Source organism: Gemmobacter aquatilis (assembly GCF_900110025.1).
GTDB classification, from domain to species: domain Bacteria; phylum Pseudomonadota; class Alphaproteobacteria; order Rhodobacterales; family Rhodobacteraceae; genus Gemmobacter; species Gemmobacter aquatilis.
Genome location: NZ_FOCE01000004.1, coordinates 1 through 56268 on the forward strand (window position 1 = coordinate 1; position 56268 = coordinate 56268).

At 64.5% G+C, this 56268-nt stretch carries 53 protein-coding genes and 1 tRNA gene (1 of these 54 only partly in view); 25 read left to right on the plus strand and 29 right to left on the minus strand.

Going from position 1 to position 56268, the window contains the following annotated elements; genetic code table 11:
- Positions 1–584, minus strand: a 584-nt coding sequence (locus BMX43_RS08485; RefSeq protein WP_091300242.1) for a 3-oxoacid CoA-transferase subunit B, incomplete at its 3' end; no start/stop codon positions are given.
- A 35-nt stretch (positions 585–619) separates the two neighbouring features.
- Positions 620–1327, minus strand: coding sequence for a CoA transferase subunit A (locus BMX43_RS08490; RefSeq protein ID WP_091300245.1), 708 nt, complete (start codon positions 1325–1327; stop codon positions 620–622).
- Positions 1328–1455: 128 nt separating this feature from the next.
- Between BMX43_RS08490 and BMX43_RS08495 the strand changes: the two genes are divergently transcribed.
- Positions 1456–1538 (plus strand) — tRNA-Leu (locus BMX43_RS08495).
- A gap of 262 nt (positions 1539–1800) precedes the next feature.
- On the opposite strand, the gene BMX43_RS08500 is transcribed toward BMX43_RS08495, so the two are convergent.
- Positions 1801–2652 carry a calcium-binding protein gene (locus BMX43_RS08500; RefSeq protein ID WP_091300248.1) on the minus strand — a complete coding sequence of 284 codons (852 nt, stop codon included), beginning with the start codon at positions 2650–2652 and terminating at the stop codon, positions 1801–1803.
- Between the two features lie 65 nt (positions 2653–2717).
- Positions 2718–3179, minus strand: coding sequence for an Lrp/AsnC family transcriptional regulator (locus BMX43_RS08505; RefSeq protein WP_091300852.1), 462 nt, complete (start codon positions 3177–3179; stop codon positions 2718–2720).
- Positions 3180–3285: 106 nt separating this feature from the next.
- Here BMX43_RS08505 and putA point away from each other — a divergent pair, with 106 nt between their 5' ends.
- Both putA and BMX43_RS08515 read left to right on the plus strand, forming a co-directional pair.
- On the plus strand, positions 3286–6738 hold the full coding sequence (gene putA, locus BMX43_RS08510) for a bifunctional proline dehydrogenase/L-glutamate gamma-semialdehyde dehydrogenase PutA (RefSeq protein ID WP_091300251.1): 3453 nt from the start codon (positions 3286–3288) through the stop codon (positions 6736–6738).
- 38 nt (positions 6739–6776) lie between these two features.
- Entirely contained in the window at positions 6777–7517 is a 741-nt protein-coding gene (locus tag BMX43_RS08515) for a rhomboid family intramembrane serine protease (RefSeq protein ID WP_091300254.1), read from the plus strand.
- Positions 7518–7778: 261 nt separating this feature from the next.
- Here BMX43_RS08515 and BMX43_RS08520 read toward each other — a convergent pair whose 3' ends face one another.
- Complete coding sequence (locus BMX43_RS08520; RefSeq protein ID WP_091300257.1) at positions 7779–8567, minus strand: inositol monophosphatase family protein; 789 nt, start codon at positions 8565–8567, stop codon at positions 7779–7781.
- Positions 8568–8756: 189 nt separating this feature from the next.
- Between BMX43_RS08520 and ppk2 the strand changes: the two genes are divergently transcribed.
- Positions 8757–9674 carry a polyphosphate kinase 2 gene (gene ppk2, locus BMX43_RS08525; RefSeq protein WP_091300261.1) on the plus strand — a complete coding sequence of 306 codons (918 nt, stop codon included), beginning with the start codon at positions 8757–8759 and terminating at the stop codon, positions 9672–9674.
- Between the two features lie 58 nt (positions 9675–9732).
- Here the strand turns inward: ppk2 and BMX43_RS08530 are convergent, their stop codons facing one another.
- Both BMX43_RS08530 and BMX43_RS08535 read right to left on the minus strand, forming a co-directional pair.
- Complete coding sequence (locus BMX43_RS08530) at positions 9733–10674, minus strand: M10 family metallopeptidase C-terminal domain-containing protein (RefSeq protein WP_091300263.1); 942 nt, start codon at positions 10672–10674, stop codon at positions 9733–9735.
- A 73-nt stretch (positions 10675–10747) separates the two neighbouring features.
- The gene (locus tag BMX43_RS08535) at positions 10748–11653 is read right to left on the minus strand and encodes a LysR family transcriptional regulator (protein ID WP_091300266.1); all 906 of its coding nucleotides are present in this window, start codon (positions 11651–11653) and stop codon (positions 10748–10750) included.
- 89 nt (positions 11654–11742) lie between these two features.
- Here BMX43_RS08535 and metF point away from each other — a divergent pair, with 89 nt between their 5' ends.
- Positions 11743–12609 (plus strand): methylenetetrahydrofolate reductase [NAD(P)H], encoded by an 867-nt coding sequence (gene metF, locus BMX43_RS08540; RefSeq protein WP_091300269.1) that lies wholly within the window; start codon positions 11743–11745, stop codon positions 12607–12609.
- Between the two features lie 104 nt (positions 12610–12713).
- Here the strand turns inward: metF and BMX43_RS08545 are convergent, their stop codons facing one another.
- Entirely contained in the window at positions 12714–14009 is a 1296-nt protein-coding gene (locus tag BMX43_RS08545; RefSeq protein ID WP_091300854.1) for an Nramp family divalent metal transporter, read from the minus strand.
- A gap of 208 nt (positions 14010–14217) precedes the next feature.
- On the opposite strand from BMX43_RS08545, the gene mntR reads away from it, so the two are divergent.
- Entirely contained in the window at positions 14218–14655 is a 438-nt protein-coding gene (mntR, locus tag BMX43_RS08550; RefSeq protein WP_091300271.1) for a manganese-binding transcriptional regulator MntR, read from the plus strand.
- A 28-nt stretch (positions 14656–14683) separates the two neighbouring features.
- Here the strand turns inward: mntR and BMX43_RS08555 are convergent, their stop codons facing one another.
- Entirely contained in the window at positions 14684–15544 is an 861-nt protein-coding gene (locus BMX43_RS08555; protein ID WP_091300274.1) for an asparaginase domain-containing protein, read from the minus strand.
- 278 nt (positions 15545–15822) lie between these two features.
- Here BMX43_RS08555 and aroQ point away from each other — a divergent pair, with 278 nt between their 5' ends.
- From aroQ to BMX43_RS08575, 4 genes are read left to right on the plus strand one after another with little or no spacing between them, the layout of a single operon-like run.
- Positions 15823–16263 carry a type II 3-dehydroquinate dehydratase gene (gene aroQ, locus BMX43_RS08560; RefSeq protein WP_091300277.1) on the plus strand — a complete coding sequence of 147 codons (441 nt, stop codon included), beginning with the start codon at positions 15823–15825 and terminating at the stop codon, positions 16261–16263.
- Positions 16260–17024: an aldolase/citrate lyase family protein gene (locus tag BMX43_RS08565; protein ID WP_091300278.1), complete on the plus strand. Its 765-nt coding sequence runs from the start codon at positions 16260–16262 to the stop codon at positions 17022–17024. Before aroQ ends, BMX43_RS08565 begins: the two co-directional genes overlap by 4 nt.
- On the plus strand, positions 17024–18160 hold the full coding sequence (locus BMX43_RS08570; RefSeq protein WP_091300281.1) for an AMP-binding protein: 1137 nt from the start codon (positions 17024–17026) through the stop codon (positions 18158–18160). Before BMX43_RS08565 ends, BMX43_RS08570 begins: the two co-directional genes overlap by 1 nt.
- A complete protein-coding gene (locus tag BMX43_RS08575; RefSeq protein ID WP_091300283.1) occupies positions 18157–19239 on the plus strand; it encodes an acetyl-CoA C-acyltransferase in 1083 nt (360 codons plus the stop codon). The genes BMX43_RS08570 and BMX43_RS08575 overlap by 4 nt, the downstream gene beginning before the upstream one ends.
- A 46-nt stretch (positions 19240–19285) precedes the next feature.
- Here BMX43_RS08575 and BMX43_RS08580 read toward each other — a convergent pair whose 3' ends face one another.
- The 5 genes from BMX43_RS08580 to BMX43_RS08600 form a co-directional block, all read right to left on the minus strand.
- Positions 19286–19828 carry a biotin transporter BioY gene (locus BMX43_RS08580; RefSeq protein ID WP_091300286.1) on the minus strand — a complete coding sequence of 181 codons (543 nt, stop codon included), beginning with the start codon at positions 19826–19828 and terminating at the stop codon, positions 19286–19288.
- A 13-nt stretch (positions 19829–19841) separates the two neighbouring features.
- The gene (locus tag BMX43_RS08585; RefSeq protein WP_091300289.1) at positions 19842–20438 is read right to left on the minus strand and encodes an energy-coupling factor transporter transmembrane component T family protein; all 597 of its coding nucleotides are present in this window, start codon (positions 20436–20438) and stop codon (positions 19842–19844) included.
- Entirely contained in the window at positions 20413–21132 is a 720-nt protein-coding gene (locus tag BMX43_RS08590) for an energy-coupling factor ABC transporter ATP-binding protein (protein WP_091300291.1), read from the minus strand. The genes BMX43_RS08585 and BMX43_RS08590 overlap by 26 nt, the downstream gene beginning before the upstream one ends.
- Positions 21133–21249: 117 nt before the next feature.
- Positions 21250–22527: a 4-aminobutyrate--2-oxoglutarate transaminase gene (locus BMX43_RS08595; protein ID WP_091300293.1), complete on the minus strand. Its 1278-nt coding sequence runs from the start codon at positions 22525–22527 to the stop codon at positions 21250–21252.
- A gap of 195 nt (positions 22528–22722) precedes the next feature.
- On the minus strand, positions 22723–23745 hold the full coding sequence (locus tag BMX43_RS08600; RefSeq protein WP_091300297.1) for a GlxA family transcriptional regulator: 1023 nt from the start codon (positions 23743–23745) through the stop codon (positions 22723–22725).
- Positions 23746–23883: 138 nt separating this feature from the next.
- On the opposite strand from BMX43_RS08600, the gene dprA reads away from it, so the two are divergent.
- Positions 23884–25041: a DNA-processing protein DprA gene (gene dprA / locus BMX43_RS08605; protein WP_091300300.1), complete on the plus strand. Its 1158-nt coding sequence runs from the start codon at positions 23884–23886 to the stop codon at positions 25039–25041.
- Here dprA and BMX43_RS08610 read toward each other — a convergent pair.
- Positions 25038–25466, minus strand: coding sequence for a hypothetical protein (locus BMX43_RS08610; protein ID WP_091300303.1), 429 nt, complete (start codon positions 25464–25466; stop codon positions 25038–25040). The two genes, dprA and BMX43_RS08610, sit on opposite strands and share 4 nt — an antisense overlap.
- A 162-nt stretch (positions 25467–25628) precedes the next feature.
- Between BMX43_RS08610 and topA the strand changes: the two genes are divergently transcribed.
- A complete protein-coding gene (topA, locus tag BMX43_RS08615) occupies positions 25629–28232 on the plus strand; it encodes a type I DNA topoisomerase (RefSeq protein WP_091300307.1) in 2604 nt (867 codons plus the stop codon).
- A gap of 66 nt (positions 28233–28298) precedes the next feature.
- On the opposite strand, the gene choV is transcribed toward topA, so the two are convergent.
- The 3 genes from choV to choX form a co-directional block, all read right to left on the minus strand.
- Complete coding sequence (gene choV, locus BMX43_RS08620; RefSeq protein ID WP_091300309.1) at positions 28299–29324, minus strand: choline ABC transporter ATP-binding protein; 1026 nt, start codon at positions 29322–29324, stop codon at positions 28299–28301.
- Entirely contained in the window at positions 29321–30157 is an 837-nt protein-coding gene (gene choW, locus BMX43_RS08625) for a choline ABC transporter permease subunit (protein ID WP_091300311.1), read from the minus strand. Before choW ends, choV begins: the two co-directional genes overlap by 4 nt.
- A gap of 79 nt (positions 30158–30236) precedes the next feature.
- Positions 30237–31172: a choline ABC transporter substrate-binding protein gene (gene choX, locus BMX43_RS08630; protein ID WP_091300313.1), complete on the minus strand. Its 936-nt coding sequence runs from the start codon at positions 31170–31172 to the stop codon at positions 30237–30239.
- A gap of 104 nt (positions 31173–31276) precedes the next feature.
- Between choX and betI the strand changes: the two genes are divergently transcribed.
- The 4 genes from betI (at position 31277) to BMX43_RS08650 (ending at position 35384) form a co-directional block, all read left to right on the plus strand.
- Positions 31277–31858 (plus strand): transcriptional regulator BetI, encoded by a 582-nt coding sequence (gene betI, locus BMX43_RS08635; RefSeq protein ID WP_091300855.1) that lies wholly within the window; start codon positions 31277–31279, stop codon positions 31856–31858.
- Complete coding sequence (gene betB / locus BMX43_RS08640) at positions 31858–33312, plus strand: betaine-aldehyde dehydrogenase (RefSeq protein WP_091300317.1); 1455 nt, start codon at positions 31858–31860, stop codon at positions 33310–33312. Before betI ends, betB begins: the two co-directional genes overlap by 1 nt.
- A 7-nt stretch (positions 33313–33319) precedes the next feature.
- Positions 33320–34972 carry a choline dehydrogenase gene (gene betA / locus BMX43_RS08645; RefSeq protein WP_091300320.1) on the plus strand — a complete coding sequence of 551 codons (1653 nt, stop codon included), beginning with the start codon at positions 33320–33322 and terminating at the stop codon, positions 34970–34972.
- A 175-nt stretch (positions 34973–35147) separates the two neighbouring features.
- Positions 35148–35384 carry an HP1242/YdcH family protein gene (locus tag BMX43_RS08650; RefSeq protein ID WP_091300324.1) on the plus strand — a complete coding sequence of 79 codons (237 nt, stop codon included), beginning with the start codon at positions 35148–35150 and terminating at the stop codon, positions 35382–35384.
- A 33-nt stretch (positions 35385–35417) separates the two neighbouring features.
- Here the strand turns inward: BMX43_RS08650 and BMX43_RS08655 are convergent, their stop codons facing one another.
- Genes BMX43_RS08655 through BMX43_RS08665 form a run of 3 tightly spaced genes read right to left on the minus strand, consistent with a single transcriptional unit; the run spans position 35418 to position 38481 of the window.
- A complete protein-coding gene (locus tag BMX43_RS08655; RefSeq protein WP_091300328.1) occupies positions 35418–36815 on the minus strand; it encodes a helix-turn-helix domain-containing protein in 1398 nt (465 codons plus the stop codon).
- A gap of 56 nt (positions 36816–36871) precedes the next feature.
- On the minus strand, positions 36872–38089 hold the full coding sequence (locus BMX43_RS08660) for a Bcr/CflA family efflux MFS transporter (protein ID WP_091300332.1): 1218 nt from the start codon (positions 38087–38089) through the stop codon (positions 36872–36874).
- Between the two features lie 41 nt (positions 38090–38130).
- Positions 38131–38481, minus strand: a complete 351-nt coding sequence (locus BMX43_RS08665; RefSeq protein ID WP_091300336.1) for a DMT family protein — start codon at positions 38479–38481, stop codon at positions 38131–38133.
- Between the two features lie 175 nt (positions 38482–38656).
- Here BMX43_RS08665 and BMX43_RS08670 point away from each other — a divergent pair, with 175 nt between their 5' ends.
- The 8 genes from BMX43_RS08670 to BMX43_RS08695 all read left to right on the plus strand — a co-directional run bounded on the left by BMX43_RS08670 (position 38657) and on the right by BMX43_RS08695 (position 46252).
- A complete protein-coding gene (locus BMX43_RS08670; RefSeq protein ID WP_091300339.1) occupies positions 38657–40189 on the plus strand; it encodes an acyl-CoA carboxylase subunit beta in 1533 nt (510 codons plus the stop codon).
- Between the two features lie 27 nt (positions 40190–40216).
- Positions 40217–40975, plus strand: coding sequence for a hypothetical protein (locus BMX43_RS08675; protein WP_091300343.1), 759 nt, complete (start codon positions 40217–40219; stop codon positions 40973–40975).
- On the plus strand, positions 40972–41379 hold the full coding sequence (locus tag BMX43_RS08680; RefSeq protein ID WP_245749425.1) for a DUF6497 family protein: 408 nt from the start codon (positions 40972–40974) through the stop codon (positions 41377–41379). Before BMX43_RS08675 ends, BMX43_RS08680 begins: the two co-directional genes overlap by 4 nt.
- A gap of 214 nt (positions 41380–41593) precedes the next feature.
- Positions 41594–41728, plus strand: a complete 135-nt coding sequence (locus tag BMX43_RS20375) for a hypothetical protein (RefSeq protein ID WP_281243120.1) — start codon at positions 41594–41596, stop codon at positions 41726–41728.
- 75 nt (positions 41729–41803) lie between these two features.
- Complete coding sequence (locus tag BMX43_RS08685) at positions 41804–42205, plus strand: hypothetical protein (protein ID WP_091300348.1); 402 nt, start codon at positions 41804–41806, stop codon at positions 42203–42205.
- A 340-nt stretch (positions 42206–42545) separates the two neighbouring features.
- A complete protein-coding gene (locus BMX43_RS19470) occupies positions 42546–42785 on the plus strand; it encodes a hypothetical protein (RefSeq protein WP_139201553.1) in 240 nt (79 codons plus the stop codon).
- A 129-nt stretch (positions 42786–42914) separates the two neighbouring features.
- Positions 42915–44918, plus strand: a complete 2004-nt coding sequence (locus tag BMX43_RS08690; protein ID WP_091300352.1) for an acetyl-CoA carboxylase biotin carboxylase subunit — start codon at positions 42915–42917, stop codon at positions 44916–44918.
- A gap of 101 nt (positions 44919–45019) precedes the next feature.
- Positions 45020–46252 (plus strand): Y-family DNA polymerase, encoded by a 1233-nt coding sequence (locus tag BMX43_RS08695; RefSeq protein ID WP_091300355.1) that lies wholly within the window; start codon positions 45020–45022, stop codon positions 46250–46252.
- 5 nt (positions 46253–46257) lie between these two features.
- Here BMX43_RS08695 and BMX43_RS08700 read toward each other — a convergent pair whose 3' ends face one another.
- Entirely contained in the window at positions 46258–46683 is a 426-nt protein-coding gene (locus BMX43_RS08700; protein WP_091300359.1) for a DUF4174 domain-containing protein, read from the minus strand.
- Between the two features lie 89 nt (positions 46684–46772).
- On the opposite strand from BMX43_RS08700, the gene scpA reads away from it, so the two are divergent.
- On the plus strand, positions 46773–48902 hold the full coding sequence (scpA, locus tag BMX43_RS08705; RefSeq protein WP_091300363.1) for a methylmalonyl-CoA mutase: 2130 nt from the start codon (positions 46773–46775) through the stop codon (positions 48900–48902).
- Between the two features lie 198 nt (positions 48903–49100).
- Here scpA and BMX43_RS08710 read toward each other — a convergent pair whose 3' ends face one another.
- From BMX43_RS08710 to BMX43_RS08740, 7 genes are all read right to left on the minus strand, one after another.
- Positions 49101–50540, minus strand: a complete 1440-nt coding sequence (locus tag BMX43_RS08710; protein ID WP_091300366.1) for an NAD-dependent succinate-semialdehyde dehydrogenase — start codon at positions 50538–50540, stop codon at positions 49101–49103.
- A 3-nt stretch (positions 50541–50543) separates the two neighbouring features.
- The gene (locus tag BMX43_RS08715) at positions 50544–51632 is read right to left on the minus strand and encodes an ABC transporter ATP-binding protein (protein WP_091300369.1); all 1089 of its coding nucleotides are present in this window, start codon (positions 51630–51632) and stop codon (positions 50544–50546) included.
- Positions 51629–52429, minus strand: coding sequence for an ABC transporter permease (locus BMX43_RS08720; RefSeq protein WP_091300373.1), 801 nt, complete (start codon positions 52427–52429; stop codon positions 51629–51631). The genes BMX43_RS08715 and BMX43_RS08720 overlap by 4 nt, the downstream gene beginning before the upstream one ends.
- Positions 52429–53268, minus strand: a complete 840-nt coding sequence (locus BMX43_RS08725; protein WP_091300377.1) for an ABC transporter permease — start codon at positions 53266–53268, stop codon at positions 52429–52431. The genes BMX43_RS08720 and BMX43_RS08725 overlap by 1 nt, the downstream gene beginning before the upstream one ends.
- 69 nt (positions 53269–53337) lie before the next feature.
- Positions 53338–54345, minus strand: coding sequence for an ABC transporter substrate-binding protein (locus tag BMX43_RS08730; RefSeq protein ID WP_091300381.1), 1008 nt, complete (start codon positions 54343–54345; stop codon positions 53338–53340).
- Positions 54346–54370: 25 nt separating this feature from the next.
- The gene (locus tag BMX43_RS08735) at positions 54371–55834 is read right to left on the minus strand and encodes an aldehyde dehydrogenase (RefSeq protein ID WP_091300385.1); all 1464 of its coding nucleotides are present in this window, start codon (positions 55832–55834) and stop codon (positions 54371–54373) included.
- Positions 55835–55851: 17 nt separating this feature from the next.
- Positions 55852–56268 carry the end of an LLM class flavin-dependent oxidoreductase gene (locus BMX43_RS08740; RefSeq protein ID WP_091300388.1) on the minus strand. It continues 621 nt past the right edge of the window, so the window shows 417 of its 1038 coding nt (coding positions 622–1038); its start codon lies off the right edge, out of view; the stop codon is at positions 55852–55854.

A 56268-nucleotide genomic window follows, 5' to 3' on the forward strand; every position in this document is an offset into this window, starting at 1 on the left:
TCGGTGACGCCATCTGCCAGTTCGACGATCTTCAGTCCGCCCTCCACCACATCCAGCACGCCGAGGTTGGTGATGATGCGGTCCACCACCGCGCGGCCGGTCAGCGGCAGGGTGCAGGCGTGCAGCACCTTGCTTTCACCGTGTTTCGAGGTGTGATCCATCACCACCACCACGCGGCCCACGCCCGCCACAAGGTCCATCGCGCCGCCCATGCCCTTGACCAGTTTGCCCGGGATCATCCAGTTCGCCAGATCGCCGGTTTCCGAGACCTCCATCGCGCCGAGGATCGCCATGGCGATCTTGCCGCCGCGGATCATTGCGAAGCTCTGGGCGCTGTCGAAATAGGCGGTCTGCGGCAGTTCGGTGATCGTCTGCTTGCCGGCGTTGATCAGATCGGGGTCTTCCTCGCCCTCGTAAGGGAAGGGGCCCATGCCCAGCATGCCGTTTTCCGACTGCAAGGTTACGTTAACACCTTCGGGGATATAGTTCGACACCAGCGTCGGAATCCCGATGCCGAGGTTGACATACCATCCATCCTGAAGCTCTTGCGCGGCGCGTGCCGCCATCTGATTGCGGTCCCACATGGTCTTTCTCCTGTTCCTGCTTGCGATGATCGGCCTTACAGGGCCGGTTCGCGTTTGCGGGTGGTCCGCTGTTCGATGCGTTTTTCATGCGGGCCCTGCACGATGCGGTGCACATAGATACCCGGCAGATGGATCGCGTCGGGGTCCAGCGCGCCCAGCGGCACGATCTCCTCCACCTCGGCCACGCAGACCTGGCCACAGGTCGCCGCCGGGGCGTTGAAATTGCGCGCCGTCTTGCGGAACACCAGGTTGCCCGACGGGTCGGCCTTCCAGGCCTTGACGATCGCCAGATCCATCACCAGCCCGGTCTCGAGGATGTAGTCCTGGCCGTTGAACTGCTTCACGTCCTTGCCCTCGGCAATCACCGTGCCGACGCCGGTACGGGTGTAGAAGCCCGCGATCCCGGCACCCCCCGCCCGCATCCGCTCAGCCAGCGTGCCCTGCGGGTTGAACTCCAGCTCCAGCTCGCCGCTCAGATACTGGCGCATGAATTCGGCATTCTCGCCGACATAGGAGGAGATCATCTTCTTGATCTGCCGGGTCTTCAGCAGGATCCCCAGCCCGAAATCATCCACCCCGCAATTGTTCGATGCGATGGTGATGTCTTTCGTGCCCGCATCACGGATCGCCGCAATCAGCAGCTCCGGGATGCCGCACAGACCAAACCCGCCGGAGGCCATCGTCATCCCGTCAAACAAAAGGCCATCCAGGGCCTCCGATGCACTGCCGTAGATCTTTTTCATGGATACTCCCCGCTAAAGCTTTGCTGCAGATTTAGTGGCGAAGCCGGGCAACAAGTCAATTGCCGCTCTGCGGCATCTGCGCCAATGCGCATTGACAGGCGCGGCGCGGCGTCAGAAACAGGCGATGGGCCGGGGTGGCGGAACGGTAGACGCAGCGGTCTTAAACACCGCGTCCTCTGGAGTGAGGGTTCGAGTCCCTTCCTCGGCACCATTCATTTGAAAGCAGGATTCGAGTGGGTGGTTCTGGCGCTGTCTGCTGTGCCAGAACCTTCGACGCAGATTACTGCGGCAGATTGTTCCCGCGTTGCCGGAAGCCCTGAAGTGTTGCCATGGGCCGTCAAAATCGCCGTTTGCCCTGGCTTGCAGCAGCCCTAGAGCAAGACTGACGGGCGTAATATGGTGGACCCGGAAATGTGACAGCCCCAAAGGGGCGGGGCCTTGTCTGATGCGAGACTGGCGCGGGTTGCGGATTCTCAGCCGAAATCGGCGCCGGTGATCCTGTGCGCGTCGATATCGACCAGACGGATGGTCAGCGCGTCCCAGATGATCAGCGTATCGTCATTGTCCTGGGTGATCCGCATGGTATCCGTGCCGCTGTGGAAGCCTTGCAGGCGGATCAGGTCGGTGCCATCCTCGAACTGCAGCACACGGTCTGAGCCATCCTGCTGGCGGAACACGAAGAAATCATCCCCCGCGCCCCCGATCAGCCGGTCGTTACCCCGGCCGCCATCCAGCGTATCCGCGCCACCGCCGCCGCGCAGCTGGTCATTGTCGGCCTCGCCGCGCAGCCAGTCATCCCCTGCCTCGCCGTCCAGTCTGTCATTCCCCGTGCCACCCAGCAAGGCATCGTCGTCGCGCCCACCGCGCAGGGTGTCACTGCCGGCAAAGCCGGTCATCCGGTCGGCATCGGCAGACAGCACGATGTTGTCATGCCCCGAAAGCATCTGGGCCAGCACCGCCCGATCATCCGCCGTGCCCGCCGAGGTCAGCGCGGCATCCACCTTGGTCGCATTCACGGAAAAGCCGGTCAGGGCCAGATTGTAATACCATGTACTGTCATCGGTATCGTAAAACCAGTTCGCCAGTGCGTTGAACGTGCCCGCGACGACATGTGCCCCCGAGACCGCGATGTCCGAGCCATAGAACTCCAGTGAATTGTCGAACCCATCCACCACGCCCTCGATGTAGATCGCGTCATCATAGGTTGTGCCGCGAAAGCGGATGCCGTCATCGTCATCGAAGCCAAGCGTGTCGGCTGTTCTGAAAAACAAATTCAGATCAAGCGATTTGTAATCAAAGCTGTCCCAGCTGCGCATGATGGCCATGATTGGCACTCCTCTGGTGAATAAGATCCACGATTTCACGTCGCCCTCTGGCGGCAGACCGGCTGTCACAGCGTTTCCTTGACCGCCTCCATCGCTACATAAGTGGAGGTTGCAGCGACGTGCGGCAAGGCCGAGATGCGTTCTGCGAGCACGCGGCGGTAGTCCTGAATGTCTGCGGTGCGCACTTTCAGCAAGTAATCGAAGCGGCTGGCGATCATGTGGCACTGTTCCACCTCGGGGATCGCGCGCACCGCGCGGTTGAAGGCCTGCAACGCGGCCTCGCGCGTGTCGGCCAGCCGCACCTCGACAAAGGCCACATGCGCCAGCCCCATGGCGATCGGGTCCAGCATGGCGCGGTATCCGGCGATCACGCCGCTGTCCTCCAGCCGCTTGAGCCGGGTTTGGGTCGGCGATTTCGACAGGCCGATGCGGCGGGCCAGTTCGGTGGCGGTGATCCGCCCCTCGGCGGCAAGGAGGCGCAAGATCGCCTCATCATAAGAATCAAGCGCGACGCGGGCGGATGGCATGGCAAACAGGCTCCAATTCAGGCGAATCGCCTGCACTCTGCCATATCATCGGGAAATCCGCCCGCGCATTTGGCGCTATTCTGGGGCTAACAACAGGAGATTTCCCATGCCGCGCGATCTGCAGGACAGCTGGACCCTTATCGAAACCGCAAGCCTGCGCGACGAGGCCGCGCTGCTGCGCGATCTGATCGCCGAGGCGGGGCTGGATCAGGCCGCCCGTGCCCGTATCACGGCGGCGGGGGCCGATCTGGTACGCCGCATCCGCGCCTCGGTGAAGCCGGGGCTGATGGAGGTGTTTCTGGCCGAATACGGCCTGTCCACCGACGAGGGCATCGCGTTGATGTGTCTGGCCGAGGCGCTGCTGCGCGTGCCCGATGCCGAAACCATGGATGCGCTGATCGAGGACAAGATCGCGCCGTCCGACTGGGGTCGCCATCTGGGGCAATCGGCCTCCAGCCTCGTGAACGCTTCCACCTGGGCCCTGATGCTGACCGGCAAGGTGCTGGAAGACCGCGAGCCGGGCGTGGTGGGCCATTTGCGTGGCCTTGTGAAGCGTTTGGGCGAGCCGGTGATCCGCACCGCCGTGGGCCGCGCGATGAAAGAGATGGGCCGCCAGTTCGTGCTGGGCGAAACCATCGAAGCCGCGATGAAGCGCGCGGAAGACCTTGAATCCAAAGGCTATACCTACAGCTATGACATGCTGGGCGAGGCGGCCCGCACCGAAGCCGATGCCCGCCGTTATCACCTGTCCTATTCCAAGGCGATCACCGCGATTGCCGCTGCCGCCACCAAGGGCGACATTCGGTCGAACCCCGGTATTTCGGTGAAACTGTCGGCGCTGCATCCGCGCTACGAGGTGGCCAAACGCGCCCGCGTGATGGAGGAACTGGTGCCGCGCGTTCGCGCGCTGGCCGGGCTGGCCAAGGCGGCGGGCCTTGGCTTCAACATCGACGCGGAAGAGGCTGACCGGCTGGTCTTGTCCTTGCAGGTGATCGAGGCGGTGCTGGAAGACCCGGCGCTGCGGGGCTGGGATGGGTTTGGCGTGGTGGTGCAGGCCTATGGCCGCCGCTCGGGCCCGGTGCTGGATTGGCTGAATGCTTTGGCTGTGCGGCTGGATCGCAAGATCATGGTGCGGCTGGTCAAGGGCGCCTATTGGGATGCCGAGGTGAAGCGCGCGCAGGTCTTGGGGCTGCACAGCTTTCCGGTATTCACCCGCAAGCAGGCCACCGATGTCAGCTATATTGCCAATGCGAAAAAGCTGCTGGGCATGACCGACCGCATCTATCCGCAATTCGCGGGCCACAATGCGCATACCGTGGCGGCGATCCTCGACATGGCCGAAACCTCGGGCGTGGATTTGCGCGATTTTGAATTCCAGCGGCTGCATGGCATGGGCGAACGCCTGCATGACATCGTGCTGGCCGACCGTGGCACCCGCTGCCGCATCTATGCCCCGGTGGGGGCCCACCGCGATCTGCTGGCCTATCTGGTGCGTCGCCTGCTGGAAAACGGCGCCAACTCGTCTTTCGTCAACCAGATCGTGAATGAGGATGTGGCACCCGAGACTGTCGCCGCCTGCCCGCTGACCTACATGGGACAGGTGGCTTCGGTTCCGAACCCGGCGATCCTGACCGGGCCGAACCTGTTCGGCGCCCGCCGCAACTCGCGTGGCTGGGATCTGACCGACGATGCCGATCTGGCCGACATCGCCGCAGCCCGCGCCCCACATGAAGCGACGCTGTTCGATGCCCGTCCGCGCCTTGCCGGGCCGGTGGCCGGGGGGGCGCGGATCGACATCCGCAACCCGGCAACGGGCGCACATGTCGGCAATCTGCTGCCCGCCGCTGCCCCCGATGTGGAAACCGCGCTCTCTGCCGCCCGCATCTGGGATGCCGCCGCCCCGGAACGCGCCGAAATCCTGCGCCGCGCCGCGGATCTTTATGAGGCCGAATTCGGCCCGATCTTCGCGCTGCTGGCGCGCGAGGCGGGCAAATCGCAATCCGATGCCGTGGCTGAACTGCGCGAGGCGGTGGATTTCCTGCGCTATTACGCAACTGGGACCGAAACGCTGACGGCGCCGCCGCGCGGGTTGTTCGTCTGCATCAGCCCGTGGAACTTTCCGCTCGCCATCTTCTCGGGCCAGATTGCCGCCGCTTTGGCCGCCGGCAATGCCGTGATCGCCAAACCGGCGGAACAGACACCGCTGATCGCCACCCTTGCGGTGGATCTGCTGCATCGCGCCGGTGTGCCGCAAACGGCGCTGCAACTGTTGCCGGGGGATGGCACGGTGGGTGCGGCGCTGACCCGCGACGCCCGGGTGAACGGCGTGGCCTTCACCGGATCGACAGAAACCGCGCTCAAGATCCGGGCCGCCATGGCCGACCATCTGGACCCGACGGCACCGTTGATCGCCGAAACGGGCGGGCTGAATGCCATGCTGGTGGACAGCACGGCCCTGCCCGAACAGGCGGTGCGCGACATTCTCGCCTCGTCCTTCCAATCCGCGGGCCAGCGTTGTTCGGCGCTGCGCTGCCTTTATGTGCAGGAAGACATTGCGCCGCATCTGCTCGACATGCTGGCCGGGGCGATGGATGAACTGGTGCTGGGCGATCCGTGGCACCTGACCACCGACATCGGCCCGGTGATCGACGCCGAGGCGCAGGCGGGCATTCGCGCCCATATCGACACCGCCCGCGCCGAGGGTCGCGTGGTGAAAGAACTGGCGGCGCCCGAGATCGGCACCTTCATCGCCCCCACCGTGATCCGCGTGAAGGGCATCGCCCAGATGCAGCGCGAGATCTTCGGGCCGGTGCTGCATGTCGCCACCTTCAAGGCATCCGAGATCGACCGGGTGATCGACGCGGTGAACGCCACCGGCTTTGGCCTGACCTTCGGATTGCACACCCGCATCGACGACCGGGTGCAGCGCATTGTCGAACGGCTGCATGTGGGCAATACCTATGTGAACCGCAACCAGATCGGCGCTGTGGTCGGCAGCCAGCCCTTTGGCGGCGAGGGGCTGTCGGGCACCGGCCCCAAGGCGGGCGGGCCGGAGTATCTTACCCGCTTCACCGCCACGCCAGTTTCTACCGTTTCCACCCCCGTCGCGCCTGCCGTGTCGGAGGCCGAGGTGCAGCGCCAGCTTGCAGCCCTGCTGCCTGCAGCTCGCCCGGCCCATACCCGCGACCTGCCGGGGCCGACCGGCGAAAGCAACCGCCTGTCGGCCTGGCAGCGTGCCCCGCTGCTTTGCCTTGGCCCCGATGCGGCCTCTGCCCTGGCGCAGGCCGAAGCCGTGCGTGCGCTGGGCGGGCTGGCCATCGAGGCCCCCGGTCTTGCACCCGAGGCGCTGACCCGGCTGTCCGGTTTTTCCGGTGCGCTGTTCTGGGGCAGCGCCCCGCGCCCCTATGCGCAGGCACTGGCCCGGCGCGCTGGCCCCATCCTGCCGCTGATCGGTGGGATGCCCGATGCGGCACATGTGATGATGGAACGCCATGTCTGTATCGACACCACGGCCTCGGGCGGCAATGCGCAACTGCTGGCCGAGGTTGGGGCCGCGTGACCGCTTGACGCAGCCCTGCGGATCGGAAAGCGTGACCCATGTTTCCGATCCGCGACCATAACCCTTCGGGGCGCAGACCCCATGTCACGCTGGCGCTGATCGCGGCCAATGTGCTGATCTTTCTGGGCTACTGGCTGATGGTGCCCGCAGGTCCGGCGCAGGACGGGTTCTTCCTCACCTGGGGTCTCGTGCCCGGGCGGCTGATGCAAGGGGGCGACTGGTTCACTGTGCTGACCTCGATGTTCCTGCATGGTGGCTGGGCGCATCTGGGCGGCAACATGCTGTTCCTGTGGATATTCGGCGACAATCTGGAGGATCTGATGGGCCCTGCGGGCTTTCTCGGCTTCTATCTCGCCGGTGGGGCAGGGGCGGCGGGGCTGCAGGTGGCGATGGACCCGGCCTCGCCGCTGCCGATGGTCGGTGCGTCAGGCGCGATTGCGGCAGTGATGGGGGGCTATCTGCTGCTGTTTCCCCGTGCCCGGATCGACGTTCTGGTGATCTTCGTGATTTTCTTCCGTGTCTTCCCGATGCGCGCCTGGATCGTGCTCGGCCTGTGGTTCGGGTTGCAGTTGGTCGCAGGCGTCAGCACGCCCACGGATGCCGGTGGTGTAGCCTATTGGGCCCATGCGGGCGGCTTTCTCAGCGGCCTTGCTCTGATGCTTTGGCCTTGGCTGCGCCGCGGCGGTCCGGCGTTCTGGCGGCGCACCGAAGGCCATCCTGCTCATCCGGCCCTTATTCAAGCAGGAACCCGTATTCCCGTCATCCGCAGGCGTAGATGAGCGGTCAGGCCTGACCTCAAACGGGGCGCACACATCAGGGGCATTTAGCCCCTTCAGCGCGCATTGTCATGGCAGGCGTGGGCTGCGTCCAGCTGGCCCGGCCTGCCCGATGCGTCAGACGAGGATGGGTATTTATACAAAGAAGAGGGGAAAGGCCCGCACCCTTTCCCCTCTTCTTTGTATAAATACCCTCGCCCTAAGGCGGAGACGAGCGGCCTTCCGGCCGCGCAGGCGACCTTTTGGCAGGCGCGCTCTGCCGGATCACTCGCCGCGGATGATCTTGCGGAAGCCTTCGAACAGTGGTTCGTTGGCGCAGATCACCGCGCCTTTTTCCAGCGGGTTATCGCCCTCGCGGATGGCCGAAACCATGCCGCCCGCCTCTTTCACCAGCAGCATCCCCGCCGCCATGTCCCAGGCATTGATGCCGCGTTCCCAATAGCCGTCATAGCGGCCCGCCGCGACATAGGCGAGATCCAGCGCGGCGGCACCCCAGCGGCGCACCCCGGCGCAGACGGGCATCAGGCGGGCCAGATCCTGAAGCGTTGCGGGCAGGGTGCCCTTGCCGCCGAACGGCACGCCGGTGGCGAAGATCGCCTCGATCATGTGGCGCCGCCCCGACACGCGCAGGCGGCTTTCGTTCATCCAAGCACCGGCGCCCTTTTCGGCCCAGTACATCTCGTCCTTCGCCGCGTCGAACACCACGGCGGACACGATCTCGCCCTTGTGTTCCAGCGCAATCGACACCGCCCAATGCGGCAGCCCGTGCAGGAAGTTGGTCGTGCCGTCCAGCGGATCGACGATCCAGCGGCGGGTCGGGTCTGCGCCCGCCGTCTCACCGCCCTCTTCGCCCAGGAAGCCATAGGTCGGGCGGGCGCCCATCAGCTCTTCCTTGATGATCCGTTCCGCCTCGCGGTCGGCTTTCGTCACGAAATCGCCCGGACCCTTGGCCGAGACCTGAAGGTTCTCCACCTCGCGGAAGTCCTTCACAAGGCTGCGCCCGGCCTTGCGGGCCGCCTTGATCATCACGTTCAGGTTGGCGCTGCCTTGCATGGGCGGATTCCTCGTCTCGCTTCGGTCGGATCGGATTGTCGGGTGTTCAAGCGGCGGCTTCTACTAGGCTTGCGCGGCTTTGTGAAGGCCCTGCGGGGGGGCGCGCGCCATCCGGCGCCCCGGCTTGCGCCCTGTCGCAAAACCGTCATGCCTCTGTGATTGGGTGCGCGCGCAAGCAGGAGCCTTCCCATGACCGACGATACTGACCTTCCGGGCCGCGACTGGCTGGCCGCCGAACTCGCCGATACGCTGGACGAGGAATACGAGCTGGAGCTGGAAGATGTCGTCGTCTCGGAAGAGATCTCGCGCATCTACAAGCAGCATCACCCCGATGCGCTGGACCGCGCCACCTATATGCACGCGCTGATCCGGTTGCAGTCAGAGCTGATCAAGCTGCAGGATTGGGTGCAGTATCACAAGGAAAAGGTCGTGGTGATCTTCGAGGGGCGCGACTCGGCCGGGAAGGGCGGGGTGATCAAGCGCATCACCCAGCGGCTCAACCCCCGCGTGGTGCGCACCGTGGCCTTGCCCGCGCCGTCGGACCGCGAGAAATCGCAGTGGTATTTCCAGCGCTATGTGCCGCATCTGCCTGCGGGGGGCGAGATCGTGCTGTTCGACCGCAGCTGGTATAACCGCGCCGGGGTGGAACGGGTGATGGGCTTCGCCTCGGAAGATCAGGTGGCGCAATTCTTCCACGACGCCCCGGAGTTCGAGCGGATGCTGGTGCGGTCGGGCATCCGGCTGGTGAAATACTGGTTCTCGATCACCGACGAAGAACAGCAGATGCGCTTCTTCATGCGCATCCATGACCCGATGAAACAGTGGAAACTGTCGCCGATGGATCTGCAATCGCGCGTGCGCTGGGAGCAGTATACCAAGGCCAAGGAAGAGATGATGGCCCGCACCAACATCCCCGAGGCGCCGTGGTATATCGTCGAGGGCAATGACAAGAAGCGCGCGCGGCTGAACTGCATCGACCATCTGCTGACCATGGTGCCCTATGGTCCGGTGCCGCACGAGGAAATCACCCTGCCAAGCCGGGTGTTCAACCCGGATTACGAACGCCAGGTGCTGCCGCGCGAGCTTTATGTGCCGTCGAAATACTGACGCTTATTCAGACCACGGATGCCCCCGCACCCTTGCCCTTTTCCCGACAGGGAGAAGGTCAGAGCAGGATGTCGGCGGCACTCAGCGTCACCACGTCCAGCAGGCCGATGCGGAAATCGGCGATTCCGTCGCCCGTCAGATCGCCTTCCAGGATCTGGCCCGCAAAGCGCGACTCTCCGGCGTTGCCGCTGAACCCTTCGGCGCCGCGAAAAGTGAAGGCCTGATCACCAGCGGTCAGCAGGTCGGCGTCGATCCCGCGCAGGTCGATCCGGTCGCCCTCTGCTGCCGTGAAATCGGTCACGAGGTCGATGGCATCCGCCACCACAGGCGCCTCGCGCGCCTCCGACCAGATAAAGGTGTCGGCGCCACCGCGTCCGGTGAGTTGATCGAACCCGCCGCCGCCTGCCAGAAGGTTGGCCGCAGCGGAGCCGAAAAGCGCATCATCCGCACTCGAGCCCGTGGCGTTTTCGATGGAAACCAGCGTCTCGAACCGGTTGGCGCCGGTCTGAGCCCGGCCTGCCCCCAGATCGACGGTCACGCCGCTGCCACCTTGGGTGAAATCGTCGTTCCGCGGGGCATAGCTGATCGAATCGACACCTTTGCCGCCCTCGAACCGGTTCTGCCAGCCGACCGAAAAGAACTGATCCGCCCCGGCCCCGCCAACATAGCGGCTGTGAAAGGTGGACACTGCAAACAGATCGTCCCCCGCGCCGCCCAGCACCGTATCAGCGCGGTCAGTGCTGAAGCTGCCGAAGCCCAAGCTCACATAGGTATCCGCCCCGCCGCCCAGCCGTATCAGGTTGCCTGCCTCTGCCTCGTTCACCAGCCCGTCGGCGCCAGCCCCCATATCCACCCGGTTGCCGCCGCCGAAATCGTCGTCGCGGTCCAGCACCACCCGGTCATCGCCACCGCCCAGAAGCAAGGTCAACTGGCGGTTTTCGATGGCGAAACCCTGGGTGAAACTGTCGGCGCCATTGGTGAAGCGGATCGTGCGGGCCATGGGGGGAACTCCTTTAACGGTTGCCCCATCCTGCCCGACCCGCGCGCCGCACGCTGTTCCCGGCGGAACAGGCTCAGCCGCGTTGCAGCTTCACCGGCTCGGTCCGGCCCAGCCGCAGGAAATGCGCCATATAGGGCTGCGTTGCATCCTCGACCCGCGTGGCGGCGTAAAGCCGTTTCGTCACATCGCCCGGCGCCAGCGGGCGGGTGACGTAATCGGCATTGTCGCGCACGCTGCGCAACACCCAGTCGGGCAGCACCGCCACCCCGCGGTTTGATCCGACCAGCATCAGGATCACCGCCGTCAGTTCTGCCTGCCGTGTGCCGCGCGGTTCCACCTTCGCGGGGGTCAGCACTTCGGTGAAGATGTCCAGCTTGTCGCGGCTGACCGGGTAGGTGATCAGGATCTGGTCGCGGAAATCCTCGGCCTCGATCATCGCCTTGTCGGCAAAGGCATTTTGCGCCGAGGCGACGACTGTCGGGTGATAATCGAACAGCGGATTGAAGATCACCCCCGGAATTTCCACCGGATCGGAAGAGATCACCAGATCCACCTCTTCGCGGGCCAAGGCGGGCAGGGCGTCAAAGGCCAGCCCGGCGCGGATGTCTACATCCACATCGGGCCAGGCATGACGGAATTTTTCCAGCACCGGGAACAGCCAGTCGAAACAGGCATGGCATTCGATGGCGATATGCAGCCGCCCCGTCTTGCCCGACCGCAGCGCGCGGAACTCCTCCTCCAGCGCTTCCACCTCTGGCAGCACGCGCTCGGCCAGTCGCAGCATCCGCTGCCCCGCTGCGGAAAGCTTCAAGGGTTTCGACCGGCGCGCGAACAGCTCCACCCCCGCCTGATCTTCCAGCCCCTTCACCTGATGGCTCAGCGCGCTTTGCGTCATGTTCAGCATGTCTGCCGCGCGGGCCAGCCCCCCGGCCTCGTGAATCGCGCGGATGGTGCGCAGGTGGCGAAGTTCGAAGTACATGAGCCATCCTCATATTGATCTTGAGTATTATGAATTTGTCTCACATCGCGATTTCCGGCACAAGACAGGCATCCAGACAGGAGCCGACCATGACCGCACCGCGCATCTCTTTCGAGTTCTTCCCGCCGCAGACGCTCGAAGCGTCGTTCAAGCTGTGGGAAACGGTGCAGATGCTGGCGCCGCTGAAGCCGACCTTCGCGTCGGTCACCTATGGCGCGGGCGGCACCACCCGCAAGCTGACGCATGAGGCTGTGACGACGATCGGCAAGAATTACGGGCTGAACGTGGCGGCGCATCTGACCTGTGTCGATGCGACGAAATCCGAAACGCTGTCCATCGCCGAGGCCTATGCCGACGCGGGCGTGACCGAGATCGTGGCGCTGCGTGGCGATGCGCCCAAAAGCGCCGTGCGCTTCGTGCCCCATCCGCTGGGCTTCGCCAATTCGGTGGAACTGATCGAGGCGCTGGCCGCCACCGGCAAGTTCACCCTGCGCGTCGGCGCCTATCCCGAGCCGCATCCCGATGCCGCCGACACGCTGCAGGATGTGCGCTGGCTAAAGCGCAAGATCGACGCGGGCGCCACTTCGGCGATCACCCAGTTCTTCTTCGAGGCGGAAACCTTCCTGCGGTTCCGTGATCTTTGCGCCAAGGAAGGCATCACCGCGCCGATCATCCCCGGCATTCTGCCGATCGACAATTTCGTCGGGGTGAAGAAATTCGCCACCCGCTGCGGCTCGCATGTGCCGCAGTGGCTGGACGAGGCCTATACGGCGGCGAAACGCGATGGCCGCGAAGAGCTTCTGTCGGTCGCGCTGTGCACCGAACTGTGTGACACGCTGATTTCGGAAGGGGTGGAAGACCTGCACTTCTACACCCTGAATCGTCCGCATCTGACCCGTGATGTCTGCCATGCGCTGGGCATCACCCCCGAGGTGGCGCTGGAAAAAGTGGCCTGACAGGCATTTTCCAGCATACCTGCGCCCGAGCCCCGAGGAGGGGGACTCGGGCGTTTTTTTTGGATCAGCTTTTTGCCGCCCAAGTTGCCTTGGCCCGCATCGCCTCAGCCAAGCCCCGGGATCGCTACCCCGAAGGCCGACAACAGCAGAACACTGTTCAGGCTCAGCACGATGGTGGCCCCGGCAATCGCCAGAGCACGCACCGGGCGGCTGATGGTGAAATCGCCCATGATGTCTCGCCGACCGACAAAAATGATCAGCGTGATCATCGGGATAGGCAGAGCGATGCTCAGGATCACCTGGCTCATCACCAGCGCATCTGTGGCATTCACCCCCATGGCCACCACAACAAAGGCGGGGGCCATCGTCACTGCGCGGCGCAGCCAGACCGGCAGGCGCACCCGCAGGAAGCCCTGCATGATCATCTGCCCTGCCATCGTGCCCACGACCGAGCTGGAAACGCCCGAGGCGATCAGCGACACAAGGAACACTGCCGCCGCCGCCGAACCGAGCAGGGGGGTCAGCGTGTGATAGGCGGTCTCGATCTCGGCCACGTCACTATGCCCGGCATGGAAGGCGCTGGCCGCCATCATCACCATGGCCATGTTGATCATGCCCGCCACCGCCAGCGCCAGCACAACCTCGATATTTGAAAACCGCAGCACCCGGCGCCGTTCGGCATCGTTGCGCATCAGGGCACGCCCCTGCGTCAGCCCGGAGTGAAGAAAGATCGCATGCGGCATCACCGTGGCGCCGATGATCCCCACCGCAATGGTCAGGGCGGTGTTGTCGGGCATCGACGGGCTGAACATCCCCGCTGCCGCCTCGCCCCAGGCGATGGGCGCGATCACCACTTCAATCAGATAGCACAGCCCAATGATTGCCACGAAAGCGCCGATGATCAGCTCCATCGGGCGAAAGCCCTTGGCGTCGAACATCAGGATGCCATAGGTCACGATCGCGGTGACGCCCATGCCCGCCATCAGCGGCATGTCGAACAAAAGGGCCAGACCGATCGCGCCGCCCAGAAATTCGGCCAGATCGGTGGCCATGGCGGCGATCTCGCTGCCGATCCACAGCAGCCAGACCACGGGCCGGGGAAAATGGTCACGACAGAGTTCCGCAAGGTTGCTGCCCGTGACGATGCCCAGCCGCGCCGAAAGAGATTGGAACAGCATGGCGATCAGGTTCGCCATCAGCACCACCCACAGCAACGCATAGCCATAGCCCGCGCCGGCCTGAATGTTCGTCGCATAGTTGCCAGGGTCCATATAGGCAATCGAGGCAATGACGGCCGGCCCCAAGAAGGCCAGCGCTGCCCTTGGTCCGCGTCGCCTGCCCTCTAGCACCGCCGTCATGGCGTCCTGTGTTCGTCCCGTCACCGAGCCCTTCAACATCATCTTCCGTTCCATCCGTCGCGTGTTTTTCCTGTTGCGAAAATGAAGCCTAGGCTACACTTTTGTCAATCGGCAAATCTCTGGTGTCTCGTCTTGATGATGTGCGGGCTGATATTCCCAAAGCGGCGTCAAGGCTGTAACCTGTCCACCCTGACCGGATCAGGATGCAGACGCGCTGCCCGTCAGGCCGTGCTTGTGGGAAGGAGCCGCCATGACATCTGCCGAATCGCCCGAATGTGAAGGTCACGGCGCTGCCGAGCGCTTCACCCAGGCGCGGGCGGCGCAGTCCATGGCGCTGCTGGAGGATTATGCCGAGATGATCGACGACCTGATCGTCGAACATGGCGAGGCGCGGGTGACTGAAATCGCACAGCGCATGGGCGTGGCCCATCCCACCGCCACCAAAGCCGTGGCCCGCCTGAAGCGCGAGGGGCTGGCAATCTCGCGCCCTTATCGCGGGGTATTCCTGACCGAAGCCGGGGTGGCGCTGGCCGCACGGGTGCGGGCCCGCCACCGCACCGTGGTCGATCTGCTGGTGGCTGTGGGCGTGCCGGTGGAAACCGCCGAACTGGATGCCGAGGGGCTGGAGCACTATGTTTCGGAAACCACCCTGCGCGCGTTCGAGGCATGGTTGCGGGCGAACCCCTGAGCCGTCAAGCGGGTGGGTTAAGCCGCCGTCAGGCCGACAGATCCAGCATCAGCCGCACCAGCGCAGCCTCTGTCGTCTCCAGCCCGCCATTCTCTATCCCCGCCGCCCAAAGACCCGCACCCGCCGCATAGGCGCCCGGCGCCAGACCGCCGCTCAGGCATTGGCTGACGGCGCGCAGTCGCACACCGCGCGCCACCGCGTCGGCCAGTGCCGCCAGAACTGCCGGATCGTTCATTGACGTGCCGGCGCCATAAACGCGCAACACCGCGCCATCCAGTTCGGCCAGTGCCGCGCGTAGCAGGGCGGCGGGCAGGCCGGGCGAAAGTGTCAGCACCGCCACGCGCGCGGCACCGAAGGGCGCTGCTTTGGGCGGGCGGGCGGGCAGGGGGGCTTGCGGCAGGGCGCGGAAGGCGCTGTCGGCATGGCTGTCGATCTTGGCCAACCCCTCGGCGGGCAGCAGTTCACCGGCAAAGGCCAGCCAGACCCCGGCCGGGGCAGATCGCGCTGCCCCCATCGCCAGATGCAAGTTGCCTTCGGCATCGCCGCCAGTGCCCAAAGGCTGCATCGCGCCGCACAGCACCACGCGGCGCCCAGATCCGGCCAGCGCCTGCGCCAGCGCCGCGCCGGTGAAGGCCATGGTATCGGTGCCATGCGTCACGATCACATCCGCCCCCGGTGCGGCATGGATCGCCGCAAGGATGCGGTTCCACCCGGTCGGCCCCATATCGGCGCTGTCGATCAGTGGGGCGAACACCTCGGTCTGCAAGCGGACGCCCGCAGGCAGCAATGCTGCTACCGTCGCCTCGACCAACCCGGCTTCGGGGGTCAGCCCCTGCGGGCTGTCCGACATGCCGATGGTGCCTCCGGTATGGATCAGAAGAAGGGTCATGCGTGCCTCCTGTATGGCCGTGCCGCTATCTAGACGCAGGCCACCACCGGTCACAAGATGCGCAAGGGCCGGGCCACAAAGACTGCCTGCGTTGCGGCGTTCATGCCCCGCATCACACCTTGGTGCTGCCCCGGCGCAGCCGTACCGGCATCTGACAACCCCTTGTGCGGGATTCAGGTTGTGGTGAAGCAATTCCGCCCGGCATGGCGCTTTGGGCACGCCCCTTGCCCAGCTCTGCCGAACCGTTATCCTGCGCGTGCATCACAGGAAAGCCCGCCATGCTGCCCATCTTCATCCTCAACGGCCCCAACCTCAACCTGCTTGGCCTGCGCCAGCCCGAAATCTACGGGTCGGAAACGCTGGCCGATGTCGAGGCGCGCTGCGCCGCACTCGCCGCCGAACTGGGTCATGCCATTTCCTTCCGCCAGTCCAACCACGAAGGCACGCTGGTCGAGATGATCCACGAGGCGCGGAACGCCGCCAGCGCCATCATCATTAACCCCGCCGCCTATACTCACACTTCTGTCGCCATCCTTGATGCGCTCAACGCCTATGACGGCCCGGTGATCGAGGTGCATATCTCCAACGTCCACAAGCGCGAAAGCTTCCGCCATCACTCCTATGTCAGCCTGCGCGCCGAAGGGGTGATCGCGGGTTGCGGGACCGAAGGCTATCTGCTGGCACTGCGCCGCGTCGCGTCGTTGCTGGGGGCGAAATGATGCTGCCGCCCAATGCCTTCAAGCGCGGTCTGGCCGAAGGGCGCAGCCTGATCGGTTACTGGTGCAGCCTGCCGGGCGGGATCGGGGCTGAATTGCTGGCCGGTTGCGGCTATGACTGGCTGCTGTTCGACACCGAACACGCGCTGACCGATGTGCCCGACATCCTGCCGATGCTGCAGGCGGTGGCCCCCTATCCGGTCAGCCCGGTGGTGCGCCCGGCCAGCAACGACCCGGTGCTGATCAAGCGCCTGCTCGATCTGGGGGCGCAGACGCTGATGATCCCCTATGTCCAGACCGCCGAAGAGGCGCGCGCCGCCGTTGCCGCCATGCGCTATGCGCCGCGCGGCATCCGCGGCATGGCGGGCATGGTGCGCGCCAGCCGTTTTGGCAGCGTGCCCGATTACGCCCGCCGCGCCGAAGAGGAGCTGTGCCTGATCGTGCAGGTCGAAACCGCCGAAGCGCTGGCTCGGATCGACGAGATCGCGGCGGTGGACGGGGTGGATGCGCTGTTCATCGGCCCCGCCGATCTGGCCGCCTCGATGGGTCACTCAGGCGATGCGTCGCATCCCGAGGTGCGCGCGGCCATCGAGGCTGCCATCAAGCGCATCGTCGCGGCGGGCAAACCTGCAGGCATCCTCACCCTTTCGCCCGAATTTGCCGAAGCCTGCCTTGGCTGGGGCACCACTTTTACCGCCGTCGGCATGGATCTGGCCACACTCTCCACCGGCGCCCGCGCGCTGGCGCGGCGCTTCAAGGGCTGATGCGGTTTCGCTGGCACAGCGCCGCCCGGCTGATCGACGGGGCAGGGCTGGCGCATGGGCCGGGGCAGGGCACTGGCGGTGTGCTGCCCGACCGTCCGGGGGCCGCCGCCTTGCAGGCTGCATTGGGCGCAGACTGCTTTCGCATCGGCGCGGAAGATCAGCCCGCCCCGAAGCCTGGCCCGCTGCCGATTCTTGAAACCCTGTCGGGTGGCACTTCCGGTCCGCCCAAGCGCATCCGTCGCACGCAAGCGTCGTGGATCGCCAGTTTCGCGGTGAACCACCGGCTGTTCACCCTTGGCGCCCCGGCGGCGGTGCTGGGGCGGCTGGTGCATTCGCTGGCGCTGTATGGCGCGGTGGAAACCCTGCATCTGGGTGGCACGCTGCACCTGCTCGACACGCTGCGCCCGGATCGTCAGCGCGCCGCCCTTGCCGCGCGCGGGGTTGAGATCCTGTATGCCACCCCCGCGCAACTGCGCCTGCTGGTCGAGGCGCCGGGCCCCGCCTTGCCCGGGCTGCGCCTGATCCTTGTCGGCGGCTCCAAGCTCGACCCCGGTCTGCGCGCCGCGCTGCACGCGATTACGGCGGCCCGGATCTCCGAGTTTTACGGCGCCGCCGAGGCCAGCTTCATCACCCTTGCCGACCCTGACACTCCACCTGACAGTGTGGGCCGCCCCTATCCCGGCGTTGGAATCGACCTTGGCAGCGGCGAAATCCGCGTCCGCTCGCCCTATCTGGCCGAAGGCTATGGCGATGGCCGCCCGGCCAACTGGCAAGACGGCTGGCTGTGTCTTGACGAAGACGGGCGGATGGAAAACGGGTTTCTCTATCTGCTGGGCCGCCGCTCGCGCATGGTGAAGATCGCCGATCAATCAGTGCATCCCGAGGAAATCGAGGCGCTGATGCTGACACTTGCCGGCATCACCCGCGCCGCCGTGCTGCCCCGCCAAGATCCCCTGCGCGGCCATGTGCTGGAGGCGGTGGTGATGGGCGATCCGGCCTCTGCCGATGCCATCCTTGCCACGCTGCGCGCCCGGCTTGGCCCGCTGAAGGCGCCGCGCCGCCTGCATTGGCGCGATGACTGGCCGATGCTGCCCTCGGGCAAGCCCGACCTTGTGGCGCTGGAGCGGGATCTGTGACTGCCTTTGTCATCGCCGCCCGCCGCTCGCCCGTCATTCCGCGCAATGGCGCCTTCGCGGGCCTGTTGCCGCATGACCTTGCCGCGCCGGTGATCCGGGCCGTGCTGGCCGATGCCGGGATCGAAGCGGCGCAGGTGGACGAGTTGATCCTTGCCAATGCGCTGGGGGCAGGGGGCAACCCCGCCCGCCTTGCCGCGCTTGCCGCTGGCCTGCCCGAGCGCGTGGCGGGCCTGACGATTGATCGGCAATGCGCGGGTGGGCTGGATGCGATCCGTCTGGCCGCCGCGCTGGTCAGCGCGGGGCAGGCGGACATCGTGCTGGCGGGCGGGGCGGAAAGCTATTCCCGCCGCCCGCTGCGCCTTGCCACCGCGCCGGGGCAGGCGCCGGTCGCCTATGACCAGCCGCCCTTCACCCCCTGGCCCGAACGTGACCCGGACATGACGCAGGCCGCCGCCGCTTTGGCCGCCCGTCTCGGCATCTCGCGCGCCCGGCAAGAGGCGTGGGCAATCCGCAGCCACGCCTTGGCGCTGGCGCATCCGCAGCCCGAACTCCTGCCCTTCGCGCAGGCCACCACCGATGGCTTCACCCGCCGCCTGACCCCGGCGCTGGCGGCGCGCGCGCCGGTCCTGTGCGGCACGATCACCGCCGCCACCGCCGCCGTTGCCGCCGATGCGGTGGCCTTTGCGCTGGTCGTCTCGCCTCGCATTGCAGCCCGCGCCAGCCGCGCGCTGCGCATCGCGGCCTCAGCCACCCTCGGCGCGGCACCGGACGAACCCGGCCTCTCGCCGCTTCCGGCCATCCGTGGCGTGCTGGCCCAGACCGGCCTCACCGCCGCCGCCCTGAACCAGACCGAGCTGATGGAGGCCTATGCCGTGCAGGCGCTGGCCTGTATCGACGCGAGCGGTCTGCACCCCGAAACCGTCAACCCGCAAGGCGGGGCCCTGTCGCGCGGCCATCCGATCGGTGCTTCGGGCGCGATCCTTGTCGCCCGGCTGTTCCACAACCTGCACCATGGCTCTGGCCTTGCCGCCATCGCCGCGGCAGGCGGTATCGGCGCCGCCCTTATCCTGCAGGCATGAAAAAAGGCGGCCCGAAAGCCGCCTTTCTGCAAATCGCATACCCGGATCAGGCGCGCGACAGAACCGAGGCCGGGCGCACCCGCGCCAACCCGCGGGTGATGCCCGCCGCCAGAACGGTTTTCAGCAGATCGCCCGCAAGGAACGGCACGGCCAGCAGCGCCGCTTCCGGCAGGGTCTTGCCCAGCACCACCGACATGCCGATGATCCCGCACAGATGCATCACACCGATGCCGCCCAGCACCGCACCGGCAAAGGCCGCCACGCCAACATCCACGCGCCACCGCTCCACCACGAAGCCCGCGACCAGTGCCGCCAGCGGGAAGCCCACCAGATAGCCCGCCGTCGGCGAGACGAACACGCCCAGCCCACCACGCCCACCGGCCAGCAACGGCAGCCCCAGCGCCACCAGCGTCAGGAACAGCAGCACGGCCAGAAGGCCACGCCTGGTCCCCAGCACGGTGCCGCACAGCATTATGCCCAACGATTGCGCCGTGATCGGCACGCCGGAAATCAGATCGATCTTGGGCACCAGCCCCAGCACCGCGATCAGCGCCGCAAACAGCGCGATATGGGTCAGATTGCGTTCCATTATTTCTGTCTCCTCACAGCCCGCCTCGCGCGCGCAAGGCTTCGGCTACATGATCTGCGTCATCCAGTGCAACCAGTGCCAGCGGCAGCACGATCTTCGCGCCCACCCGCCGGGGGCTGCGCGCGCGCCATGCCTGCATCAGCTGCGACATTTTGTCCAGCAAAACCGGCGTAAACCGGATCACCAGCGCCATGGCCAAGGCCACCGCGCGCGGGTTTGCCCCCACAAACCGCAGCGGCGCCAGACCGCGCTCCACCAGCGCCAGCATGTCATCCAGCCGCGTGGTCATCGTCACCAGATTGGCCAGCCCGACCGCAAAAGCCATGCGCGCGGCCAGCAGCACAGCGCGCGCCAGCTCCGCCTGCCACAGGTGCCACAGTGCCAGAATTGCAAAGAACGGCCAAAGCCCCGACAGCATCCGCGCGCCATGCGCTGCAAAGCGAAGCCCCAGCGCCAGATAGACCAGCGCCAGCGCCAGAAGTGCGCCGACCACCAGCCGCCAGTCCTGCAGCGGAAAGATCAGCGCCGTTCCCAGCGCCACGGCTGCCAGCTTTGCCCCCACCGGCCAGCGATGCGCCGCCGTCTCAACCGGCGAGGTCAGCGTCAGCATCCGTGCCCCCGATCCGCTCCATCTCGGCCCGAAACGCCGCCAGAACCGGCGTGGCCGCGCCGTCCATCGCCACCCGGCCTGCCTCGAGCCAGATCACCCGGTCGCAACCCGCCACCGCCGCCGGGTCATGGCTGATCGTCACCAGCCGCTGCGGCAGTGCCGCCAGCCGCCGCGTGAGCCGGATCTGCAGCGGCAGATCCAGAGCCGCAAAGGGTTCGTCCAGCAGAATCGTGCCCGGTGCCATCAGCAGGATCGCCATCAGGCACAGCCACTGCTTCTGCCCCTGGCTCAGCGCCTGCACCGGCTGCCCGGCCCAGTCGCCTCGCCCCTCGGCCTCCAGCGCAGCGCACACCCGCGCCGCCGCCTCGGACCGGCTCAAGCCTTGCTGCACCAGACCGAAGGCCAGCTCTTCTGCCACGGTCGGAAAGATGATCTGATGATCCGGGTTCTGGAACAGGATGCCGACCGCTGCCAGCGCCGCGCGGCGATCCTTCGCCGGGTCTACCCCGCCCAGCCGCACCGTGCCCGCTGTCGGCGCCACCAACCCCGCCATCAGCCGCAACAGGGTGGTCTTGCCAGATCCGTTGCGCCCGACAATCCCGATGCGCTGCTCCTGCAGATCCAGCGAGATGCCGTGCAGGATCGGCTTGCCCGCAACGGCAAATGCCACCCCCTGCAACACGATCCCGTTCATGCACCCTCCAGCTGCTGGCGCCCGAATACCGCCCACGCCGCAGCCGCACAATGAAAAAGGGAGGCCGCAGCCCCCCTCTGTCTTCTGCACAAGGCGGCCCGAAGGGGGCCGCGCCCGTCAGCCAAGCCGGGCCGCCGCGACGGATTCTTCCAGAATCCCCATCGCCTCGGCGAAATGCGCCTCGGGGATGGTGATCGGCGCCAGGAAGCGGATCACGTTGCCATAAACGCCGCAGGTCAGCAGAATCAGCCCGCGCTTCAGCGCCTCCAGCCGCACCCGGCCGGTAAAGCCCGCGTCCGGCTCCTTGGTACCGGGATTGGCAAATTCCACCGCCACCATGAAGCCGGGGCCGCGAATGTCGCAGATCTCCGGGGTGGTGGCGCGGATCGCCTCCAGCTTCTGCTTCAGCCGCGAGCCGAGTTCGGTGGCCCGGGCACAGAGGTCTTCTTCCTCGATCACGTCCAGCACGGCGTTGGCCGCAGCAATCCCCAGCGGGTTGCCGCCGTAGGTGCCGCCCAGCCCGCCCGGATTGGCCGCATCCATGATCTCGGCGCGCCCGGTCACGGCGGCCAGCGGCAGGCCACCGGCCAGCCCCTTGGCCATGGTGGTGATGTCGGCGGCCACGTCATGGCCATGCATCGCGAACAGCGTGCCGGTGCGGGCAAAGCCGGTCTGCACCTCGTCGGCGATCATCAGGATGCCATGCTTGTCGCACAGCGCACGAATCGCCTTCACCAGATCGGCCGGTGCCGGGTAGAAGCCGCCTTCGCCCTGAACCGGCTCGAAGATGATCGCAGCGACGCGCGCCGGGTCCACATCGGCCTTGAACAGTTTTTCGATCCCGGCCATCGCATCGGCGGTGGAAATGCCGTGCACGTCCTGCGGGAAGGGCACATGGAAGACATCGGGCATCATCGTGCCGAAGCCTTTCTTGTAAGGCTCTACCTTGCCGGTCAGCGTCATGCCCATGAAGGTCCGACCGTGGAAGGCCCCGCCAAAGGCGATGACGGCATTGCGCCCGGTGGCCACGCGCGCGATCTTCACCGCATTCTCGCAGGCTTCCGCGCCGGTGGTCACGAAGATCGTCTTTTTCTTGAAATCACCCGGGACAGCGGCATTCAGCCGTTCGGCCAGACGGATATAGTTTTCATAGGGCAGAACCTGATGGCAGGTATGCGTAAAGCGGCTCATCTGTTCGGTGACCGCCGCCATGACCTTGGGGTGGCAATGGCCGGTATTCACCACCGCGATGCCCGCCGCGAAGTCGATATAGCGGTTGCCCTCGATATCCCAGACTTCCGAATTCAGCGCGCGTTCGGCGTAGATCTGGGTCTGCATCCCGACCCCGCGCGAAATCGCCTCGTCCCGGCGCTTGGCCACATCCGTGTTCAGCATGGTTTTCCCTCTCCGGCCCGAATGTCAGCTTTGCGCGGGCCCTGCGCCGCAGATTTTGATCAAAAATGGGCGCCACATCAACCGGAATTGCGACATGACACCATGCAGAAAGGACATATCCCGAGCGATCCTTCTGCACAGAACCATAGCGCAGCGCGCGGTCGCCGTTCCGATTTTTCGCAGAAAAATCGCCCCTCAGGCGCCGAAATGCGAAAACCGATAGGGCGAAACCCCGTATTTCTTGCGGAAGCTCTTGGAAAAATGGCTGGACGAGGCATAGCCGCAGGCCACTGCCACTTCGGTCACGCTCATATCCGTTTCCGCCAGCAGCGCGCGGCCATGCTGCAGCCGCAGGTCGTTCATGTAGCGCACCGGCGTCACGCCAAGATAACGGTTGAACAGCCGCTCGATCTGGCGGCGCGATACGCCCAGATGATCGGCGCAGGCATCCAGATCGAACTCTTCCTCGATCCGCGCCTCCAGAAAGGCCACCGCCTTGATCAGCTTCTCGTTGCGCGTGCCCAGCCGGGCGGCCAGCGAGGTGATTTGCTCATCCTCTTCCGTGCGCCGCTGGGTCAGCAGGCACATGTTCATCACTTCCTGGCTCAGTTGCGCGCCGTAGCGGTCGTGGATCAGCTTCAGCATCAGGTCCGCCGCCGCCACCCCGCCCGCGCAGGTCACGATGCGGTCCTCGATGCAGAACACCTGTCGGGCCGGTTCCAGATCGGGGAAGGTTTCGGTAAAGCCCGACAGGTTTTCCCAATGCAGCGTGAAACGCCGCCCCTTCAGGATGCCCGCCCTCGCCAGCGCATAGGCCCCGGTGCAAAGCCCCCCTACAGTGCGCCCGCGCCGCCATTGCCCGCGCACCCAATCCGCGAGCGACGCGGTAATCTGCGTCTCCGGCTCCACCCCGCCGCAGATCAGCACATAGCCCGGCGGCGGTGCCTCGGGCAGGGTACCCTCGGTCATCACCGGCACACCGTTGGAACAGACGACCGGCTGCCCCCCTTCCGAATAGGTGCGCCAGCGGAACAGGATCTGCCCGGTCAGCTGGTTTGCCACCCGCAGCGGTTCGATCGCCGAGGTGAAGGCCAGCATGGTGAATTTGGGCACCAGAACAAAGGTCACCGAAACGGGTTCGGTCACCTTCGGCAGCGTCACATGCGCCACCCCCCGCGCCACGAATTTGCGGGAATCGTCTGTTTCGGTCTCGGCCATCCCGGCTGCCCTAACCCGCCCTGTGCTTCACTGCAAGCATAGCGAAAATTCTGCGACCAGCCCCGAGTCTTTCTGCGAATCTTTACCGGCGATTAACCAATGCCGGGTCAAGTGAAAGGGCGCATGAGGAGCAGCCGGATGGAGGATGGTTTGGACTGTGACCCCACACCCCACACCCCACCCACCACGGATCAGGATCGCCTTGCCCGGCTGCGCCTCATCCGTTCGCGCCGCGTTGGGCCGGTGACCTATCACCGGCTCGTCGCCGAACACGGCTCGGCCAGCGCCGCGCTGGCGGCTCTGCCAGACATTGCCCGCGCCTCGGGCGTGCAGGACTATCAGCCCTGTCCGCCCGAGGTCGCGCTGCACGAGGCGCGCGCTGCCCGCGCCGCCCGGGCGCGGATGCTCTGCCCCGGCGAACCGTTCTATCCGGCCGCGCTGGCCACCTTGCCCGATGCGCCGCCTGTGTTGTGGCTGCGCGGTGACCCGCGCCTGCTGGCCCGCCCGATGGTGGCGCTGGTCGGCGCGCGCAATGCCTCCAGCCTCGGGTTGCGCATGGCCCGACGTCTGGCCGAGGCGCTGACCGAAGCGGGGTTCGTTGTCACCTCGGGCCTTGCCCGCGGCATTGATGCCGAAGCCCATGCCGCCGCGCTTGTCGGGGGCACCGTGGCGGTGCTGGCCGGGGGCGTCGATGTGATCTATCCCAGCGAAAACGCGACACTGGCCGCGCAGATCGCCGCGCAGGGCTGCCTGATTTCCGAACAACCCCCGGGGCTGGAGCCGCAGGCGCGCCATTTCCCGCTGCGCAATCGCATCATCTCGGGCATGGCCCGCGCCGTGGTGGTGGTCGAGGCGGCGGCGCGCTCCGGCTCACTGCTCACCGCGAAAGACGCCGCCGATCAGGGGCGCGAGGTTCTGGCGGTGCCGGGCCATCCGTTCGATGCCCGTGCCGCCGGCTGTAACCAGTTGATCCGCGAAGGGGCGACCCTGGTCCGCTCTGCCGCCGATGTGATCGAGCTGCTGGGTGGCGTGCCCAAGCCTGAAACGCAGGCGCATCTCGGCCTGCAGGAGCGGCCCGGCCCAATACTCGGCCCGACACCCGCCCGCCGCCCGCTGCGCGACATTGCCGCGCTGCACCGCCTGATCCTCGATCGCCTCAGCCCCAGTCCGCTGGCCGAAGACCAATTGATCCGCGATCTTGCGGTGCCCGCGCATGAGGTTGCGCCCCAATTGCTGACGCTGGAGCTGGAGGGCAAGCTGATCCGACAGCCCGGTGGGCTGCTGTCACGCAGTTAACACAGTTCCGGCAGCACGGCGCCCCAGTTGCGGCAATTGGCCGGATCGGCCCACCAAGCATCCGTCGCGCCGATCCGCCAGTCTACCGCGACCCAGGTGTTACCCTCTTTCAGCAGCAGCGCCTGCATGTTGGCACCATCCATATAGGCCGGGTCCATCCCTTCGCGCTGCACCATCGGCGTGGCGTACAGGTCGATCTGTCCGCCCCCCGGGCGTTGCGGCGCCACCATCGCATAGGCAGCGCGCCCCTCCACCCGCAGTTCCTGCACGACGAATTCCACCGGCGCGCCCAGCTTTGCCTCGGCCAGCGGGCGCAGCGCATCCATCAGCGCCCGCCGTTCGGCGCTGCCTTTTGCAGGCTCGCTGAACGCCTCCGCAATCTGGGGCACAAGCATCAGGGCGATCAGGATCAGGGCGCGGTTCATTGACACATTCCATCTGGCGGTCAGGGATTTCGCGCTATCCTGCTCCGCTGCGCCACCTGCGTCAAACACTGGCAAGGCTTGACGGCAGGGACGCGCCTTGACATGGGTGCACGGTCCACTCATCGTTCCGCGCCGCCGTTCGGGCTGGCGCAAGAGGTATTCATGGCAGTCGTCGTCGTCGAATCTCCGGCCAAGGCCAAGACAATCAACAAATATCTTGGTTCCGACTATACGGTGCTGGCCTCTTACGGCCATGTCCGCGATTTGCCGGCGAAAGATGGTTCGGTGGATACCGAGCATGATTTCGACATGAAATGGGAGGTCGCCACCGAAAGCAAAAAGCACGTCCGCGCCATTGCCGAAGCGCTGAAGACCGATGACGAACTGATCCTCGCCACCGACCCTGACCGCGAGGGCGAGGCGATTTCGTGGCACCTGCAAGAGGCGCTGGCCTCGTCGCTGAAAAAAGGCAAGAAGGTCAGCCGCGTGACCTTCAACGCCATCACCAAAGCCGCCGTGACCGAGGCGATGAAGAACCCGCGCCAAGTGGATACGCCGCTGGTCGAGGCTTATCTGGCCCGCCGCGCGCTGGATTACCTCGTGGGCTTCACCCTCTCGCCCGTACTGTGGCGCAAGCTGCCCGGTGCCAAATCGGCGGGCCGGGTGCAATCTGTCTGCCTGCGCCTGATCGTCGAACGCGAGATGGAGATCGAGGCGTTCCGCGCCCGCGAATACTGGTCGGTTACCGCCATCCTCGCCACCCCGCGCGGGCAGGAATATGAGGCGAAGCTGACCATCCTTGGCGGCAAGAAGCTGGACAAATTCGACATCCCGACCGCCGAGGCCGCCGAGATTGCGGTGCAGGCTGTCACTTCCCGAACATTGGCTGTTTCATCGGTGGAATCGAAACCCGCCAGCCGCAACCCCTATCCGCCCTTCATGACCTCCACCCTGCAGCAAGAGGCCAGCCGCAAATTCGGCATGGGCGCGAAAGCCTGCATGAGTGCTGCGCAGCGCCTGTATGAGGCCGGGCACATCACCTATATGCGGACCGACGGCATCGACATGGCGCCCGAAGCCGTGATGGCCGCCCGCGATGCGATCAAGGATCGTTTCGGCGCAGCTTACGTCCCCGACAGCCCGCGCATGTACAAGAACAAGGCCAAGAACGCGCAGGAGGCCCACGAATGTATCCGTCCGACCGAAATGAAGGCGGCACCCGAAACCCTGCGTCTGGTCGAGGCGGATCAGCGCAAGCTTTATGACCTGATCTGGAAACGCACCATCGCCAGCCAGATGGCGGCGGCACGGCTGGAACGCACCACGGTCGATATCGCCAGCCCCGACGGGCAGGTGGGTCTGCGGGCCACCGGCCAGGTCGTGATGTTCGACGGCTTCCTCAAGGTCTATGACGAGGGCCGCGACGACGATGCCGAAGACGAAGGTCGTCTGCCGCAGATCATGCAGGGCGAACCGGCCGAGAAGCGCAAGATCACCCCCGACCAGCATTTCACCCAGCCGCCCGCCCGCTATACCGAGGCGACGCTCGTCAAACGGATGGAAGAGCTGGGTATTGGCCGCCCCTCCACCTATGCGTCGATCATCACCACGATCCAGGACCGCGAATATGTCCGCAAGGACAAGAACCGCCTGATCCCCGAGGATAAAGGTCGCCTCGTAACTGCCTTCCTCACCAACTATTTCCGCAAATATGTGGAGTATGACTTCACCGCCGATCTGGAGGGCCAGCTTGATGACGTGTCGGCGGGTGAGCGGGACTACAAGGAAGTGCTGGCGCGCTTCTGGCGCGACTTCTCGGCGGCCGTGGCTGAAACCGCCGATCTGCGCATTGGCGAAGTGCTCGACAAGATCGACGAATTCCTGGCGCCTCACCTGTACCCGGCCCGTGCCGATGGTGGCGACCCGCGCATTTGCCCGACCTGCGGCAGCGGGCGACTGCACCTGAAAACCGCCCGTTCCGGCGGCGCCTTCATCGGCTGCGGCAATTACCCCGACTGCCGCTATACCCGCCCGATTTCGGTGGGCGACGATTCTGGGGCGATCTCGCCTGATGGCAAAATTCTGGGGCAAGACGAAGACGGCACCCCGATCAGCCTGCGCGCCGGGCGCTTCGGCCCCTATGTGCAAAAGGGTGAAGCCACGACCGAGGCACCCAAACCGCCGCGTGCCAGCCTGCCCAAGGGCTGGTCACCAGACAGCATCGACCTTGAGCGCGCGCTTCTGCTGCTGAACCTGCCGCGCCTGATCGGCGCGCATCCCGAAGACGGCGCCCCAGTCGAGGCCGGGATCGGCCGTTTCGGCCCCTTCGTGAAACACAATACCACCTATGCCAATCTGCCCGAGGTGGAGGAAGTCTTCACCATCGGCATGAATCGCGCGATGGAAGTGCTTGCGCTGAAAGCCAGCCGGGGCAGGGGCGCCAGCGCCCCCGCGCAGCCGATCAAAGAGTTGGGGCAGCATCCCGATGGTGGTGTGATTTCGGTGATGCCGGGCCGCTATGGCCCCTATGTCAAATGGGAAAAGGTCAACGCGACCCTGCCCAAGGACATCGAGCCCGAGGCGCTGACGCTGGACGAGGCACTGGCTCTGATCGCCGAAAAGGCGGGCAAGACGAAGAAACCGGCGAAAAAGGCGGCGGCCAAGCCCAAAGCCGCTGCCGCCGAAAAGCCCGCCAAGGCGAAGGTGGAAAAGCCTGTCGCTGCCAAGAAGCCTGCGGCCAAACGGGCGAAAAAAGCCGCCGAATAGGCCCGGCACGACCCTCAGGGGGATTGACCAAAGGCCAAGAGGGGGCGCGAGCGCCCCCTGCTGCGCTTACATGCCGCGCGGGTTGACGAGCTTGCCCATCACATCCGCCGCCCGGATCGCGCCGATGCCGTTGCCTGCCTGTGTCACGGCAAGCTCATCTGCCCCATCGCGGAAAAGTTCCATAACCACCTTCACAGGAGTTTCGGCATCGACGGCGCGGCTGGCGGAAGATGGGCCCAGCCGCATCACATCGCGCGCGGTCAGCACGCTCAGCGGGTTCATATGCGCCACGAAATCCGCCACATACTCGCTCACCGGATTGGCAATGATTTCGCGGGCGGTGCCGCATTGCACGATCCGCCCGCCCTCCATCAGCGCGATGCGATTGCCGATCTTGAACGCCTCGTCTAGATCATGGCTGACGAAGACAATGGTGCGCTTCAGCCGGGCCTGCAAATCCAGCAATTCGTCCTGCAGCTTGGCCCGGATCAGCGGATCCAGCGCCGAGAACGGCTCGTCCATCAGCAGAATCGGCGCCTGTGTCACAAAGGCACGCGCCAGGCCAACCCGCTGCTGCATCCCCCCTGACAGGTCACCGACCTTGCGGTCGGCCCATTGGCTCAGGTTGACCAGCGCCAGCTGTTCATCGACAGGTTTGCGCCGCGCCTCTGGTGTAATGCCCGCCAGTTCCAGCCCCAGCCCGACATTTTCGCGCACTGTGCGCCAGGGCAGAAGGCCGAACTGCTGGAACACCATTGCGATCCGGTTCAGCCGCAACCGGCGCAGGGTTTCCGGGTCGGCCTTGGTGACCGACACCATCTTGTCGCCATCCGACACCCGCACCTCGCCGCGCACCACGGGATTCAGCGCATTGACCCCGCGCAGCAGCGTCGATTTGCCAGAGCCTGACAGCCCCATCAGCACAAGGATCTCGCCCTCTTCCACCGTCAGCGAGCAGTCATGCACGCCGAGGATCTGTCCGGTCGCCTGCTGCACTTCGGCGCGGCTCAGCCCCTTGTCCATCAGCGGCAGCGCGCGGTCCGGCGCATCGCCAAAGACGATGGAAACACGATCAAATTCAACAGCCGTCATTTGCGGGTCACCCTCAGCATACGGTCCAGCATGATGGCCACCACCACGATGATGAAGCCGGATTCAAAGCCAAGCGCGGTGTTGACCGAGTTCAGCGCCCGTACCACCGGCACACCCAGCCCGTTCGCGCCCACCAGCGCCGCGATCACCACCATCGACAGCGACAGCATGATCGTCTGGTTCAGCCCGACCATGATCTGCGGCAGGGCATAGGGCAGCTCCACCTTCCACAGCACCTGCCGCTTGGTTGCGCCAAAGGCGGTGGCCGCTTCCAGCAGCGGCTCGGGCGTGGAGGCCACGCCCAGCTGTGTCATGCGGATCGGCGCGGGTAGCACGAAGATCACCGTGGCGATCAGGCCGGGCACCATGCCGATTCCGAAAAACACAATGGCCGGAATGAGATAGACGAAGGTCGGCAGCGTCTGCATCAGATCCAGCACCGGGGTCATCGCGGCAAAGACCTTGGGTCGATGCGCGGCCCAGATGCCGATCGGTACGCCGATCCCCATGCAAACCACGCAGGAAGACAGCACCAGCGTCAGGCTTTCGGTCGTCTCCTCCCAGTATCCCTGGTTAAGGATGAAGCCGAAGGCCACCAGCACGAACAGCACCACCTTCCAGCTGCGCTGCAGATACCAGGTCAGGCCGAGGAAACAGGCCATGATGACCAGCGGATGCGGCGTTTGCAGCACCCAGAGGATTGCGTTGATCAGCGCCTCCATCACGGCGCCCATGGCGTCGAACAACGGGGCGAGGTTTACCTTCATCCAGTCGAAGGCGAATTTTGAAATCTTGCCAAGCGGCAATTTGGAATCTGTCAGCCAGTCGAGCATCCGGCGGGCGTCCTTTTCGGGCGGAGGAGGATGTCAGAAAAGGCTTCCCCCGCCACCGGGGCGGGGGAAGACGCGGGGATCAGAGGCCGAGCGCGGTTTTCACCGCCGCCATCGCATCGCCGCCGTCCTTGGTGGTCACACCGGCCAGCCAAGGCTCGATCACCGTGGGATTGGCTTTCAGCCAGGTGGTGGCGGCCTCTTTCGGGTCGGTGCCGTCATCCAGGATCGCGCCCATGATCTCGTTTTCCATCGGCAGCGTGAAGGCAAGGTTTTCCAGCAGTTTGCCGGTATTCGGGCATTCGGCGACATAGCCTTTGCGCACATTGGTGGCCACGACCGCGCCACCCAGATTCGGGCCGAAGAACTCGTCGCCGCCGGTCAGGTAGGTCATCTTGAAGTTGGCGTTCATCGGGTGGGGTTCCCAGCCGAGGAAGATGATCGGGGCGCTGTCGCCCGTGGTGCGCGCCACTTCCGCCAGCATCCCCTGTTCCGAGCTTTCGACAACCTCGAAGCCCTTCAGCCCGAAGGCGTCCTTCTCGATCATGTCGAGGATCAGGCGGTTGCCGTCATTGCCCGGCTCGATCCCGTAGATCTTGCCTTCCAACGCGTCCTTGTTCTTGGCGATGTCGCTGAAATCCTTGATCCCCAGCGCTGCGCCCGCCTCGTTGGTGGCCAGCGTGTATTTCGCGCCTTCCAGATTGACGCGCACGGTTTCTACCGTGCCCGCATCGCGATAGGGGGCCAGATCGGCCTCCATCGTCGGCATCCAGTTGCCGAGGAACACATCCACGTCACCGCCCGCCAGCGCGGTATAGGTCACCGGAACGGACAGGATCTTGGTTTCCGTCTCGTATCCCAGCGCTTCCAGCACGACGGTGGTGGCGGCCGTGGTGGCGGTGATGTCGGTCCAGCCGACATCCGAGAAGATCACTTTGTCGCAGTCGGCCGCATGGGCCGTGCCTGCAAGGGCGAACGCCACCGTGGTGGCAAGGAGGGTGGATTTCATCTTGGTCATGTCGATTCCCTGATGTCTGCGGCTTGGACGTTTTTTGTTGATTGACGAGTCAATAAACTTCGCGTTAGCTCCGTTTGGCAAGTCTTTTTTTCAGGAAAACCACCGTGCCGAAGCTTGGAATGGAGCCTATCCGAAAGGCCGCACTGGTCAAAGCAACCATCGTGGAGATTGGTCGCGCCGGATCGCTGGATGTGACGGTCAGCCAGATCGCCAAACGCGCGGGCATGTCCTCGGCGCTGGCGCATCACTATTTCGGCTCGAAAGAAGACATCTTTCTTGCGGCCATGCGCCATATCCTTTCGCTTTATGGCGCGGAAGTGCGCGGGGCACTTTCGGCGGTCGATGGGCCCGAGGCGCGGCTGCAGGCGATTCTGCGCGCCAGCTTCAGCCCCGGCAACTTCCGGCGTGAGGCGGTGAGCGCCTGGCTCAACTTTTACGTTCTGGCGCAGACGGTGCCGCAGGCGCGGCGCCTGCTGGCGATCTATCAGCGGCGCCTGAAATCCAACCTGCTGTTTTGCCTGCGTCCGCTGATCGGCACGCGGGCGGATGCTGTGGCTGACGGGCTGGGGGCGCTGATCGACGGCGTTTACCTGCGCGAAGCCTTGAAGGAGGGGCCGCCTGATTCGGCCTCGTCGGTGGCCACGGTGCTGGAATTCGTGGCGGCAGAACTGAAGGGGCGCGACTGATGCAAGCTCAACCCAAAGCCAGCCATTTCGTGAATGGCGCCTATCTGGAAGACCCGGCCGGGGCGCCGATTGACGTGATCTATCCCGCCACCGGCGCGGTGATCGCCCGTCTGCACGAGGCGACGCCTGCGGTGATCGAGGCGGCGTTGGCCTCGGCCAAAGCGGCGCAAAAGGCTTGGGCCGCCACCCGCCCGGTGGAGCGTTCGCGTATCCTGCGCCGCGCCGTCGATCTGATTCGAGATCGCAATGCCGAGCTTTCGCTTCTGGAAACGCTGGATACCGGCAAGCCGCTGCAGGAAACCACGGTGGCCGATTGGCCGTCGGGCGCCGATGCGCTGGAGTTTTTCGCCGGTCTCGCGCCCTCGGTCACCGGCGAAACCGTGCCGCTGGGCCGCGATTTCGTCTATACGCTGCGCGAGCCGCTCGGGGTTTGCGTCGGTATCGGTGCGTGGAACTACCCTAGCCAGATCGCTTGCTGGAAAGCTGCGCCCGCGCTGAGCCTTGGCAATGCGATGATCTTCAAACCTTCCGAAGTCACGCCGCTTGGCGCGCTGAAACTGGCCGAGATTCTGGTGGAGGCCGGGCTGCCTGCGGGTCTGTTCAACGTCGTGCAGGGCAGGGGGGCCGTGGGGGCGGCGTTGGTCACCGATCCGCGTGTGGCCAAGGTCTCGCTCACCGGCTCGGTGCCGACGGGACGGCGTGTCTATGCCGCCGCTGCCGACGGTGTGCGCCATGTGACGATGGAACTGGGCGGCAAATCGCCGCTGATCATCTTCGATGACGCCGATGTCGAAAGCGCCATCGGTGCGGCCATGCTGGGCAATTTCTATTCGACCGGCCAGATCTGCTCCAACGGTACCCGCGTTTTTGTGCAAACGGGTATCAAGGACCGCTTCCTTTCCCGGTTGGCCGAACGCACCGCTTCGATCCGTCTTGGCGATCCGCTGGATATGGAAACGCAGCTCGGGCCACTGGTCTCCGAGGCGCATATGCAAAAAGTGCTGAACTATATGCAAATTGCAGAACGCGAAGGCGCCACACTGATCTGCGGCGGCGGACGTGCCGCGCTGAACAGCGGTTTTTATGTGCAACCCACCGTGTTTGCAAATGTCACTGACGACATGACCCTCGCTCGCGAAGAGGTGTTCGGCCCGGTCATGGCCGTGCTGGATTTCGACAGCGAAGACGAGGTGATTGCGCGTGCCAATGACACTGAATTCGGCCTCGCCGCCGGGGTCTTCACCGCCGATCTGACGCGCGGCCACCGCGTGGTCGGGCAGTTGGAGGCCGGAACCTGCTGGATCAACGCCTATAACCTGACCCCGGTCGAAGGCCCTTTCGGTGGCGTGAAGCTCTCTGGTGTCGGGCGTGAAAACAGCAAGGCCGCTGTCGAACATTATACCCAGATCAAATCTGTCTACGTGGGCATGGGCCCCGTCGATTCGCCCTACTGAGGTGCCTATGAGCAGCGAATATGTGATCGTCGGCGCGGGCTCTGCCGGTTGCGCCATGGCCTACCGTCTGGCCGAGGCCGGGCGCAGCGTCACCGTCATCGAACATGGCGGCACCGATGCCGGGCCCTTCATCCAGATGCCGGGTGCGCTCAGCTATCCGATGAATATGAACCGCTATGACTGGGGTTTCCAGACCGAACCGGAACCGCATCTGGGGGGGCGTGTCCTGGCCACACCGCGCGGCAAGGTGATCGGCGGCTCATCTTCGATCAACGGCATGGTTTATGTGCGGGGCCATGCGCGCGACTTCGACCATTGGGCCGAACAGGGGGCGAATGGCTGGTCTTACGCCGATGTGCTGCCCTATTTCCGCCGGATGGAAAGCTGGCATGGCGAGACCGGCGATGCTGCCTTCCGCGGCAATGATGGTCCGCTGCACATTACCCGTGGCCCCCGGTCCAATCCGCTGTTCAATGCCTTCATCGAGGCGGGTGCGCAGGCCGGTTACCCGGTGACGCCCGATTACAACGGCCAGCAGCAGGAAGGATTCGGCGCCATGGAGGCGACGATCTGGAAGGGGCAGCGCTGGTCAGCCGCCAATGCCTATCTGAAACCGGCGCTGAAAACCGGCCGGGTGAAGGTGGAGCGCGGCTTTGCCCGCCGCGTGGTGATCGAGAACGGTCGTGCCACCGGAGTCGAGATCGAGCAGCGCGGCCAGATCGTCACCATCTCCGCTGCGCGCGAGGTTGTTCTGGCAGCGTCCTCGATCAACACGCCCAAGCTTTTGTTGTTGTCCGGCATTGGCGCGGCGAGCCATCTTGGTAGCCTCGGAATACCTGTGGTGGCAGATCGGCCAGGCGTTGGCGCGAATTTGCAGGACCACCTCGAGCTATATTTGCAGTTTGCATCTCGCCTGCCGATCACGCTGTACAAATACTGGAATCTCTGGGGCAAGGCGATGGTCGGCGCGCAATGGCTGCTGACGCGCAAGGGGCTTGGCGCCTCGAACCAGTTCGAGGCCTGCGCCTTCATCCGGTCCAAATCCGGGGTCGATTACCCGGATATCCAGTATCACTTCCTGCCGATCGCCGTGCGCTATGACGGCAAGGCCGCCGCCGAAGGGCATGGCTTCCAGACCCATGTCGGCCCGATGCGCTCGGTCTCGCGTGGGGCTGTCACGCTGCGCTCTGCCGATCCGGCGGCAGCGCCGCGCATCCAGTTCAACTACATGTCGCACGACTCGGATTGGGACGATTTCCGCCGTTGCATCCGTCTGACCCGCGAAATCATCGGGCAGGACGCGTTCAAACCCTATTACAAATCGGAAATCCAGCCCGGTCTTGCCCTGCAATCTGATGACGAGCTGAACGGGTTTATCAAGGAGCATGTCGAAAGCGCCTATCACCCCTGCGGCACCGCCCGCATGGGGCGGCGCGACGATCCGACGGCGGTGATTGACCCGGAATGTCGGGTGATTGGCGTCGAGGGCCTGCGGGTCGCCGACAGTTCGATCTTCCCGCGGGTGACCAATGGCAATCTGAACGGCCCTTCGATCATGGTGGGCGAAAAAGCTGCAGATCATCTGCTGGGGCGCACGCCTCTCGCACCCTCCAACCAGGAGCCGTGGATCAACCCGAACTGGCGGGTCAGCCAACGCTAGGCCATCTGTGCGGCTCTGCATCGTCATGGCCCCGAGGATCCATCCGGGATCATTTGCGTTTGGGCAAATCCTGCGGCGGGAATTTCGATTTTCCTGCGGAATTTGATCCGGGTCAATGTGACCAGCAGCGTGCCGCACTAGCGTCAGATCGTTACGACCAAGGAGGAAACTGACGATGGCGAACACCCCGCACGAACTGGCAGAGGAATTCCCGGCCGAGGCAGGCAAGATTTCGGCGCTGAAGGAAACAGATGCCCATTTCGCCCGTCTGGTCGAAGAATATCACGAGGTGAACCGCAAGGTGCACCGCGCAGAAACGCTGGTGGAACCGATGGCGCCTGAGCATGAAACCGATTTGCGCAAGCAACGCTCGGCACTGAAAGATCAGATCTGGCAGCGTCTTAGCGCCTGATCTTGGAGTGGCCCGGCCTCGCGCCGGGCCTTTTCATTCGGCGATCTCGTAGGGCAACAGCCCCCGTTTGTCGGGATCGACGCGCAGTCGCCGCTCTAGCGGCGGGACCGAGCGTTGGTGGCAATCGCGGCGCTCGCAGATCCGGCAGGAAATGCCGATCGGTTCGAACTTTCCGCGCAGATCCAGCCCGTCGGCATAGACCAGCGCATCGGCATGCTGCACCTCGCAGCCGAGACCGATCGCATAGCGCCGCACTGGCGCATTGAACGAGCCGCCGGGTTTGCTGACATCACGCGCGAGGCAGAAATAGCGGACACCATCCGGGGTTTCGGCCAGTTGGCGCAGAAAACGGCCCGGCGTTTCAAAGGCGCGGTGCACGTTCCACAATGGGCAGGCGCCCCCGAACCGGGCAAATTGCAGCCGTGTTGCGGAATGGCGTTTGGTGATCGTGCCGGCCTGATCAACTCGCACGAAGAAAAAGGGAATGCCCTTCGCCCCCGGGCGCTGCAGGGTGGAAAGCCGGTGCGCCACCTGTTCGACAGAGGCGCCGAACAGATCGGACAGACGTTCCAGATCGTGGCGGGTATCCAGCGCGGCCTGCTGGAAGGTGCGATAGGGCAGCAGGGCCGCGCCAGCAAAGTAGTTTGCAAGCCCAATCTTTGCAATGTCGCGCGCCTCGGGCGTGGCAAACCGGGCCAGATCCAGTGTCGCGTCGAGGAGGTCGTTCTGGGTGATCAGCGCGACTTGATAGAGCAGTTGGAACCGTTGCGTTGGCCCTGACGCCCGCCCCGAAATCGCCAGCCGCTTCTGGAGTGGATCATAGGTACGCAGGGTGCCGCTGTCCGAAAATTGCAAGTCTATGCCTGCGCTGGCAAGAGTCTCGCTGGCGATAAATAGTGGGTCTTTTCTGATGCCTGCGGGCATTGCATAATGCTCTGCGGCCCGGTCAATCGCATCCAGATAATTGTCACAATAGTGAAAGAAGTCACGCACTTCTTCCCATGGCGAAGGACGTAATGATACATCCTCGCGCCCTAGCGCCTCGTCCAGAGAGGCCAACCGCTCATGGGTCTGGCGATAGGCGCGGTGCAGGTCCAGGAAGGCCCGAGCCAAAGCAGGGGCGTTGGAGGCGGCAAGCCGCAGGTCGGCCAGGGGGGGGGTGGCACTTTGGAACACCGGATCGGCCAGTGCCTCGCGCATGTCCGACACGATCCGTTCAGCATCGCCGGTGGTCAGTTCGGTCACGTCGAAGCCGAACTCCTGTACCAGTGCCAGTACAACCGAAGCTGAAACCGGTCGATGGTTATTTTCCATCTGGTTCAGATAGGGCAGCGAGACGCCGAGTTTGTCGGCAAAGGCCTTTTGCGTCAGTCCCAACCGTCCACGCAACTCGCGCAGCTTGACCCCGGCATAGAGTTTCTGAGTGGACATGGCGCCTCCATTTGCAATTTGCATGTCACCTTTGCAAATTTATGCTGTCAAGCCTTTCACTCCTGTACGCCAACCTGCCTCGCCCTTCGGATGACCCAAAGGCTCGCCAGAACCGAAGCGACGGATGTAGCAAGCATGAGCATGACCAGCGGCAGTTCGGTGGCGCCATCGGGCAGCAATGCCGTGGCAAGCGCTGCCAGCCCCGCCCCACCACCGATCATGATAGCGCCGCCGAGCCCCGAGGCTGTGCCAGCAAGCCCTGGCCGTACCGAGAGAATTCCAGCATTGGCATTGGGCAGTGCGATGCCGTTGCCAAGGCCCATGAACAGCGTCAAGCCGAAAAAAACGGCCGCCGTCATCAATCCACCCAGCGACAGGGCGAGCAGCAGGGCCATTGCGGCTGTGGTTACCACGGTGCCCAGCAGCACCATCCGGTTCATGCCCAGCCGCACCGAATAGCGCCCGGCAAAAAAGTTGCCGAAGGCATAGCCCAGTGCTGTCAGCGCGAACAGCGCCCCGATCTGGCTGGAACTCAGGCCGAAAACGAACTTCCCGACATAGGGGGCGCCTCCAAGATAGGCGAAGAAGCAGCCCGAGGCGAAAGAGGCGGCGAGACAGTAGCCCCAGAAGCGCTGGGACCGGAAAAGTGTCGGATATTGGCGCAGTTGCGCGCGGAAGCTAAGGGTGTTTGGCACGGCCGTCTCGCCTTGATCGCGCAGCACAAGAATCAACACCAGCACGCCCAGACCCAGCAGCAGCCCGAAATTCGCCTGCCAGCCGAACCATTCGTCCAGCACCCCGCCGATCACCGGGCCGATCATCGGTACAAGGCTCATACCCATCATCACATAGCCCATCATCGAGGCCGCGCGATCACCGCTCACCATATCTCGCACGATAGCCCGGCTGAGCACCATGCCAGCGGCGATAATCGCCTGCCCCATGCGGAAGGCCAGGAAAACCAAGGCGTTGGGCGCCAGCAATGTGCCCAAGGTCGCCAGCAGGAACAGCACCATTGCCCCGATCATCACCGGGCGGCGCCCGAAACGATCCGAGATCGGACCAATCACGATCTGCAGTAGGGCAGACAGGCCGAGGTAGAGTGCGACCGACAGTTGCATCAGTGCGTATGGCGCGTCGAAATAGGCCGCCATGCCGGGAAGAGAGGGCAGAAAAATGTTCATCGTCAACGCCGAGATGCCCGCGATTAGGATCACGGTCAGCAGAGTCGGCGGGGTGTTCGGGTCAAGAAAGCGTGGGCGGGGCAGGGTCATGGCATAGCGCTACGCGCGGATGTATCGTCTGTCCACAGCACTCACCATTTGTGGAAGATAAAAAAGGCGCCGAGCGCGATGCAGGCAAAGCCCAGCAGGTGGTTCCAGCTCAGCGGTTCCTTCAGGAAGGTGACAGAGAAGATGGCGAAGACGACCAGGGTGATCACCTCTTGGATCGTTTTCAGCTCTGCCGCCGAGAACACGCTGTGCCCGATCCGGTTTGCGGGCACCTGCAGCACGTATTCGAAAAAGGCGATGCCCCAAGAAATGGCGATAACCGCCAGAAGCGGTGCGGTTTTGAACTTCAGGTGGCCATACCAGGCGAATGTCATGAAAATGTTGGACATCACCAGCAAGCCTATGGTGATCATTCCGGGCGGAAGGGTGGGCATTGGCATCTCCCTGCTGGATTGTTTCCATGTGCCGCGCGGAGCGGGGAATGGCAAGTCTTTGCGTATTTGCAATTTGCAATTACGAGACTGCCAATAATTTGCAAATTTTCTCAATTCCGCTTTGGGGAATCCTGTTCCCCGCATAATGTGCCGACGATTCCGGGGAGAGGACCTCATGAAAGACATCCTGCAAGAGCTTGAAGATCGTCGTGCCGTGGCCCGCGCGGGCGGGGGGCAGCGCCGGGTTGAGGCGCAGCATGCCAAGGGCAAGCTGACCGCACGGGAGCGTATCGAGCTTCTGCTGGACGAGGGCTCTTTCGAAGAGTTCGATATGTTCGTGCGGCATCGCTGCACCGATTTCGGCATGGAAGAAGACCGGCCTGCCGGGGATGGCGTGGTGACCGGTTGGGGCACGGTCAATGGCCGCATGGTCTATGTGTTCAGCCAGGATTTCACAGTGTTCGGCGGCTCGCTGTCGGAAACTCATGCGCAGAAGATTTGCAAGATCATGGACATGGCTTTGCAAAATGGCGCTCCGGTGATTGGCCTGAACGATTCTGGCGGTGCGCGCATCCAGGAAGGCGTTGCCTCGCTGGCCGGTTATGCCGATGTGTTCCAGCGTAACATCATGGCCTCGGGCGTGGTGCCGCAGATCTCTGTCATCATGGGCCCCTGTGCCGGGGGCGCCGTCTATTCGCCCGCGATGACCGATTTCATCTTCATGGTGAAAGACAGCTCTTACATGTTCGTCACTGGCCCCGATGTGGTGAAGACCGTGACGAACGAGGTGGTCACCGCCGAGGAGCTGGGCGGGGCTTCGACCCATACCAAGAAATCCTCGGTCGCCGATGGCGCCTTTGAAAACGACGTGGAAGCGCTGGCCGAAGTGCGCCGCCTGATCGACTTCCTGCCGCTGAACAACCGCGAAAAGGCGCCGGTGCGCCCGTTCTTCGACGACCCGTCGCGCATCGAAGACAGCCTTGACACCATCATCCCCGACAACCCGAACCAGCCCTATGACATGAAAGAGCTGATCCACAAGGTTGCCGACGAGGCGGATTTCTACGAGATTCAAAAGGATTACGCGGCGAATATCATCACCGGCTTCATCCGCATCGAAGGCCAGACGGTTGGCGTTGTGGCGAACCAGCCGATGGTTCTGGCGGGCTGCCTCGACATCGATTCCAGCCGCAAGGCTGCGCGCTTCGTGCGGTTCTGCGATGCGTTCGAAATCCCGATCCTGACCTTCGTCGATGTGCCGGGCTTCTTGCCGGGCACCAGCCAGGAATATGGCGGCGTCATCAAGCACGGTGCGAAACTGCTGTTCGCCTATGGCGAGGCCACCGTGCCGAAGGTCACCGTCATCACCCGCAAGGCCTATGGTGGCGCCTATGACGTGATGGCGTCGAAACACCTGCGTGGTGATTTCAACTATGCCTGGCCGACCGCCGAAATCGCCGTGATGGGCGCCAAGGGGGCGACCGAGATCCTGTATCGCTCTGAACTCGGCGACAAGGACAAGATCGCGGCGCGCACCAAGGATTACGAAGATCGCTTCGCCAATCCCTTCGTCGCGGCCGAGCGTGGCTTCATCGACGAGGTGATCCAGCCGCGCTCGACCCGCCGTCGTGTGGCCCGTGCCTTTGCCAGCCTGCGTGGCAAGAAGCTGGCAAACCCCTGGAAGAAGCACGATAACATCCCCCTGTAACGCGATTTCCGCAGCAAAGGGGCGACCATGCAACTGGCCATCGACATAAGGGCAGAGGCGGGGGGCGGTGCCATATCGGCACTCGACTTCTCGGCTCTGGGCCCGGACGACTATCTGAACCTGATCCTTCAGCGTTCCGAAGTCATGTTCGACATACCGAAGTCGGGCCAGGTGATCCGGGCCTGGGAGGCGGGTGATATGGACCCGATCTCCCGGGTGATCGCGGATATGGGCGAGGATATCGCCCGCCGCGCTGCGGGGGTGATCCATGCCGAATATCGCACGCTGGCGCCGCTGATCGCGGCGCGCGGTGTGTCGCGTCTGGCCGATATCGGCTGTGGCTATGCGCTGTTCGATCTGTTTGTCGCGCGCGACAATGACTGCGATCTGCTGCTGATCGACCTGGAGGTCAATGACCGCCGGAATTTCGGCTTTGCCGAACAGGGGGCGGCGTATTCAAACCTGTCTGTGGCCCGCAAAATCTTGGAAAACAACGGCATCTCTTCCGATCGCATCGTTACGCTGAACCCGCGGGATACTGCGCCCGAGGCGGCGGGGCCGGTGGATTTTGCCGTATCCTTCCTGTCTTGCGGCTTTCACTATCCGGTCGATGCCTATCTGCCCTTCGTCGATCAGGCGCTGACTGCTGGCGGCACCGCGATCTTCGACCTGCGCGCCGCGACCGCTGCCGAGCAGGCCGCAAAACTCGCCACCTACGGCACGATCACCGATCTCGCAGCGCCGAAAAAGGCACGCCGGGTGCAGTTGGTGAAGGAGGCGGCATGAGCGCGGTTTTCCTTCGCCTGACACCGCCTCAGGCGCCGTTTCAGGCCCGCCTAATTGCGGATGAGGCGCCGATCACCGTGCCCTCCGGGCAGCCGGTGACTCTGCTGGATGTCATCACCAACCAGCCGGGTCCGCTGGGTCTGACCACGCGGTTCCGTTTCCTCGCGCCCGAAATCGCGCGCGAGGGTGGCAGTGTCGATCTGGAAACCGCGCAGGCCGACATGCTGGCGCTGTGCCAAAGCTATGCCTTGCCGCGCATCGCCGGGCAGGGGCCGCAACCGGCGCAGATCGTGATCTCGCTTTCCGACCGCCCGGTGCCCTTTGGCGAGGCCGCCCCTGACGCCACCCAGTTCTTCGAGGCCTTTGCCCTGCAGGACGGCACCTGTATCTGGGAGATGTTCTGATGCAACACCAATATCTTGCGCAGATTTGCGCGGTAGGCCGGGCCATTGATGTAGCGCTGCCACAGGTGCCGATGCAGGCGGTTTATGCATACCATTCGGGCAGAAAACCCTTTATGCTGGCCGCGAAACGTTCCCAAGCGTTTCACGCCTCGTATCGGGGGCAGGGGTCGGAACCTTCCGTACTCGTGACCTCCCAAGAAAACTGGAGAAGAGAATGTCGAGCAAAATGCGTATTGCTTTCGCCCTGTGCACCATCGCTGTTCTGGCCGCTTGCGCTGGTCCGAAAGAAGAAGTCATCGTCACCGATCCCGCTGTTTCGGTCGAGCCGACCTACACGGGCAAGCTCTGATAGACCTGAAGGGCGGGCCAGCGGGGCACAGCCCCGGCCCGCCCTTTCCCGTAGCACCTGCAAGGCAGGTGCATCATGCTGAAGCATCGCGGATTCCCCGGTCGGATGACCGGCACAGACTTTCAGTTCGTGATCCGTCGCGCCAACAAGAAAGACGGCCCGACCAAGATCTTCCGGCGTGAGCGGTTCAAGGACCGCAAGAACCTCGACCGAGCAGCCGACACTGCCTTCATGGCAGCACTTTGGGCCTGTTTCGGTGAAGAACCTTTTGAACGTGGCAATCTGGATGCCGGGCGCCTGTCTTGGCTGTTCGGGCGTGAGGTCGTGCCCGCCGAAGACCCGTTCGACCCCTGTTCCTACGAGGCGCTGCTGCGCATCGACGTGAAACGGGCGCAGGCCTCGTTCCCCGAAGTCTTTGCCGACGACGCCCCGCCGGTCGTCTTCGACGATGACGATGACTGGGGCGAGGACGACTGAGCATGGTTTCGCGCAACCCCTTGGCAATCTGGCAGAGTTCCGCGCATTCGGCGCGTGGGGCAGCATTTGCCTTTGCCAGTGGCACGAGGCTGCGCCAGACTTTGCAAGTGATCGCGCATGTCCCCGCGCCGGTCCGGGATGGCCAGAAATGCGCCCCTTCCCCCCTCTCAACGCTCGCCTCTTTTCGGGGCGGGCGTATTTTTTCCTGTGCGCAACAGCGTGGCACGACGCGTCGGCAAGGCTTCGCCGAGACGCGCCGCTCGCGGGGAATTGCCTTTTCCCTGCCCGCCAATGCGATAGACTCGGCCCACATAACATCCCCCAACGGAGGCCGGGCAACATGCGTATCTACACCCTTCTCGCCATTGCAGCATTCAGCACTGTGGTCGCTGGCTGCACCCAGAGCGGCTATGGCCAGCCTGGAATGCTCAATACCCAAGGCGGCCGTGCCGTCACCGGCGCCGTCATCGGTGCTGCAGCCGCTGATGCCATGGATGAAAATGCCCTCGCCGGCGCCGCGATTGGCGGGCTGGTGGGCGGCGCATCCTGCGGCCTTCCGGGCCTGCCTGCCTGCTATTGATCTGACCGCCGCGCAAGCGGCGGGCTTTGCCATCACCAGAACCACCGGGGCTGCCAGCCCCGGTGGTTTTTTTCGTTCTGCACATGACTGCGCACGCGGACCCGCGTGCCGCCCAGGGAAGGAAGCCGAATGTTCAAGAAGATCCTGATCGCCAACCGGGGGGAGATTGCGTGCCGCGTGATCAAATCTGCCCGCAAGATGGGCATCAAGACGGTGGCCGTCTATTCGGATGCCGACCGCAACGCGTTGCATGTCAAAATGGCGGATGAAGCTTATCACATTGGCCCGCCGCCGGCGAACCAGTCTTACATCGTGATCGACAAGATCATGGAGGCGATCCGCGCCACCGGGGCCGAGGCGGTGCATCCGGGCTATGGCTTCCTGTCCGAAAACATGAACTTCGCCGCAGCGCTTGAGGCCGAGGGCGTGGTGTTCGTCGGCCCGCCGTCGCCAGCGATCGAGGCGATGGGTGACAAGATCACTTCGAAGAAACTGGCGATGGAAGCCGGGGTTTCCACCGTTCCGGGGTACATGGGCCTGATCGCTGATGCGGACGAGGCGGTGAAAATCTCGGGCGAGATTGGCTATCCGGTCATGATCAAGGCCTCTGCTGGTGGCGGCGGCAAGGGGATGCGCATTGCGTGGAGCGAATCCGAGGTCAAGGAAGGCTTTGAATCCTCGAAGAACGAGGCGGCGAACTCTTTCGGTGATGACCGGATCTTCATCGAGAAATTCGTGACCCAGCCGCGCCACATCGAAATCCAGGTGCTGGCCGACAAACACGGCAATTGCGTCTATCTGCATGAACGCGAATGCTCGATCCAGCGCCGGAACCAGAAGGTCATCGAAGAGGCGCCGTCGCCCTTCCTGGACGAGGCGACCCGCAAGGCGATGGGCGAACAGGCCTGTGCACTGGCCAAGGCGGTGGGTTATACTTCGGCGGGCACCGTCGAATTCATCGTCGATGGCAACCGCAACTTCTACTTCCTGGAAATGAACACCCGCCTGCAGGTGGAACATCCGGTGACCGAACTGATCACCGGCGTTGACCTTGTGGAACAGATGATCCGCGTTGCGGCGGGCGAGCCGCTGCCGTTCAGGCAGGAAGATCTGAAGATCAACGGCTGGGCGATGGAATCGCGGCTTTATGCCGAAGATCCCTACCGCAACTTCCTGCCCTCGATTGGCCGTCTGACCCGCTACCGCCCTCCGGTCGAAGGCAAGACGCTGGGCGGCGGCATCGTGCGCAACGATACCGGCGTGTTCGAGGGCGGCGAGATCAGCATGTATTACGACCCGATGATCGCCAAGCTGTGCACTTGGGGCGCCACTCGCGCCGATGCGATCGAGGAAATGCGCCTCGCGCTGGACACGTTCGAGGTGGAAGGCATCGGCCATAACCTGCCGTTCTGCTCGGCGGTGATGGAACATCCGCGCTTCACTTCGGGCAATATCACCACGGCCTTCATCGCCGAAGAATATCCCGACGGTTTCAATGGCGTGGCGCTGAACCCGCAGATGCTGCGCCGGGTGGCCGCTGCTGCCGCCGCGATGAACCGCGTGGCTGAAATTCGCCGCACCCGCATCTCGGGCACGATGGACAATCACGAACGCCATGTCGGTGACAATTGGGTGGTGACCGCGCAGGGCGAAGACCTTGCTGCCACCATCGCTGCCGACAAGGACGGATCGACCGTCACCTTCGCCGACGGCACCGCGCATCGCGTCACCTCGGACTGGACGCCGGGCCAGCCGCTGGCGCGTCTGATGGTGGACGGCCAGCCGCTGGTGCTGAAGGTCGGCAAGATCCCGATGGGCTTCCGCATCCGTCTGCGCGGCGCCGATCTGAAGGTCTATGTCCGCACACCGCGCGCCGCCGAACTGGCCGCGCTGATGCCGGAAAAGATGCCGCCGGACACCTCGAAATTCCTGCTCTGCCCGATGCCCGGCCTGATCGTGAAGATCACCGTGGAAGAGGGGCAAGAGGTGCAGGAAGGTCAGGCGCTGGCCACCGTCGAAGCCATGAAGATGGAAAACATCCTCAAGGCGGAACGCAAGGGCGTGGTGAAGAAGATCAACTGCGCGCCGGGCGCCTCGCTGCGCGTTGACGATGTGATCATGGAGTTCGAATAAGGTGGCACGGCACGCGGCGTCACGGCGGCGGCTTCGGGCTGGCGGATTGTTCTCACTTTGTTCTAAGGTGGGGCCCGCCGCAGCATCCGAATCGGTCTGCCATGACGCTTCGTGTTTCCACCTTGTTCTTCGACATGAACAGCTTCTACGCCTCGGTTGCGCAGGCGGAGGAGCCTGCGCTGATGGGGCGGGCGGTTGGCGTGCTGACCACCGATGCCCCCGGTGCGGCCTGTATCGCGGCCAGCATCGAGGCAAAGCGGCATGGTGTGAAGATGGGCACCCGGCAGGACGAGGCGCGGCAGCTTTGCCCCGGCATCGTCTTTCGCCCGGTGAAGCACGATGTCTGCGTGACCTATCACCATGCCATCCTGCGCGCGGTGGAAACGGTTCTGCCGGTCGATCGGGTCTGGTCGATCGACGAGTGTTCCTGTCGGCTGACCGGATCGCAGCAGGGGCTGGAACAGGCCTTGCAGATCGGGCGGGCGCTGCAACAGGTGGTGTTGGCGCAGGTCAGCCCGGCCTTGCGCTGTTCGGTTGGGCTGGGGCCAACACGGCTTCTGGCCAAACTGGCGGCGGGGCTGGAAAAGCCGGGCGGGCTGCACTGGCTGTTGCCGCATGTGTTGCCCGACCGGATCGCGCATCTGGCGCTGGACGATCTGCCGGGTGTGTCCTGGCGGATGAAAGCCCGGCTGGAGGCGGCGGGGATCGCGGATGTGCCCACGCTTTACCGGCTGGACCCGAAACGGGCGCGGGCGATCTGGGGCAGCGTGGCGGGCGAACGGTTTCTGCGCGAACTTCGGGGCGAGACGGTGGTCTGGCCCAGCACGGTGCGCGGGATGATCGGTCATGGTCAGGTGTTGACCGGCGCCAACAAGACGGTCGAGGGCGCGCGGCTGGTGGCGCGGCGGTTGCTGGTCAAGGCTGCGGCCCGGCTGCGGCGCGAAGGCTTCTATGCCCGCAGCCTGTCTCTGGGCGCGAAATGCGCCCGGGCGGGCCGGATCGGCCATGGCGGAGAGATCCGCTGCACGCAGGACACGCTGTTCCTGCTGGAAACGCTGGAACGGTATTGGGCGCTGCTGCCGTTGCAGGCACCGCTGGCGGTGAATGTGACGCTGGGTGGGCTGTTGCCACAGGCGGATTTCGTGCCCGACCTGTTCGACACATCCGCCCCGCCCGGCCACAGGGCGGCGCTTCATGCGGCGGTCGATGCGCTGAACCAGCGTTTCGGGCAGGACACCATCCGCTATGGCCAGTTGCCGCCGCATCATGTGCCCTATACCGGCGCCAAGATCGCCTTCGGACGCATCCCCACGGTCGAGGATTTCCGCGAGTAAGGCCGTCATCGCCCCGGATGTCGCTCCAACAGCTCGTTGCGGCGCAGCGGGAACTTGTCGATCGCCCGACCGATCTCTCGCAGATCCCAAGGCAGCGGCTTGCGGATGATCGGATGCAGATCCTTGTCCAGAAGCACGAGCGAGAAGCCCTGCGGTCGCAGCTTCTGACGCCAGACGGATCGGGCGGCGGGGTCGGTATCGGTGATCACCACCACATCCCGCTCTGCCAGCTCGCCCTTGTCGCGGGCCAGCAGCGCCATCTGCTGCAGATAGGCCGGGTCTTCCGGGCTGTCGGCAAACACCACCACCGGCCGTTTGTGGTAAAGCAACTCCTCCATCGCCACATCGCGGGCGGGCAGGGGGACAAGCGGCTCCGCCACAGCGGCAAGCGGCAGAAATGTTGCGAGAACAAGGAAATAGAGCGGTTTCATGGGGCCTCCCTCGCACCTTGATATAGGTGCTTTTCCCCGGAAACCAATGAAGATCGCCGGAACCCCGGCCCAAGCCAAGGAACGAGCCGATGACCGAGAAACTGGAAGGCTGGCGCAAACTCGCCGAGAAGGAACTGAAGGGCCGCTCGCCCGACAGCCTGACCTGGAACACGCTGGAAGGCATCGCGGTCAAGCCGCTGTATACCGCCGAAGACACGGCGGATCTGCCGCATATGGGCACGCTGCCCGGCGTGGCGCCCTTTACCCGCGGCGTGCGCGCCACGATGTATGCGGGCCGCCCGTGGACGATCCGCCAATATGCGGGCTTCTCCACCGCCGAAGCGTCGAATGCCTTTTATCGCAAGGCCTTGGCCGCTGGTCAGCAAGGCGTTTCGGTCGCCTTCGATCTGGCCACCCATCGCGGATATGACAGCGATCACCCGCGCGTGGTGGGCGATGTCGGCAAGGCCGGTGTGGCGATTGACTCGGTCGAGGACATGAAGATCCTGTTCGACGGCATCCCGCTAGAAAAAGTCAGCGTGTCCATGACGATGAACGGCGCGGTGATCCCGATCCTCGCCAATTTCATTGTTACCGGCGAAGAACAGGGCGTGGATCGCAGCCTGCTGTCGGGCACGATCCAGAACGACATCCTGAAGGAGTTCATGGTCCGCAACACCTATATCTATCCGCCCGAGCCTTCGATGCGGATCATTGCGGACATCATCGAATACACTTCGAAAGAGATGCCCAAGTTCAACTCGATCTCGATCTCCGGCTACCACATGCAGGAAGCGGGCGCGAACCTGGTGCAGGAACTGGCGTTCACCCTGGCCGATGGGCGCGAATATGTGCGCGCCGCACTGGCCGCGGGCATGAATGTCGATGACTTCGCCGGGCGCCTGAGCTTCTTCTTCGCCATCGGCATGAACTTCTTTATGGAAGCCGCCAAACTGCGCGCCGCGCGTCTGCTCTGGCATCGCATCATGGCGGAATTCGAGCCGAAGAAGACCGGCAGCCTTATGCTGCGCACCCATTGCCAGACCTCGGGCGTTTCGCTGCAAGAGCAAGACCCCTATAACAACGTGGTCCGCACGGCATACGAGGCGATGGCGGCAGCGCTTGGCGGCACCCAGTCGCTGCACACCAACGCGCTGGACGAAGCGATTGCCCTGCCGACCGAATTTTCGGCCCGCATCGCCCGCAACACCCAGTTGATCCTGCAGGAAGAAACCGGTGTCACCAAGGTCGTCGATCCGCTTGCAGGCTCCTACTACGTTGAAAGCCTGACGGCGCAACTGGCCGAAGAGGCCTGGAAGCTGATCGAGGAAGTCGAGGCGATGGGTGGCATGACCAAGGCCGTGGCCACCGGGATGCCGAAACTGCGCATCGAGGAATCGGCGGCGCGGCGGCAGGCGATGATCGACCGCGGAGAAGAGGTTATCGTTGGCGTGAACAAGTACCGTCTCGCCAAGGAAGACCCGATCGACATTCTGGACATCGACAACGTCGCCGTCCGTGAAAGCCAGATCGCCCGCCTGAAAACCACCCGCGCCGCCCGTGACGAGGCGAAGGCGCAGGCCGCCCTTGCCGAACTCACCCGCCGCGCGTCGGAGGGTGGCAACCTGCTGGACGCTGCGGTCGATGCCGCCCGCGCCCGCGCCTCGGTCGGAGAGATCAGTGACGCCATGGAAAAGGTCTTCGGTCGCCATCGTGCAGAAGTGAAAACCCTTGCCGGTGTCTATGGCGCGGCCTACGAGGGCGATGATGGCTTCGCCCAGATCCAGCAGGATGTGGAGGCGTTCGCCGAAGTTGAAGGCCGCCGCCCGCGGATGCTGGTGGTGAAGATGGGCCAGGACGGGCATGACCGTGGCGCCAAGGTCATCGCCACCGCCTTTGCTGATATCGGCTTTGACGTGGATGTGGGCCCGCTGTTCCAGACGCCCGAGGAAGCCGCACAGGACGCCATCGACAATGACGTGCATGTGGTCGGCATCTCGTCGCAGGCCGCTGGTCACAAGACGCTGGCGCCGAAACTGGTGCAGGCGCTGAAGGCGGCCGGGGCAGGGGATATTCTGGTGATCTGTGGCGGGGTGATCCCGCAGCAGGATTACGAGTTCCTGTACAGTAATGGCGTCAAGGCGATCTTCGGGCCGGGCACCAATATTCCCAATGCGGCACGCGACATCCTCAAACTGATCCGCGAAGCGCGGGGCTGAGCCGGAGCGTGGGGGGCAACATGCCCCCCACGCCGCTGACTTGCATTCTGGGCGCTGTGAAACAGGCGGGGGCTCGGGCGAAAATGACCCTCCCCCTCCAGTGCCTGCCGGACGGCGGGTTGGCCGCCACAGCGGATCGTCCTCCCCGACTTTCACCCAAGGTCCGGGGCAACCGGATTGGCCAAGACCGCCCTCGGATCAGACCGAGAGGCAGGCGTATTTCAGATCCAGATAATCCTCGATCCCGTGGCGCGAACCTTCGCGCCCAGTGCCAGATTGCTTGACGCCGCCAAAGGGCGCCACTTCGGTGCTGATCAGGCCGGTATTGATGCCGACCATGCCATATTCCAGCCCTGCCATCACCCGCCAGACGCGCCCGATGTCGCGGGTGAAGACATAGGAGGCCAGCCCGAATTCGGTGTCATTCGCGGCGGCGATCACCTCGGCTTCGGTGTCAAAGCGGAACACCGGAGCCAGCGGGCCGAAGGTTTCCTCGCGGGCGATGGTCATGTTGGCAGTCACGCCGGTCAGCACCGTGGGCTGAAAGAAGGTGCCCTGCAGCCGCGTGCCGCCGGTCAGCACCGCTGCGCCCTTGGCGCGGGCATCGGCGATATGGGTTTCCACCTTGGCCAAGGCGGCTTGGGAGATCAGCGGGCCGATGTCAGAGCCTGCCTGATTGCCCGGGCCTACCCGCAACGCCGCGACCGCCTGCGCCAGCCGTGCCACGAAAGCATCGTGAATGCCCGCCTGCGCATAGATCCGGTTGGTGCAGACACAGGTCTGCCCGGCATTGCGGAATTTCGACGCGATGCAGCCCTGCACCGCCGCCTCCAGATCGGCATCGTCGAACACGATGAAGGGCGCGTTGCCGCCCAGTTCCAGCGACAGTTTCTTGATCTGCGCTGCGCCCTGTCGCATCAGGATGCGGCCCACATTGGTGGACCCGGTGAAGCTGATCTTGCGCACGGTGGGGTTTTCGCAGAATTCCAGTCCCAGACCCACGGCATCGCTGGAGGGCAGGATGGACAGCACGCCTTTCGGCAGGCCCGCCCGTTCCGCCAGCACCGCCAGCGCCAGCGCCGACAGCGGGGTTTCGGCGGCGGGTTTTGCCACGATGGTACAGCCCGCTGCCAGCGCCGGGGCCAGCTTGCGTGCGATCATCGCATTGGGGAAGTTCCATGGCGTGATCGCCGCCACCACGCCGACCGGTTGGCGGATCACCAGCAGCCGTTTGTCGCGCTGATGGCCGGGGATGGTTTCGCCATAGATGCGCTTGGCCTCTTCGGCGAACCATTCGATGTATGAAGCGCCGTAAAGGATTTCGCCTTTCGCCTCGGCCAGAGGTTTGCCCATTTCGGCGGTCAAGAGGATGGCCAGATCGTCGACATGGGCCAGCACCAGATCATGCCAGCGGCGCAGAATCGCCGCGCGTTCCTTGCCCGTGTGCGCGGCCCAGTCGGGTTGGGCTTCGGCGGCGTGGGCAATGGCCTGTGCGGCATCCGCGCGGGAACAATCGGCCACGTCGGCCAAAAGCGTGCCATGGGCGGGATCATGCACGGCAAGGCGGGTGTCGCGCTGTACCCAGTCGCCGGCCAGAAAGGCGCGAGTTTCCAGCAGGGTGGGGTCTGTCAACTGCATGGCTTACCCCCGCACGAACGCATGGGCGGCCTCGGGCGACCAGCGCACATGCAGCCGGTCGCCGCGCGCAAGGCGGCCTGCCAGTGGATGGCCGAAGTTCAGCCGCACGGTCATCGCATCGCCCCAATCGGTGCGCGCGGCAACGGCGGTGCAATTGCCGAGGAAGGTGATGTCCTGCACCGTCACCGGCAGCGAGGCGCCCTCGGCCCCGGCTTCGGCTGACAGTTCCACCCGTTCGGGGCGCAGCATCAGATCGGCGGCCTGTCCTTGCCGGCCGGCGCCGTGCAGCGGAATGTCCACCACCTTCTGGCCATTGGCAAAGCGCAGCGCGGCGCGGTTGCCCTGAACCCCGGCCAGTTCGCCCGACAGGAACGCGCTGTCGCCGATGAAATCGGCCACGAAATGCGTTGCGGGATTGGCGTAAAGCTCGGGGCCGGTGCCGACCTGCTCGATCTTGCCCTTGTTGAAGATGGCGATGCGATCCGACAGGCGCAGCGCCTCTTCCTGATCATGGGTGACGTAAAGGATCGTCACGCCGGTTTCCTGATGGATGCGGCGGATCTCGACCTGGATTTCCTCACGCAGCTTCTTGTCGAGCGCCGAGAGCGGCTCGTCCATCAGCAGCACCGGCGGATCGTAGACCAGCGCGCGGGCCAGGGCCACGCGTTGCTGCTGGCCGCCCGACATCTTGGCGGGCATCCGGTCTTCAAACCCGTCCAGCCGCACCAGCGCCAGCGCGCGTTTCACCTTCTCGGCAATCTCGCTTTGCCCCATCCGGCGGACGCGCAGCGGGAAGGCCACGTTTTCGCCGACACTCAGATGCGGGAACAGGGTGTAGCGCTGGAACACCATGCCGATGTTGCGCTTGTGCGAGGGGGTGGAAAGGATCGACTGTCCGCGCAGCTTGATGTCACCGGCGGTCGGATCCTGAAACCCTGCCAGAATATACAGCGTGGTCGATTTGCCGGAACCGGACGGACCAAGGAAAGTCATGAACTCGCCCTCGGAAATCGCCAGTTCCACATGGTCGGATGCAACCACCGGGCCATAGGTCTTGCGGATGCCATTGATGTGCAGGAAGGGCGTTGTCATTCGGATTTGCCTTTGCGGATCAGGGCGGCGGCGATCATCAGAAGCACCGTCAGCGCGACGAGAAGGGTAGAGGCGGCGGCGATCACCGGGGTCAGGTCTTGCCGCAGCGTTGTCCAGACCTTGACGGGCAGGGTTTGCAGGCTGGGCGAGGCCATGAAGATTGCCAGCACCACCTCGTCCCACGAGATCAGGAAGGAAAAGATCGCGGCCGAGAACAGGCCGTGGCGGATGCCGGGCAGGGTGACGCGCAGCCGCGCCTCCCACGGGCTGGCCCCGCAGAGGATGGCGGCATCCTCGATGGCGGGATCAAAGGTTTCCAGCGCGCCGGTGATGGTGATGATGGCGAAGGGCAGGGCCACGATCAGATGGGCGATGACAAAACCGACCAGTGTGCCGTTCAGCCCCAGCCGCAGGAAGGCGGCGTAAAGCGCCACGGCGACGATCACCACCGGCAGCACCATCGGCGTCAGGAAGAACGCCCGCAACACCTCGCGCCCCCGGAAGGTGCCGCGCACCAGCGCCAGCGAGGCCAGCAGCCCCAGCGCCACCGACAGCACCATCACGATGACGCCGATCTTGGCCGAGGTCAGCGCCGCGCCCAACCAGCGCGGGTCGGCAAACAGTTCGGCATACCATTTCAGCGTCCAGCCCGGCGGCGGAAAGATCAGCCAGCGCGACGATCCGAAAGACAGGCCGACGATGAACAGGATCGGCAGCAGCAGGAACAGTGCCATCAGCACGCAGATCGCCGTCAGCCCCCATTTCCACGCGCCCAGCTTGTTGAAATCCAGCAGCATCAGCGGGCCTCCTTCGCATCAAAGAAGCGCAGTTGCACGGCGTAAAGGCCCAGCGTCACGACCAGCAGCAGGAAGGCCGCAGCCCCGCCCATGCCCCAGTTCACCAGACTTTGCACCTGCTGCGCGATCAGTTCGGCCAGCATCATGTTGGCGGTGCCGCCCAGCAGCGAGGGGGTCACATAATACCCCAGCGACATCACGAAGACCATCAGCGCCCCAGAGGCGATGCCCGGCCCGGCAAGGGGGATCAGCACGCGCCGCAGTGCCTGCGCCTTGGTCGCGCCGCACAGAGCCGCCGCCTGAAGGATGGCCGGGTCGATCTTCTTGATCACGCCCATCAGTGGCAGGATCATGAAGGGCAGCATGATATAGACCATGCCGATGGTCACGCCGACCAGATTGTTGGTCAGTTGCAGCGGCGCGTCGATCAGACCCAGCGCCATGAGGCTGCGGTTGATCAGGCCGGTCTGTTGCAGCAGCACCATCCACGCATAGGTCCGCGCCAGAAGGTTTGTCCACATCGACAGCAGGATGATGGCGAAGATGATTGAGGCCCAGCGGCTCGGCATGATGGCAAGCGCCCATGCCACGGGAAAGGCGATCAGCACGGTGATCAGCGTCACCACGCCCGACACGAAGAAGGTGTTGAAGAAGATCCGGGCATAGGTGGAACTGCCCACCAGCACGGCATAATTCTGCAGACCAAGTTCGGGTTCTGTCACCGACCGGGTCAGCAGGGCCGCGACCGGCACGACGAAAAAGGCGAAAAGCAGCAGGACGGCAGGCAAGGCAAAGCCCAGCCCCGACCCGCGGCGGCCCGCGGTGATGGCGGAAAACATGATGGTCCCCTTGCAGGATGTAGGCAATGGGCCCGGGCGCAGAAGTGGCGCCCGGGCGGGGGCAGGGCGTTACTGCGCCTGCCACGCATACCAGCGGTTGCCGATCTCGTCGCGGTGCTGCGCCCAATAGGCCATGTCGGCATTCACCTGCACCGCCGTTTGTGCATCGGGCAGGGTGGCGCGGACCGCAGGGTCCATCAGTGCGGCCGATCCGAGGTTGACCGGCGCATAGCCGGTGGCGGCGGCGAAGGCGGCCTGACCCTCGGCGCTGGTCGCCTCGGCGATCAGCTTCATCGCGGCGTCCTTGTTCTTGGCCCCTTTGGGCACTACCAGCGCGTCGGCGGCGGTGATGTTCTGATCCCAGCTGATGCCGACAGGCATGCCGTCAGCCTGCAGGGCGGACAGGCGACCGTTCCAGAAGAACCCGATCGGCGCCTCGCCCGAGGCCAGAAGTTGCTGCGACTGCGCGCCGCCTTCCCACCAGATGATGTCGGCCTTGATCGTGTCCAGCTTGGCAAAGGCGCGATCCAGATCCAGCGGATACAGCGCCTCGGGCGCCACGCCATCGGCCAGCAGTGCCGCTTCGATCACACCCGGCGCCGACCATTTGTAGAAGGTGCGCTTGCCGGGGAATTTTGCGGTGTCGAACAGGTCGGCCAGCGTGGCGGGCTGCGCATCCGCGAAATTCGCCGGATTCCAGCCCAGCACGAAGGAATAGTAGAACGACCCCACCGCGAAATCCGACACGAAGCGCGGATCAAGCTTGGTCTTGTCGATCACGCTGAAATCGAGCGGTTCCAGCAGGCCCTGTGCGCCGGCCTGCAGCGCCCAGTCATATTCCGCATCGACCACGTCCCAGGTGACGGCGCCGGCCTCGACCATGGCTTTGATCTTGCCGTAATCGGTCGGGCCATCCTGCACCACCGCCGGGCCGCCTTTTGCGGTGAACGGTGCGGCCCAATGCGCGGCCTGCGCGTCTTGCGTGGTGCCACCCCAAGAGGTGAACACCATGTCCTGCGCCTGCGCAGCCGAAGTCAGGGCGCTGGCGAAGGCCAGCGCAATCAGCGTCTTTTTCATTGTCTCGTCCCTGTGTTGTGCCGGATCAGCGCATCACGAACGGATCCGGGATCGGATCGTCCGAGGTGCGCAGCCAGACCGTTTTCACCGTCGTATAGTCCAAAGCCGCGGCAAGGCCTCCCTCCCTGCCATGGCCAGAAAGCCCGTGCCCGCCGAACGGCGCGATGGGGGAAACGGCACGGTAAGTGTTGACCCAGACGATTCCGGCGCGGATGCCGCGGATCATGCGATGGGCGCGGGTCAGGCTGCGGGTGAACACGCCCGAGGCCAGCCCGAATTCGGTATCATTGGCCAGATGCAGCGCGTCTTCCTCGGTGTCGAAGGTGACAACCGACAGGACGGGGCCGAAGAACTCTTCGCGCAGGCAGGGCGCATCGGGCGCATTGCTGCAATCCAGAATGGTGGGTGGGAAGTAGTAGCCCGCACCTTGCGGCACCACGCCGCCCGTTACCAGTTGCGCGCCCGCCGTCAGCGACCGCGCGATCAGATCGGCGATGCGGTCGCGCTGGCGCAGGGTGCAAAGCGGGCCGACCTCGGTGGCCATATCGTCTGGCGCCCCAATCGCCACCGCCTCGGCCTTGGCCTTCAGGCGGCCGAGAAACGCCTCCTTGACGCTGGCCTGCACCAGCAGGCGCGAACCTGCCACACAGCTTTGGCCGGTGGCCGCGAAAATGCCCGAGACCTGCGCATTGGCGGCGCTGTCCAGATCGGCATCCTCGAACACGATGAAGGGTGATTTCCCCCCGAGTTCCAGCGAAGTCTTGGCAAGGTTTTCAGCACTGGCCCGCACGATATGACGCGCCGTATCCGGCCCGCCGGTAAAGGCGATATGGGCCACGCGCCTGTGGGTGGTCAGCGCGCGCCCGGCCTCGGGCCCGCCGGTCACGATATTCACCACGCCGGGCGGGAACCCCGCCTCATGCACCAGTCGCGCAAATTCCAGCAGCGGTGCCGGGCCATCCTCGGACGCCTTCACCACCAGCGTGCAGCCCGCCGCCAGCGCCGGGCCGATCTTCACGGCGCTGAGAAACAGTTGCGAGTTCCACGGCACGATGGCCGCCACCACGCCCACGGGTTCGCGGCGCAGCCAGACCTCCATATCCGGCTTGTCGATCGGCAGATGCGCGCCTTCGATCTTGTCGGCAAGGCCCGCGTAATAGCGGTAATATTCCGCGACATAGGCGATCTGCGCGCTGGTTTCGCGGATGATCTTGCCGGTGTCGCGGGTTTCCAGCGCCGCAAGGCGGGGGGCCGCTGCCTGTACCAGATCGGCCAGCCGCATCAGCAGCTTGCCGCGCGCGCTGGCCGTCAGGGCAGGCCAGGCCCCGGAGGTGAACGCCCGATGCGCCGCCAGCACCGCCCGGTCCACATCGCCCGCCCCGGCCATGGGCATCACGGCCCAAGGTGCTGCGGTCGCGGGGTCAAGGCTGTCAAAGCTGGCGGTGCCATCCTCGAAAACCCCGTCGATATAGTGCTGAAAACGGTCCATCGGGTGTCCTTTCCGGGTCAGGCGAAAGCGGGCATCACGTCGCGGATCAGCCGTTCAAGCGAGGCTTTCTTGCGCGCGAAGCTCATGCCGGTGTCGATCCAGAAGCTGAACTCGTCATAGCCGAGCGCCTCATACCCCTTGATCCGTTCAATGACCTCGGGGGCCTCGCCGATGATCTGGTTCTTGCGCATGGCCTGCGCCGAATAGAACGGATGCGCGGCGATTTCGGCCTCGGTCAGCTCCTGAATCAGCCCCTGCGAGATCGGGCGTTCGTTTTTGAACCAGGCCCCGAAATAGCAGTAGAACTTGTTGATCTCTTCGGCGGCCAGTTGCGCATCGGCCTCGCTGTCGGCCACATAGGCATGGCGCAGCACCATGATCTTCGGGCGTTCCACCTCGGGGTGGGCGGCGCAGGCGGCGTTGAAACGGTCCAT

What these genes read in the sequence shown, in the direction of transcription:
- BMX43_RS08720 (WP_091300373.1), bottom strand. Translation starts at nt 52,429, where the DNA reads ATGCTGCTGGATTTCAACAAGCTGGGCGCGTGGAAATGGGGGCTGACG.
- aroQ (WP_091300277.1), top strand. Translation starts at nt 15,823, where the DNA reads ATGCTGCCCATCTTCATCCTCAACGGCCCCAACCTCAACCTGCTTGGC.
- betB (WP_091300317.1), top strand. Translation starts at nt 31,858, where the DNA reads ATGCAAGCTCAACCCAAAGCCAGCCATTTCGTGAATGGCGCCTATCTG.
- BMX43_RS08505 (WP_091300852.1), bottom strand. Translation starts at nt 3,179, where the DNA reads ATGCCATCCGCCCGCGTCGCGCTTGATTCTTATGATGAGGCGATCTTG.
- BMX43_RS08610 (WP_091300303.1), bottom strand. Translation starts at nt 25,466, where the DNA reads ATGAACCGCGCCCTGATCCTGATCGCCCTGATGCTTGTGCCCCAGATT.
- BMX43_RS08530 (WP_091300263.1), bottom strand. Translation starts at nt 10,674, where the DNA reads ATGGCCCGCACGATCCGCTTCACCAATGGCGCCGACAGTTTCACCCAG.
- BMX43_RS08660 (WP_091300332.1), bottom strand. Translation starts at nt 38,089, where the DNA reads ATGACCCTGCCCCGCCCACGCTTTCTTGACCCGAACACCCCGCCGACT.
- betA (WP_091300320.1), top strand. Translation starts at nt 33,320, where the DNA reads ATGAGCAGCGAATATGTGATCGTCGGCGCGGGCTCTGCCGGTTGCGCC.
- BMX43_RS08680 (WP_245749425.1), top strand. Translation starts at nt 40,972, where the DNA reads ATGAGCGCGGTTTTCCTTCGCCTGACACCGCCTCAGGCGCCGTTTCAG.
- BMX43_RS08710 (WP_091300366.1), bottom strand. Translation starts at nt 50,540, where the DNA reads ATGCAGTTGACAGACCCCACCCTGCTGGAAACTCGCGCCTTTCTGGCC.
- BMX43_RS08580 (WP_091300286.1), bottom strand. Translation starts at nt 19,828, where the DNA reads ATGGAACGCAATCTGACCCATATCGCGCTGTTTGCGGCGCTGATCGCG.
- BMX43_RS08590 (WP_091300291.1), bottom strand. Translation starts at nt 21,132, where the DNA reads ATGAACGGGATCGTGTTGCAGGGGGTGGCATTTGCCGTTGCGGGCAAG.
- choX (WP_091300313.1), bottom strand. Translation starts at nt 31,172, where the DNA reads ATGACCAAGATGAAATCCACCCTCCTTGCCACCACGGTGGCGTTCGCC.
- dprA (WP_091300300.1), top strand. Translation starts at nt 23,884, where the DNA reads ATGGAGGATGGTTTGGACTGTGACCCCACACCCCACACCCCACCCACC.
- metF (WP_091300269.1), top strand. Translation starts at nt 11,743, where the DNA reads ATGACCGCACCGCGCATCTCTTTCGAGTTCTTCCCGCCGCAGACGCTC.
- BMX43_RS08585 (WP_091300289.1), bottom strand. Translation starts at nt 20,438, where the DNA reads ATGCTGACGCTGACCTCGCCGGTTGAGACGGCGGCGCATCGCTGGCCG.
- BMX43_RS08665 (WP_091300336.1), bottom strand. Translation starts at nt 38,481, where the DNA reads ATGCCCACCCTTCCGCCCGGAATGATCACCATAGGCTTGCTGGTGATG.
- BMX43_RS08520 (WP_091300257.1), bottom strand. Translation starts at nt 8,567, where the DNA reads ATGCAAGGCAGCGCCAACCTGAACGTGATGATCAAGGCGGCCCGCAAG.
- BMX43_RS08655 (WP_091300328.1), bottom strand. Translation starts at nt 36,815, where the DNA reads ATGTCCACTCAGAAACTCTATGCCGGGGTCAAGCTGCGCGAGTTGCGT.
- BMX43_RS08715 (WP_091300369.1), bottom strand. Translation starts at nt 51,632, where the DNA reads ATGACAACGCCCTTCCTGCACATCAATGGCATCCGCAAGACCTATGGC.
- BMX43_RS08695 (WP_091300355.1), top strand. Translation starts at nt 45,020, where the DNA reads ATGACGCTTCGTGTTTCCACCTTGTTCTTCGACATGAACAGCTTCTAC.
- BMX43_RS19470 (WP_139201553.1), top strand. Translation starts at nt 42,546, where the DNA reads ATGCGTATCTACACCCTTCTCGCCATTGCAGCATTCAGCACTGTGGTC.
- BMX43_RS08490 (WP_091300245.1), bottom strand. Translation starts at nt 1,327, where the DNA reads ATGAAAAAGATCTACGGCAGTGCATCGGAGGCCCTGGATGGCCTTTTG.
- BMX43_RS08685 (WP_091300348.1), top strand. Translation starts at nt 41,804, where the DNA reads ATGCTGAAGCATCGCGGATTCCCCGGTCGGATGACCGGCACAGACTTT.
- BMX43_RS08690 (WP_091300352.1), top strand. Translation starts at nt 42,915, where the DNA reads ATGTTCAAGAAGATCCTGATCGCCAACCGGGGGGAGATTGCGTGCCGC.
- BMX43_RS08700 (WP_091300359.1), bottom strand. Translation starts at nt 46,683, where the DNA reads ATGAAACCGCTCTATTTCCTTGTTCTCGCAACATTTCTGCCGCTTGCC.
- putA (WP_091300251.1), top strand. Translation starts at nt 3,286, where the DNA reads ATGCCGCGCGATCTGCAGGACAGCTGGACCCTTATCGAAACCGCAAGC.
- scpA (WP_091300363.1), top strand. Translation starts at nt 46,773, where the DNA reads ATGACCGAGAAACTGGAAGGCTGGCGCAAACTCGCCGAGAAGGAACTG.
- choW (WP_091300311.1), bottom strand. Translation starts at nt 30,157, where the DNA reads ATGCTCGACTGGCTGACAGATTCCAAATTGCCGCTTGGCAAGATTTCA.
- BMX43_RS08730 (WP_091300381.1), bottom strand. Translation starts at nt 54,345, where the DNA reads ATGAAAAAGACGCTGATTGCGCTGGCCTTCGCCAGCGCCCTGACTTCG.
- mntR (WP_091300271.1), top strand. Translation starts at nt 14,218, where the DNA reads ATGACATCTGCCGAATCGCCCGAATGTGAAGGTCACGGCGCTGCCGAG.
- BMX43_RS08500 (WP_091300248.1), bottom strand. Translation starts at nt 2,652, where the DNA reads ATGGCCATCATGCGCAGCTGGGACAGCTTTGATTACAAATCGCTTGAT.
- BMX43_RS08725 (WP_091300377.1), bottom strand. Translation starts at nt 53,268, where the DNA reads ATGTTTTCCGCCATCACCGCGGGCCGCCGCGGGTCGGGGCTGGGCTTT.
- BMX43_RS08595 (WP_091300293.1), bottom strand. Translation starts at nt 22,527, where the DNA reads ATGCTGAACACGGATGTGGCCAAGCGCCGGGACGAGGCGATTTCGCGC.
- BMX43_RS08565 (WP_091300278.1), top strand. Translation starts at nt 16,260, where the DNA reads ATGATGCTGCCGCCCAATGCCTTCAAGCGCGGTCTGGCCGAAGGGCGC.
- BMX43_RS08670 (WP_091300339.1), top strand. Translation starts at nt 38,657, where the DNA reads ATGAAAGACATCCTGCAAGAGCTTGAAGATCGTCGTGCCGTGGCCCGC.
- BMX43_RS20375 (WP_281243120.1), top strand. Translation starts at nt 41,594, where the DNA reads ATGTCGAGCAAAATGCGTATTGCTTTCGCCCTGTGCACCATCGCTGTT.
- BMX43_RS08650 (WP_091300324.1), top strand. Translation starts at nt 35,148, where the DNA reads ATGGCGAACACCCCGCACGAACTGGCAGAGGAATTCCCGGCCGAGGCA.
- ppk2 (WP_091300261.1), top strand. Translation starts at nt 8,757, where the DNA reads ATGACCGACGATACTGACCTTCCGGGCCGCGACTGGCTGGCCGCCGAA.
- BMX43_RS08570 (WP_091300281.1), top strand. Translation starts at nt 17,024, where the DNA reads ATGCGGTTTCGCTGGCACAGCGCCGCCCGGCTGATCGACGGGGCAGGG.
- BMX43_RS08515 (WP_091300254.1), top strand. Translation starts at nt 6,777, where the DNA reads ATGTTTCCGATCCGCGACCATAACCCTTCGGGGCGCAGACCCCATGTC.
- BMX43_RS08545 (WP_091300854.1), bottom strand. Translation starts at nt 14,009, where the DNA reads ATGATGTTGAAGGGCTCGGTGACGGGACGAACACAGGACGCCATGACG.
- topA (WP_091300307.1), top strand. Translation starts at nt 25,629, where the DNA reads ATGGCAGTCGTCGTCGTCGAATCTCCGGCCAAGGCCAAGACAATCAAC.
- BMX43_RS08600 (WP_091300297.1), bottom strand. Translation starts at nt 23,745, where the DNA reads ATGGCCGAGACCGAAACAGACGATTCCCGCAAATTCGTGGCGCGGGGG.
- choV (WP_091300309.1), bottom strand. Translation starts at nt 29,324, where the DNA reads ATGACGGCTGTTGAATTTGATCGTGTTTCCATCGTCTTTGGCGATGCG.
- BMX43_RS08675 (WP_091300343.1), top strand. Translation starts at nt 40,217, where the DNA reads ATGCAACTGGCCATCGACATAAGGGCAGAGGCGGGGGGCGGTGCCATA.
- BMX43_RS08555 (WP_091300274.1), bottom strand. Translation starts at nt 15,544, where the DNA reads ATGACCCTTCTTCTGATCCATACCGGAGGCACCATCGGCATGTCGGAC.
- BMX43_RS08735 (WP_091300385.1), bottom strand. Translation starts at nt 55,834, where the DNA reads ATGGACCGTTTTCAGCACTATATCGACGGGGTTTTCGAGGATGGCACC.
- BMX43_RS08535 (WP_091300266.1), bottom strand. Translation starts at nt 11,653, where the DNA reads ATGTACTTCGAACTTCGCCACCTGCGCACCATCCGCGCGATTCACGAG.